Source organism: Streptomyces sp. NPDC031379 (assembly GCF_055569615.1).
In genome coordinates this window covers 1-57671 of record NZ_JBVIIT010000038.1, presented here as the reverse complement: position 1 = coordinate 57671, position 57671 = coordinate 1, and the positions used below count along the sequence as shown (strand labels likewise).

Sequence of the window (57671 nt, the reverse complement as noted above, 5' to 3'; positions counted from 1 at the left end):
GCGATGCCGGCGACGCTCGGACCGGCCGAGCGGATCACCGCCTGGCCGAGCCGGCCCGAGTGGACCGGGACGGACCTGGGCGGGGCGCTGCGCGCGCTGTTCCCCGAAGCGGCCGTCGCCTGGGCGGACGACGGTGACCTCGGCGCGCTCGCCGAGTCCCGGGCAGCGGGCTGCGACGATCTGCTCTACCTCGGGATCGGCACGGGAATCGGCGGCGGCCTCGTCCTGCGAGGCGAGCTGTGCCCGGGGCTCGGCCGTGGATCCTTCGAGATCGGGCACATGGTCGTCGACATCAGCGGCCCGGGGTGCGTGTGCGGCCGCCGGGGATGCCTCCAGGCGATCGCCTCGGGCCCGGCCACGCTGCGCCGCGCGACACGACTGCGGGGCAGCGCGGTCACCTTCGACGCACTGCGCCAGGCATGGTGCGACGGGCGGCCGTGGGCCGTCACGGCGCTGCGGCGGACCGCCCGGGCCCTGGCCGCCGCGGCGGTGGGCGTCCAGGAACTCGTCCATCCGCGACTCGTGCTGGTCGGGGGCGGCTTCGCGAGCGCCCTCCCCGGCTTCGTCGGGCTCGTGTCCGAACACCTCGCAGAGCTGGCCCGCCCCGGCCACCCCCCACCGCCGGTGGAGCCGGCCAGGTTGGGAGGCCTGTCCTCGCTGCGCGGCGCGGTGTCGCTGGCCCGCCTGATCGCGCTTCCGCAGAACGAACGCACCTGATCGTGCTTCCGTGAAACGGGAAACGCGGCACCCGCACCCCTGCGCAAAACGTGTCAAGGGCCGGGAAATCTTTATCAGGTCGAGGGATGCTCTGCCGACCGGCCCTGCCCTATTGTCCCGAAGAAATGGCGTCCGCCGGTTTCCTGCGCAGGCGAACAGCACGGCCCGCCCCGCGTGCCGTCTCGCGCCGGTGGGCCAGAACGCATTTTCCGCGACGCCGGAATTCCTCGACGCCGGAATTCCGTGACACCGGCATTCCTCGACACCAAGGTTCCTCGACACCAAGGTTCCTCGACACCAAGGTTCCTCGACACCAAGGGGGAGACCCATGACCGCTACCATCGAGAACCCGGCCGACCCGATCGACCTGCTCTCGCCGGACCTGATCGCCGACCCCTTCGCCGCGTACGCGCGGATGCGCGAGCAGGCGCCGATCCTGACCGGCACGGTCATGGGGTCGCCGATGTGGCTGGTCACCCGCTACGACGACGTACGTCAGGTCCTCACCGACCCGCGGTTCGTCACCAACGTGGCATCGGTGCCGGGAGGCGAGCCGGACGCCCAGCACGCCATCCTGAAGCAGCTCGACATCCCGGCCGACGTGGTCGACCTCATCGAGAAGGCGATGATGAACCTCGACGGCGCCGCCCACGCCCGGCTGCGCAAGCTGGTCTCCCGGGCGTTCACCGCGCGGCGGGTGGCCGAGATGCGCCCGCGGATCGAGGAGATCAGCGCGACGCTGCTCGACCGGATGGCCGACGCGGGCCGCGACGGCACACCGGTCGACCTCGTGGAGTCGTTCTGCTACCCGGTGCCCATCGCCGTGATCTGCGAGCTGGTCGGGATCGACGAGGCCGACCGTCCGCAGTGGCAGGAATGGGGGCGCGTGCTGTCCCTGATGGAGGTCGAGCGCCTCCCGACCATCCTGCGCGAGTGCGCCGACCATGTGACGGACGTGATCGCGCGCCGGCGTGCCGAGCCGCGTGACGACCTGATCTCCGCCCTCGTGCAGGCGCAGGAGGACGACGGGGACCGGCTCTCCGACCGGGAGATGGTCACCCTGGTCTTCACCATGGTGACCGCCGGGCACGAGTCGACGACGTACCTGCTCGGCAACTCGGTGCTCGCCCTGCTCGAGCAGCCGGACCAGCTCGCGCTGCTGCGGGCGGATCCGTCCCGGTGGCAGCCGGCGGTGCGCGAGCTGATGCGCCTGGGGCCCTCGCAGTTCGCCCAGCCCCGGTACGCGGCGGAGGAGATCGAGCTGGGCGGCGTGACGATCCCGGCGGGCTCGGCGGTCACCCCGCTGCTCCTGGCCGCGAACACCGACCCGCGCAAGTACGACGCCCCCGAGCGGCTGGACGTCTGCCGGGGGGCCGGGAGCCACCTCGGGTTCGGGATGGGGCCGCACTACTGCCTCGGCGCGCCGCTGGCCTACCAGGAGGCGGAGGTGGCGCTGCACGCGCTGTTCACCCGCTTCCCGGACCTCTCCCTCGCGGTGGAGCGCAAGGAGATCCCGTGGGCGCTGCGGCCGGGGTTCACCCGGGTCGCCCAGCTCCCGCTCCGACTCGGCTGACCGACGCGCCCGCCCGCCGGCTGCCCCGGCCGGCGGGCGCGGCGGGCGCCGTGCTCCGTCAGCCGGCCTGGTGCCGTACGCCGGCCGGCACCGCGGCCCGCAACTGGTCGCGCAGGTCGTCGATCAGTGCGCGGGTGCCGTCGGGGCCGCTCGCGGCACCGAAGACGTGGTAGTCCGGGCGGACGAGCAGGGACGTCGCCGTGAACCGGGCCAGATACGGCCGGTAGACGTCGTCGATGTCCGCCACGTCGATCACCTCGGCCTCGCCGTCGGGCTCGTCCGCTCCATCGATCACCTCGGCCTCGCCGTCGGGCTCGTCCGCTCCATCGATCACCTCGGCCTCGCCGTCGGGCTCGTCCGCTCCATCGATCGCCTCGGCCTCGCCGTCGGGCTCGTCCGCTCCATCGATCGCCTCGGCCTCGCCGTCGGACTCCGCGACCGTCTCCGGCGAGCCGCGGCCGTCGAAGGCATGTCCGGGGGGCAGCAGCCGCACCACGTGGGTCTGGAGGCCGGCGAGGAAGGACAGCCGGTCCGCGTCGAGCACGGTGTGCGGATCGTCGGTGGTCAGCAGGACGAAACCACGGCCGACGACGTCGTCGAACAGCCCCTTGCGTCCGTGCCGGCTCACGCGCCCCTGCGGTACGACCGCACCCGCCGGCGGCTCGGCCGCTTCCGCTCCGGGCCGCCGGTTCAGCAGCCCACCCGAGAGCGGTTTCGCCGGCTCCGGTCGCGTCGGCGGCCGGCCGCGCCGGTTGGCCAGGACCGTGGCATCCCGCTCGGCGGCGGCCGCCGGGTCCGTCACACAGATCACCCGGCCGAGCTGGACCGAGGCCAGGATCGACTCCCTGGCCTGCGCCCGGCGTTCCTCGGCGTAGCTGTCCAGGAGGGCCTCGGGCGCGTGGCCGCGGAGTGTCAGGTCCAGCTTCCACGCCAGGTTGACGACGTCCCGGATGCCGGAGCACATGCCCTGCCCGGCGAAGGGCGGCATGAGATGGGCCGCGTCGCCGGCCAGCAGGACATGGCCCACCCGCCACCGGTCGGCCCAACTGGCCTGGAAGATGTAGGTCGTACTGCGCAGCAGGGTGGCGGTGTCGGGGGTGACGCCGAACGGCGCCAGCAGCCGCCAGGCCGTCTCGGCCCTGCTGAGTTCGGCGGTGCTCTCGCCCGGCAGACGCATGAACTCCCAGCGCCGGCGGCCGGGACCGCTGCCCACCAGCGTCGTGGGCCTGGCCGGATCACAGATCTGCACATTGGTGGGGGTGAAATCGCGCGGCCGGCGCAGCTCGACGTCGCAGAGCAGCCACTCGTAGGAGAACCCGAGGTCGGTGACGGAGACGTCGAGGTGGTCGCGCACGAAGCTGTTGGCGCCGTCGCACCCCACGACCCACCTCGCGGAGAAGACGCGTGTCGCTCCGTCACCGGTGGCGGCGGTCACCTCCACCCGTTGTTCGGCGTCGCTGATCCCCACGACCTCGTGCCCGCGCAGGACCGTGATGCCGGGCAGTGACGCCGCCCTTGCCGCGATCAGCTCCTCCAGGGCCGGCTGATGCATCGTGCTGGCGTCCGGCCAGCCGTACGGACCGGCCGTGGTGAACGCGATGTCCAGCAGCGCCGCGCCGGTGGCGGTCTGCCACTGGTAGCCGTTGGCCGGCTCCGTGACCTGGCCGAGATCCGGGCCGATCCCGGTGGCCGCCAGAAGCCGGGCGGTCTCCCCGTCGAAGCTGGTCGCCCGGGGGAGCGCGTACGGTCGGACGCGGCGCTCGAGTACGGTCACCCGCCGGCCGCGCTGGGCGAGCAGCACCGACAGCGCGGCACCGATCGGCCCGTTGCCCACGATGACGACGTCCGCGTCCATCGGGCTCGAGGGTGCGTCGTGCGGTCGCAGGGTCGGCATCGTGACCCTACCCGCGCGCTGCCGGCGCAGCGGCGAGGACTTCGGAGAACGGCTTCAAGGAAAACCTCACAGGTATATGTGCTGTTTGCCGGCTGAATTCCGTCACACTGGAAATTGCTGGAACGATATTCGACGGTTCGAAAGGTGTCAAGGAGTGGAAAACATTACCAGGTTGAGGGATGCTCAGCCGGCCATCTCTGCCCTAGCCTGCCAAAGAGCCGTCCGAATGACAAAGCCTGTCTCGTGTGCCTGTCCGACGTCGACGGATCAGTAATTCCTTGCTTTGGCACGGAAGGGTGAGAACTATGACAGCCACCGCCGAGAACCCGGCCGACCCGGTCGAATTGCTCGCGCCCGACCTGATAGCCGACCCGTTCGCCGGCTACGCGCGGATGCGCGAGCGGGCGCCGATGCTGACCGGCACGATCATGGGTGGGCGGCCGATGTGGCTCGTCACCCGCTATGACGACGTGCGCCGGGTCCTCACCGATCCGCGGTTCCTCAACAACCCGGCCTCGGTGCCGGATGCCCCGGACACCCGGACCACGATCATGCGGCAGCTCAACCTCCCGACCGACCTGGTCGACTACCTCGAAGACAAGCTCATGCAGATCGACGGAGCCGACCACCGCCGGCTGCGCAAACTGGTCTCCCGGGCGTTCACCGCGCGACGGGTGGCCGGGCTGCGCCCGCGGGTCGAGGAGATCACCGCGACGCTGCTCGACCGGATGGCCGAGGCGGGCCGCGACGGCACGCCGGTCGACCTGATGACGTCGTTCTGCTACCCGCTGCCGTTCACCGTGATCTGCGAGCTGGTCGGGATCGACGAGGGCGACCGTGCGCCGTGGTACGAGTGGGGGAACTGCCTGTCCTCTCCCACCGAGCATCGCGAGCGCCTCCCGACCGTCATGCGCGAGTGCGTCGACCACATGACGGACGTGATCGCGCGCCGGCGTGCCGAGCCGCGTGACGACCTGATCTCCGCCCTCGTGCAGGCACAGGAGGACGACGGGGACCGGCTCTCCGACCGGGAGATGATCACCCTGGTCTTCACGCTGGTGATCACCGGGCACGAGACCACGACGCATCTGATCGGCAACTCGGTGCTCACCCTGCTCGAGCACCCGGACCAGCTCGAGCTGCTGCGCGCGGATCCGTCCCGGTGGCCGCAGGCCCTGCACGAGCTGATGCGCCTGGGCCCCACCCAGTGGGGGCTGCCCCGGTACCCCTCGGAGGACGTCGAGCTGAGCGGCGTGAAGATCCCGGCGGGGTCCACGGTCATGCCGCTGATCCTGCCGGCGAACACCGACCCCCGTAAGTTCGACGACCCCGAGCGGCTGGACGTCGGCCGTGACACCGGGCGCGGCGAGAGCCACCTCGGGTTCGGGCGCGGGGCGCACTACTGCCTCGGTGCACCGCTGGCCCTCCAGGAGGCGGAGGTGGCGCTGCAGGCGTTGTTCAGCCGGTTCCCGGACCTGGGCCTCGCGGTGCGGCGCGAGGAGATCCCGTGGACGCTGCGGCCCGGGGTCACCCGGGTCGCACATCTCCCGCTGCGGCTCGGCTGAACGCGACCCGCCGGCCGGGTCGGCCCGGCCGGCGGGGGAGGAGCCGGCGGGCCTCGCCCCGGCCCGTCGAGGTGTCAGGCGGTCTTCGTCGCGCACAGGATGCCGTGGGCGATGAGCGCTCCCGGCATCTTGGCGAGATCCTGGGCGAACATCTTGGTGACCTTGAAGCCGCACTCCTCCACCCAGTTGCGGTAGGTCGACAGCTTCTGCGGCCCGCCCTGGCCCATGGTGCAGCCGAGGAAGTAGGCGGGGAAGATGTCGACGCCGGCGCTGCCGGGATCCTTGATGTCCTCCGGGTACACCGGCACCAGGATGTCGACCTGCCCGCCGACCTCCAGCGCCTCCCCGACACCGGTGAGAATCCTGATCACGTCCTTCTTGTCGAACATGTCCAGGAAGTGCTTGATCAGGACGACGTCGAAACCCTTGGGAACGCTTCGGAAGACGTCACCGCCGATGAAGGAGCAGTGGTCCTCCACGCCGTGGGACCTGAAGTTCTCCAGGCATTCGGCTTCCTTCTCGGGCAGGTCGAACGTCGTCACGTGAAGCCCGGACGACGCCTTCAGCCGATGGGTCAGAATCGCGCCCAGGCCGGTGTTCCCGGCGAGATCGAGCACCTTCGAGCCGGCCGGTATGTGGACGTTGCGGAGGAACCAGGGATCGATGTGGGCGGTGACGTCGTCCATCATCGTCGCCCAGGACTCGCGAAGGTCCTTGTGCTCCGCCACGGCCTCGTACAGGTTGCCCTCGAACCCGTAGAGCGCGTCCAGGCCGACGAGCGTGCCGGACCGCACGCTCTCGGTGAGGTAGAACATCTGCCTCAGCATGACCACCTTGATCATGTTCATGGCCGGAAGCACGCGCCGGAGGTCGGCCTCGGTCACGCCCGCGAACGCGTCGAGGGAGTAGCCGCCGGAACCCTTGTCGTACGCGAGGAAGCCCTCCTTGACCGGCAGATGGAGAAGCTGTTCGACGGCACCCGGGGCGGCACCGACGGCGCCGCCGAGCTGGGCCGCGGTCATGCCGGGCCGCTTGCGCAGCGCATCGATGATGCCGAGTTCGAAACAGGACAGCAGGATGCTGAACCTCGCCGGTCCCACCATGAAGTCGCGAAGTCGCGTGAACGTGGCTGTTGCGGTCATTGCACTCATCCCTTCCTTCTCCTGGCTCAGGCCGGTCGGCGGGCGACGATCCTGGCGTGGTGGGGATGGGCCTTGTCCGCTTCGATCGTGGCCCGCAGCACCTCGTCCACGAACTCGTCGGCGCGTTCACCCAGCGCCGCGGCCTGGGTGGCGAACCCCATCAGCTTGTAGCGCCTGCGCATCTCGGCCAGTTCCGCCTCGGTCGGGCCGGGACCCTTCTTCGCACTCACCGCAGGGGCGAGTTCCGGTTCGTAGTGGATGATCTCCAGTCCGGAGTCCTCGAGCACCTGGGCCACTTCGCCGGCCGGGTAGTCACGCATCGCCGGTGACGCCTCGGCGAGCAGGTCCCTCCACTTCGGACCGCCGGCGATCTCCCGCAGGATGCCGAACATCCCGGCGCCGGCACTGCGCGGCTGGGCACCGGTCCACTGCAGCACGAGGTGCCCGCCCGGGCCGAGGGCCCGGGCCATCCGGCGCAGCGGCTCGTCGGCCTCGGCCAGCCAGTGCAGCACCCAGGAGGAATGGACCACGGTGAACCGGTCCTGCGGGAGGGCCAGTTCCTCGGCCGGGCAGACCTCGGCCCGTACGGAGAGCCCGGCGCACAACTGCCGCGTGGCGTCCACCATGGACGGTGACGCGTCACTGGCCCAGACGTCGAACCCCCGCTCCGCGGCGGCCCGCGCGACGTCTCCGGTCCCGCAGCCTATGTCGGCGAAGGCGCCGCCGCGTTCCATGGCGTCGCCCGCCAGCGCGAGCGCGGCCAGCGCCGTCTTGATGTGCGGCGCGTTCACCTGTGCGTAATCCTCGGCCAGCCAGGCGTTCGTAGCGGTCATCGACGAATTCCCTTCTCTGTCCGGAAAACCGGTGGTCACCACTCGACCGGGGGCGCGCGTGCGGAACGTGCCCCTGGACACCGGAAAGAAAAGAGACCCGTGCCGATTCCGCGCCTTGCGTGGCCCTTCCGAAGATTAGGGCGGGCGCGATCGACGGGGCATCCCCCGATCTGATAGGTCGCCCCGGCACAGCTCATTCGGCCAGCGACAGGGCCTGGCTCGGGCAGTTGTGGACGGCCTCACGTGCCTTCCGCGCCAGGAGTTCGCCCTCGGGCTCGGCGTTCAGCACGACGACCGTGCCGTCGTCCTCGCTCTGGTCGAACACGTCCGGCTCGGTGAACACGCACTGGCCCGCGCCGACGCACTTGCCGGTATCCGCGATGATCCTCATGACAGCACTTCCGCTCGGCGGTCGTCAATCAGGTGACTTCTTCGAGTATTTCGGTCAGGGGACGAACGAAATCGCCGGCGCACCACGCTAGCACTCCTTCCCGAGCGAAAATAAGAGAGCGGCCCGGCCGGGCACATGGCCAAGTCGCCTATCAGATCGGGGGATGCCCGGCCGGACGCGACTGCCCTACTCTGGGAAAGATCACGCATGTCCCTGGAAGGAATTTCTGGCCTTGCCTCGATCAGCGGAGAAATTCGACACATGGGTCCGCCGATTCCACCCGGCGCCCACCAGTGGTACCCGCCTCCTGTGCCTGCCGCACGCCGGCGGCTCGGCGAGCTTCTTCTTCCCCGTGTCCAGGGCACTCGCGCCCGCGGTGGAGGTGCTGGCGGTCCAGTACCCGGGGCGGCAGGACCGGCGCCACGAACCGAACGTCGTCGACCTCCGCGACCTCGCCGACCGGATCTTCGCGGCGGTGCGCCGGCTCGACGACCGTCCGCTCGCGTTGTTCGGGCACAGCATGGGCGCCGTCCTCGCCTACGAGGTCGCGCTGCGGATGCGGGACGCCGGCCTCCCCTCACCCGTACGGCTCTTCGCCTCCGGTCGGCGGGCCCCGTCCCGCCACCGCGACGAACGGGTCCACGAGCAGCCGGACGCCCAGATCGTGGCCGAGCTGCGGACGCTGAGCGGCACCGACGCGGCCATGCTGGCCGACCCGGAGATGCTGGAAATGATCATGCCGGCCGTCCGTGCCGACTACCGCGCCGTCGAGACGTACCGGTACGAGCCCGGGCCGAAGCTGGACTGCCCGGTGACGGTGCTCACCGGTGACGGTGACCCCCGGGTCTCGGTCGAGGAAGCGGCAGCCTGGCAGGAGCACACCACCGGCCGGACGGAACTCCAGGTGTTCCGGGGTGGCCACTTCTTCCTCGTCGACCAGAGCGAGCACGTGATCGGACTCCTGGCGGAGAAAGTGGACGGCCGGGGCGTCGACACGCAGGAGCGGACCCCGACGTGACACACGCCCCCTGCGAAGACCGCCGGGCGAGCCGGTGACCCGGCTCAGTAGTCGGCGCTCGAGAGCCGGCTCCACGTCCGCGTCAGTTCCACACGAGAAGCCACGTTCATCTTGCGGAATATCTTCTTCAGATGGAACGCCACGGTGTGACCGGAAATGAAGAGACGCTCACCGACCTGCGAGTTCGTGAACCCGTGGCTCACCAGTTCGGCCACGGCGACTTCGGTACTGGTGAGGGAGTCGATGCTCACACCGTCCTGTCCGGCGTATTGCGGATACCGGCCACACCGCACGCCGAGTGCGCGAAGCCTGCTCACGACCCGGCGGGCATCGCGAGGTGCCGCGGACTTCGCATATCCGTCCACTGCCCGTTCGAGGACCTCGACCGCCCGATCCCGTTCCTGACGCCGTGTCGAGAGGAGCTTGCCGGCGTCTTCGCAGGCGGACGCACTGGCCCACAGGTCCAGATGCGAGTCGGCCGCCGCGACGAGCATTCCGGCGTTCTCCTCCAGCAGTCCGCCGGCGTGCGTCTCCGCCGCTTCCACGGAACACAGGCCGCGGTTGCGCGCGGCGAGTCCGGAGGCCTCCGAGACCACCCGCTTGGCGAGGTCCTCGTCGCCCAGCTTCCGCACGGCCCGGACGAGCCACGCGGCGGCGGCCGGCTGCGAGGCCAGAAGCTCCAGGATGAGCCGGTCGTCCGTGATGATGCCCACGATGAGATGCGCGGCACTCATCGCGTCACCCTGCACCTCCAGGAGCTGAGCCGCGGCCCAGGCGGACTGACTGGGCCTGTAGAGCGTCTGGCCGAGAAGGGCCGCGTCCCGCAGCTGATTCGCGAAGTCCAGGCTCAGGCTCATGTTGCCCTGCCGCAGAGCGCTCAGTGCCATCACGGTGTGCGCTTCGGGCAGCAGGCTGCCGAGACCGGCCAGTTGCGCCCGGTGGACGCCCTTGCCCGCCAGATCGACGGCGGTGTCGACATCCCCTCGCGCGAAGGCGATTTCTGCCCCGCATATCAAAGAAGCCGCCACCCTTCCGTCGGCATCCTCGGTGCCGGCCGTCAGCTGCCGCGCGCGGGCGAGCATTCGTGCCCCGGATTCGAGTTCACGCATCCTCACCAGTAACGCCGAATACCAGATCTGTGCCACGCCCGTACAGTTTCCGGCACAGCCAGAATGTGTGTGGCCGGCTGCGGCCGCCTGCCGCATGCCTTCCAGAAGATCGCCGCGCGACCAGGCGGCGAAGGAGAGCGCAGACAGGCGGGCGCTCTCACAAGAGCTGCTGTCGCAGGCGCACATGACAGAATAGGAAAGTGGCAGCCGCAAGCGGAACGGAGAATCGAGCATCACGTCTCCCGTCATTGGATCGCTGTGGGGGGTGTACGTGCTCGGCGGCGCTCTTCCGCAGGTATTCGGTGCCTCGCCGGCCATCAGGCAGCGCCGGTTCACCGACTGCAGGAAGGCGGAGGTGCGGTACAGGCGGCACCGTCCGGTGCCGGAAGTGGGGGGGACTGTACGGCAGGACCGGTCAGCTTCAGCTGCACCTGGTCCGGTCTGGGATCAGCTTAAGCGCCGGAAGTACAGGAGTACTTCAGCGGAGATGAAACATAACTTCAGGGCTGCTTCCGGAGCACGATCGAGTGTTGCCATTTACGATTTGCCTGATATGACGGCGGGCCGCGGGAACGGTGCTCGGCGCGGCCTGGACCACGACGGTCCGTCGATGATCTTCTTCCGTCCGATGTCGATCTCGGGCGGGTCAAGCGTGCAGGGGCCGACGAGCCGGACCGCCCACCGTTTTGGATCAACACGAGCCGGGTAGGTCTCAGGGCGGTAACGAGGGTCTGGTGATCTTGAATCGGCGCTGGTCAGCTCGGCCCGAGAAGGATCGGCGGGTGGCTGAGGGGGTGGGCGGGCGTCTCGCGGAGTCCCGGGGCGATGCGGCGTGACCGGTGGCGCGGAGCTGGTTGATGGCGAAGCAGTGGAGGGGGTCCATGTTCTCCGGCGATCCGCTTTGGGGGCGCCCGTCGGCTGACCGAGCCGGCGACGACCCGGGCGGCACAGGGGAGTTCGGCGTCGGGACCGGTGGCTGTCAGGGCATCTACCACCCGGATCTCCACGCACCCGCGACCATCGGACCGGTCACCGCACTTCGCCGTCGCCTTGATCCCGGGCGGAGACCCGAGCCGCGCTCGCGGGCAGGGTCGGCTCTTCTTCACGCGGAACGCGGCAGGGGCCGTCGCGGCCTCCCTGCCGGCCTGCCTGCGGACACAGGGGCGGACCGGCCGCTCGTTCCCGGGTCACTGACCGATGACCCGGAAGGACGCCGCGCCGGCGATCACCGCCGGGCAGGCGATCAGCAGAACGGCCACGAAAGGGTGACGTTTCCCTCGCCCGCGCCGCGGTTCCCCCGGCGCCGGCAGCAGCGTCGGCGGACCGGACATCGTCACACCGCCGTGGCCTGCATACGTACAAGATCATCCTGGTTCTGAGGGACGGCGCCGGGACAGGTCTTGGGTAGAACGGGAGGGAAAACACTCTGTGGGAAAGTCATCCGTCCGTGTCCTGCTGGTAAGCGATGATGCGCGCCTGAACGTCGCCTTGCACAACAGACCGTTCCCCGCGGAGTACGTCATCGAATCGGTACCCGCATCCGCCGAAGCCCTCGAACGCTTCGGTGATTTCGATATGCTGCTCCTCGACTCGTCCACACCCGGCCTGGACAGCCATGAGGTGTGCAAGAGAATCCGTACCCAGGCCGCCGTGCCGATCATCATCGTCAGCCCACAGGTCAATGAGATCGACCGCGTCCTTGCGCTGAACGCCGGAGCGGACTACTGCGTGCTCAAATCGCATTCACTCCACGAGTTGCAGGCGAGCATGGACGCGGTCATGCGGCGATCGGGTCACTTCCTGGTCGACCGGAATGTGGACGGGACGTCCGCTCGGGCCGAGGAGATCCTCATCGCAGGGCCGCTGCGCCTGAATTTACGCAACCGGGACGTCACCCTGGGCGGCCGCCCGATCCAGCTGACCCCCAAGGAATTCGACCTGCTGTCCATGCTGATGGAAGACCCCGACACCCTTCACACACGCAAAGCAATCATCTCGCGAGTATGGGACGAGCATTGGTTCGGCTCCACGCGGACGCTTGACGTCCATATCGGCGCACTGCGCCAGAAACTCGGGTCCTACGACTGGATCGAGACCAAGCGCGGAATCGGCTTCCGGCTCGGCTCCGCTCCCTCTTCGACCGCCCGGGATCCCTCGTGACCGGACGCGTCAGGGTGCCTGTCCGACGACCTTGCCCGGTGTCCTGCTCGGACCGGGTGGCTTTGCCGCGGACAGGTGCAGCAGCGCCTGGGCGGCCAGGCGGTAGCCGAAGGCTCCCAGGCCGACCACCACCCCGCTCGCCAGCGGGGCGATCACCGACTCGTGCCGGAACCGTTCACGCGCCCACACGTTGCTGAGGTGTACCTCGACCCAGGGTGGTGAATAGCTTGCCAGCGCGTCACGCAGACTCCATCCGGCAATCATCAGAGCGCCGGGATTGACGATTGCTCCGACGGTGCGATCGCAATGCTCATGAATGGCGCCGACCAGGTCTCCTTCCGCGTCGCGCTGAATGGAGAGAACCTCCCACCCTTGGATGCTCACCTCCTCGGCCACCGCCGCTTCGATGTCGGCCAGCGTATCGGTGCCGTATATCTCCGGCTCACGACGCCCCAGGACGCCCAGATTGGGGCCGTTCAAGAGAAGCACGACACTCAAGGAGTCACCTCGCTGTTCGATCGTCCGCCGGGCCCTGCGTCACCTCCATGCTGTCGACACCGATCGGGACGCGCCACCATCAGAATTGATAGTTCCGGCGGCACGCGAGGCGGCAAGCGGATGGCCCGGGGAAACCCCGTCGGGACTACCAGCATGGGTAGACCTTATGGCTTGGCCGGATGCCGACCGCATCGCGTATACCGTTCCCCCCTTCGCGCCGCGTACGCTTACCGCGGCACGTTGACTGAGTGGGGGCTGTGCATGGCTGTGGGTCGAGTGGTCCGGTTCGACGGGGTGCGTGGGTACGGTTTCATCGCGCCGGACAACGGTGGGGAAGACGTCTTCTTGCATGTGAACGATCTGCTGATTCCAGAGTCTTCCGTGCGCTCGGGACTGGCGGTGGAATTCGAGATCGAGAACGGCGGACGCGGGCTGAAGGCCTCCGGCGTCCGGCTCGCGCAGGAGGCGGGGAGTCCGCCGGCTCAGGCCATGGCGCCCGGAGCCCGGACACCGGCGGCACCGGAGGACCCAGCGGCCGACCCGCTGCCCTCGGAGGGCCACGAGGCGATGTGCGACGTGCTCGGCTCGGCCGAGTACACACGAGAGGTGACCGAGCTGCTGCTGGCATCCGTCCCGGAACTGACGGGACACCAGATCCTGGCCCTGCGCGAGCACTTCGCGCTGTTCGGCAAGCGGCACGGCTGGATCGAGGACTGAACACGACGCACGACGTCCGGAGGGTGAGGATGACCATGGATGAGAACGGCACTCCCAACGCTTTCCTCAGCGGCGGACCTCGCACGGCGATCGCCGACGCGGAACGACTGCGCCACCTGCCCGATCTCAGCGTGGACAAGGTCAAGGTTCTGAGCGGCAATCGCTACGAGCACTTCGAGGCCAGTTCCGAGACAACGGTCATCGACGACCGCGAGCTACGTGTCTTCGTGTGGACCCGCTGCACGTACGTGGCGGAGTGACGTCCAGGGGGCGCCACGCCCGACGGCCGTGTGCCGAGCCCGCTTGTGCGGGCCGTTGCCGGTGTGTCAGATTTCCAGGGCAAACGCTCGCACACGGGACATGGCCAGAAGGGGCGCGATGAGCACGGAGACGCTGGAGTTCCAGGCCGAGGCACGGCAGCTCCTGCAGCTGATGGTCCATTCGATCTACTCGAACAAGGACATCTTCCTGCGCGAACTCATCTCCAACGCCTCCGACGCCCTGGACAAACGGCGCCTCGCCGGACTGCAGGACGACGCCCTGAGGGCCGACGACCTGCACATCGGTGTCGAGGCCGACAAGGAGGCCCGCACGCTGACCGTGCGGGACAACGGCATCGGCATGTCGCGCGACGACGTGGTGGGGCTCATCGGCACCATCGCCAGATCCGGTACGGCCGAGACCCTGCGCCGGCTCCAGGAGAGCAAGGAATCGGCCGAACTCATCGGGCAGTTCGGTGTCGGCTTCTACTCCGTCTTCATGGTCGCCGACAAGGTCACTCTGCTCACGCGCAAGGCCGGCGAGGAGACCGGCGTGCGCTGGGAGTCGGACGGCGACGGCACGTACACGATCGAGACCGTCGAGGAGGTGCCGGAGGGCACGACGGTGACCGTCCACCTGCGTCCCGCGGACGCGGAGGACGCGCTGTACGACTATGCCGACGAGTGGAAGATCCGGGAGATCGTCAAGCGGTACTCGGACTTCATCTCGTTCCCCATCCGGATGGGGGACGAGACCCTCAACTCGATGAAGGCGCTGTGGGCTCGGCCGCGGTCCGAGGTCAAGGACGAGGAGTACCGCGAGTTCTACCGGCACATCAGCCATGACTGGTCGGACCCGCTCGAGGTCGTCCAGATGAGGGCCGAGGGCACCTTCGAGTACGAGGCCCTGCTCTTCATCCCCTCGCGCGCCCCGCACGACCTCTTCCAGCGTGACGCCCGCCATGGGATCCAGCTGTACGTCAAGCGCGTGTTCATCATGGACGACAGCCGCGAACTCCTGCCGAGCCACCTCCGCTTCGTCAAGGGAGTCGTGGACGCGGCCGACCTGTCGCTGAACATCTCCCGGGAGATCCTCCAGCAGGACCGGCACATCCAGCTGATCCGCCGCCGCCTGGCGAAGAAGGTCCTGTCGACCGTCAAGGACCTCATGCGGAACGACGCGGAGAAGTACCGCACCTTCTGGCGGGAGTTCGGCGCCGCGACCAAGGAAGGCCTGCTCGATGGGAACGAGGACCACAAGGCGATCCTCGACATCGCCTCGTTCGCCTCCACCGCCGGCGAGGAACCCACCACCCTGACCGACTACATCGCCCGGATGAAGGAAGGCCAGGACAAGATCTACTTCATGACCGGCGAGAGCCGCGCGCAGGTCGAGAACTCCCCGCACCTGGAGGCCTTCCGGGCCAAGGAGTACGAGGTCCTGCTGCTCACCGACCCGGTGGACGAGATCTGGGTCGAGGCGGTGCGGGAGTACGACGGCCGGGAGTTCCGGTCCGTGGCTCGAGGCGCCGTCGACCTGCCCTCCGAGGAGGACCTGCCGCAGGAGCGATCCGGGGCGTACGCACCGCTGCTGACCTGGCTCAACGAGACCCTGGACGACGTGCAGGACGTACGGCTGACGACCCGCCTGACCAGCTCGCCGGCGTGCCTGGTCGGTGATGCCGACGCCCTCACGCCGACGCTGGAGAAGATGTACCGGGCGATGGGCCAGGAGATCCCGCCCGTGAAGCGCATTCTCGAGCTGAATCCCGAGCACCCGCTGGTCAGCGGGCTCAGGTCCGCGTACGAGCAGCGGGCCGCGGACCCGGAGCTGACCGAGACCGCCGAGCTGCTGTACGGCACCGCCCTGCTCGCGGAAGGGGGCGACCTGGCCGACCCGGCACGCTTCGCCAAGCTGCTCGCCGACCGCCTCGCCAGGACCATGTGACCGACGCCCCGCCCGACGTGGGCGAGGACGCCCCGCGCGGGATCAGCGGCAGCGGGAGGCCGCCCTGGTGTCGTGCCGGTGCCAGACCGCGTCGACCACCCGGCCGTCGGGCAGGGTGTGCCGGGGCGGCCCCTGGTCCGGGACGAAGCCCGCGCGGGCCAGGGCCCGCCGGCTCGCGGTGTTCCCGGGCTCGGCGCCCGCCCGGACGGTGGCCAGCCCGGCGTGGGTGTGGGCGAGCGTGACGCCCGCGCGGAACAGCTCCGCGCCGAGGCCCTGGCCGCGGCAGCCGGGGGCCAGCCAGCCACCCATCTCGCCGGACCGGTGCTCCAGCTCCAGGGCCCCGGCATAACTGAGGTCCGACCTGCGCACGCAGACCAGGATCATCGGGTCGTCGGGTCCGGGCACGAACGGCTCGGCCAGCAGCCGGGGAACCCGGCGGCCGTCGTCGCCGGCGGGCCGCCACTGCAGCAGGGCCCTTCGGGTACCGGGATTGGGCACCACCTCGTCCGCCTGGGTGCCGAGCCACCGCTGCGCCTCGGCGTCCGCGCACGCGGCGAGCGCCGCCGCTACGTCCAGACGGTGCCGCGGCGTGAACAGCAGCAGCCGTTCCGTGGCCAGGACGTGCCGGTCCGGCGCGCACCGCCCGGGCAGCGGCAGGCCGGGCGCGGCACGGACCCGGCGGATGAACGACCAGACCATGAACCCCTCGCACCCCCGACGGAACGGCCGGCAGGCGGACACGGAACCCGTAGGGACGCACCCACCGACGGATGCGGACGATCCGCACCGGCGGTGAATCTAGCGGGTATCGGGTCCGGGCGTCGTATCCCCCGGGGGGTGTTCCGGCCGCCGTCCGCGGCCGGGTGAGCCGGGGGGGTGCCGAAGGGCGGGGGTGGTCGGCGTCGGTGATGAGTGTGGCGGGCCTCGTGTCCCGGGTGTGAGGGTTCGGGGCGGCGTCCGGCCCGGGGTGGGTCGGGGAGCGCGAGCGGCCTACGGACGGGATGGATCGGCACCGGCGGTGAGTGTGGCGTGCTTCGGGGCCAGAGGGTGGGGGGTGTCGGAGCCGGGCCCTGTGTCCCTCGGGGAGGGGCTCAGGCGGCTGGTTTCCGGGTGCTGGGCTTGGGGTGGGTGCGGGTCCAGGACGGGTCGGCGGCCGGGACGGGGTGGGGGGAGGTGCGGTGCATGGGAACCCTTCGGGTGTGTGGGGGGATCCGGAATCCTTCGGGCGGGTGGACGGTGGTGTCAGGAGCGGCCGGGGGTCGGCTCCGGCCGGACGGCGCGCGCTGACCGGCCGGGCATGGGCGTCACCGCCCGGTCGCGGCTCAGCGCCTGGAAAGGGAAGAGCCCGCGCCGGTGCCGGTCGTCGGGTCCGGGGCGGTCCGCTGCCGGGAGCGTGGGGCCGCCGTCCCGGTCCTCGACCTCGGTGTGCACCCGCTCCGCGGTGCCCCGCGGCCGGCGAACGATCCGCTCGCCGGCCGCGTGCACACGCGCGTTCGTGACCGGCTCGCAGATGACGAGGACCACGCCGTCCCGGACGTCCCGCGGCACACTCCGGGCGGTCGGCAGGTTCCGTACGGCCCGACGGGCGAGGGAGACGGCCGGCAGGCCGAAGGCGGCGGCGCCGGGGAGCGGGGCCCCGGAGACGAGCCGGTCGGGGCCGCCGGGCCCAGGCAGTCGACCGAGGCGCTCGTCTCCGGGTGGTGCGGAGCCGCCGACCGCCACCGCCGGCCGGTGCGGTGCCCGGTCCTCGGGAGGCCGGCGGAGCGGTCGGGGGAGGGAGGGCGGAGCCATCGCCGTAACGCCTTTCGTCCGGCCTCGGGTGTGGGGGTTTCGAATCGGCCGGCCGCTCCCACAGCAGACGACACACCGCCTCCCCGGAGGCCGTGGTGCGGCCCGCTCTCCCCGACTCGGCCGCGCTGCCTGCTCCTTGGGTCGGCCGGAGCAGTGCCTCCACTGTGGCACCTGCCAACAATGACCCGCAACCGGCAAGTTGAAATTTGCAAGTGGCCACGTGCATGCTGCTCCGGTCAGCCGGTGATCGTTGGGCTCGGAGAACTCCGTGCCCTGCCGGGCTGGGCCGGAGAACTGGGGAGGGGGTGTGGTGTGACCGCGGAGACCGACTGGGGCGGTGCCCCCTCCGTCCTGCGCATGATCCTCGGCCGGCAGCTGGAGGAGCTGCGTACCCGGGCCGGTCTCGGTTATGCCGAGGCGGGTTCGGCCATCGGCGTCAGTCATTCCACGATCCGCCGCATGGAGGCCGCCAAGGTGGCCCGGCTGCGGCTGGCGGACGCCGAGAAACTGCTCCAGGTCTACGGCGTCACCGACCGGCAGGAGATCGACACCTTCCTGCAGTCCGTGCGCGAGGCCAACAAGCGCGGCTGGTGGCACACCTACCGCGATGTGATGCCCGACTGGTTCGCCGCCTATCTCAGCCTGGAACAGGCGGCGTTGCAGATCCGGGCGTACGAGAACCAGTTCGTGCACGGCCTGCTGCAGACCGAGGACTACGCGCGCGCCGTGCTCGGCGCGGCCACTCCGCACGCCTCCGCCGAGGCCACCGAACGCCGGGTCGCGCTGCGCATGCGCCGCCAGGAGCTGCTGGCCAGGAAGACACCACCGCGGCTGTGGGTGGTGATGGACGAGACCGTGCTGCGCTGGCCGGTCGGCGGGCCCGAGGTGATGCGCGCGCAGATCGACCGCCTCATCGAGGTCAACCGGCTGCCGCAGGTGACGCTGCAGCTCATGCCGTTCGCCCACGGGCCGCATCCCGCGATGCGGGCGGGCGCCTTCCACCTCTTCCGGTTCCGGGCCACCGAACTACCCGACATCGTCTACCTCAACGGCCTCGTCGGAGCCGTCTACCTCGACAAGGCCGACGACGTCGTGGTGTACCGCGAGGCACTCGACCGGGTGGGCGCCCAGGCGGCACCCGCCCGGAAGACCGAGGCGCTGCTCGGCGCGATCCGCAAGGAGCTGTGAGCCTGCCCGTGGTGAACCGACTCCCCTGGAAGCACCCCTCGTCGCGCGAGTCCCACACCCCCGACCCGAATGGGAGACACGGCGTGCCCGACAACGGATGGCCGGCCGACCGCATCGACACCGAGAACGCCCACTCCGCCCGCATCTACGACTACATACTCGGCGGCAAGGACTACTACCCCGCCGACAGGGAGGCCGGTGACGCCATGGCCCGGGAGTGGCCCGCCCTCCCGGTCCACATGCGTGCCAACCGCGACTTCATGAACCGCGCCGTGCGCTGGCTCGCCGAGGAGGCGGGGATGCGCCAGTTCCTGGACATCGGCACCGGTATCCCGACCTCGCCCAACCTGCACGAGATCGCCCAGGCCGTGGCCCCCGACTCCCGGGTCGTGTACGCCGACAACGACCCGATCGTCCTGACTCTTTCCCAGGGGCTGCTCGCCAGCGCCCCCGAGGGCCGCACCGCCTACGTCGAAGCCGACTTCCGCGACCCGGCCGCCATCCTGGACGCCCCCGAACTGCGCGAGACCCTGGACCTGAGCCGGCCGGTCGCGCTCACGGTCATCGCCATCGTCCACTTCATGCTGGACGAGGACGACGCGGTCGGCGTCGTACGCCGCCTGCTGGAGCCGCTGCCCTCCGGCAGCCACCTGGCCATGTCCATCGGTACCGCCGAGTTCGCGCCCGCCGAGGTGGGCCGGGTGGCTCGCGAGTACGCGGCCCGCAACATGCCGATGCGGCTGCGCACCATCGACGAGGCCCACGAGTTCTTCGCGGGCCTGGAACTGGCCGAACCGGGCATCGTCCAGGTGCACAAGTGGCACCCCGACGGCACCGGCGAGAGGGACATCCGCGACGAGGACATCGCGATGTACGGCGCGGTCGCCCGCAAGCCGTGACAGACCCGGGGCCGGGGTCCGCACCCACCTCCCGGACCTCGGCCCCGTCCATGCCGTACGACGGGCCGGGCCCCCCTTGCGAGCCGGTAGCGTGAGTCCATGCACGCCACCCGCGTCACCCGGCACGTGCGAGCGGCCCCGCGGGCCGTCTACCGGGCCCTGCTCGACCCGGACGCGCTCACGGCCTGGCGGGTCCCGGCCGGCATGACCGCCCGGGTCCACACCTTCCAGGCCCGCGAGGGCGGGGCCTTCCGGATCTCCCTCACCTACGGCGGCGCGGGCGGCACCGGCAAGTCCGGCGGGCACACCGACACCTACCACGGCCATTTCGCCCGGCTGGTGCCCGACGCCCTGGTCGTCGAGGTGTTCGCGTTCGAGACCGACGACGACGCCCTGCGCGGCACCATGACCCTGACGACGACGCTCACCGCGAGAGCCGACGGCACGGACGTGGAGATCCTGCACGAGGGCGTCCCCGACGCCGTCTCCAGCGCCGACAACGAGCTGGGCACCCGCATGGCCCTCGACAATCTCGCGCGGCTGGTGGAAGGACGGCTGCCTCCCGGACCGGAGTGACCGAAAGGCAGAGACAACGCGTCCGGAATTCGCCACAACCTTCTCCTCGCCTCAACTCCTGGGAATTGCCGGGGAAGAAAGGGGAATGAAGCGGAACCGGAGCGAGGGAGATGCGGTCTTAAGGTCCGTCGACGGCCGGGATCGGACCGGTCGCGAAGAAACCGGGGGAAAGAAACAGATGTCCGTCCGTAGTCGCAAGACCCTTCTCACCGCCGTGGCCCTCACCGCGGGCCTGACCCTGGCCGCCGTGACGCCCGCCCTCGCGGGGAGCACCGCGAGCCGCCCCACCGCCGCCGTGTCCTCCGCCCAGGGAGACCCGCGCAACGTCACCCAGCACGTGGCCGACTTCTACGGGGCCTACATCGACTCCGTCTGGGCCACCGAGGACCCGTCGGCCGCCGCCAGCGCCAAGGCGCTGCGCGCCTTCTACCTCTCGACCGCCGCCCAGAAGAAGGTGGCCGCCTACGAGAAGAAGGAGCACGCCGACGGCATTCTGTTCGCGCAGAACGTGCCGGTGAAGTGGAAGGTGACCTACACCGGTTCCGGCGCGGGCCACGCCACCAGTCGCGTCACGCTCACCTGGAGCGACGGGCCGCACGCGCAGGTCAGCAAGATCGACGTGCAGTCCGACCTGAAGACCCTCGAGATCACCGACCTCAAGCCGGTCGGCTGACCCGGAGGACGGGGCGTGCCGCCCCGCCCCGCCCCACTCGGGGCGGGGCGGCACGCCCGCGGCGCCGGTCAGACCTGCCCGCGCGGGTGGTAGGGCCGGGGCAGCGGCAGGCCGCGGTCGGCCATGAGCTGCCGTACACGGTCGGGATGGTCGGTGATGACGCCGTCGACGCCCATGTCCATCAGCGCCGCCACGGTCACCATGTCGTCGCAGGTCCACGGAACCACTTTCAGCCCGCGGGCGTGCGCCTCGGCGACCATCGCGGCGTCCGCGTAGAAGCGGAATCCGGGGTCACCGACCTTGCCGTTCTGCGGAAAGCCGTAGTTGGGGGAGAGGGTGGTGACGCCGGGGACGGTGGCGGCCGCCCTGACGAAGTCCCCGCCGTAGTCGTCGGCGTCGATCCCGCCGAGCCACGGGGACGCGCCCGGCCGGCCGACCTGCAGGAAGTCGTAGTTCGTCAGCGCCACCAGCGGCCAGGTGGGCGCCAGCCGGTGCATCACCTTCAGCGCGCCCCAGTCGAAGGACTGGATGGTGACCTGCCGTTCGATGCCCGAGCGGTGGATCTCCTCGTACACCCGCCGGACGAACAGCTCGCGCGGCGCCGTCTGTTCGGGTGCGCCGGCCTCGACCTTGGTCTCGATGTTCAGCTTGAGCCTCTTGGCGTGATAGCTCTTGACCAGGTTCAGGACGTCCTCGAGTTCCACCATCCGGAAGCCCTTGACGACCTCCTGCTCGGGAAAGCCCGGCAGCTGCCGGTATCCGCAGTCCAGTGTCCTGATCTGCGCCAGCGTCAGGTCCTTGATGTATTTGCCGACATAGGGGTAGGCCGGGTCGCCGGGTGTGACCGGGCCGGTGTCCTGGCACTTGACGCCGCTGATCTGCCGGTCGTGGTTGACGACCACCTTCAGGTCCTTGGTGATCTGGGTGTCCAGCTCCAGCGTGGACACGCCGAGCCGCATCGCCTTGCCGAAGCCCTCCAGCGACTCCTCGGTCGTCATGCCGATGCCGCCGCGGTGTGCCTGGAGGTCGAAACGGGGTGGGTGGTGACCGCTCGGTGCCGCCTGCGCGGTGGCCGGGAGAAGGAACGCCGGTACCAGGGCCAGGCCGGTGATCAGGAGTCGTACGGGCATCGACACGGCGGCGAGGGCGGAGGTCGGGTGAGGCAAGGAGGCTCCCTGTTCTCGGGGGTCCGCAGATTCTCGCAACGGCCGGTGGGACGAGCCACCCCGTGAACTGAACATCGACGCAAAGCCAGTTGAACACGCGTGGCGCCGCGGCCAGGGGCCGGATGCCGCTACGGCACGTCCGGCGATCGCCGCAGGCGGGGGCCCGAGCCGTGCCGGGCCGTGTCGCCGCCGGCCGCGCGGCCTTGGTGGCGGCGCCGGTCGGCCGGTGTGCGGTGCAGGGCGATGAGCGCGGCGTCGTCGTCCAGCCGGCCGCCGACGTGGGCGAGCAGGTCGCGCCGCAGGTGGTGCATCAGCGCCTCGGGGCTGTCGTCGGTCCAGCGCGCGACCCGCTCGGCGAGCGGATAGAACCGGCCGCGGGCGTCCCGGGCCTCCACGACACCGTCCGTGTAGAGGAGCAGGGTGTCGCCGGGTTCGAAGGAGAACACGTCCAGGGTGTGCTCGGCACTCGCGTGCACGCCGAGCGGCGGCGAGGGGTGCAGGCTCGGCACCGTGACGACATGGCCGGGGCTCAGCAGCAGGGGAGGCGGATGACCGCAGCTGGTCATCCGGGTGACCGGGTCATGGTCGGGGATCTCCAGCAGCAGGGCGGTGGCGAAGCGCTCGCCCGCCTCCTCCGGCGGTTCCAGGTCGGCCGTGTAGCGGCTGACGCTCTGGTCCAGGGCGCCGGCCAGCTCCACCAGCCGGGTGTGCCGGTGCGCGCTCTCGCGGAAGGCGCCGAGCAGCAGGGCGGCCTCGCCGATGGCGGGCAGGCCCTTGCCGCGCACGTCGCCGATCAGGACGCGTACGCTGCCGTCGCTGAGGGTCGCCGCGTACAGGTCGCCGCCGATCTGTGCCTCGTCCTCGGCGGCCAGGTAGAGGGAGGCGATCCGCAGCGGTCCGATCTGCTCGGGCAGTGGCCACATCAGCACGTGCTGTGCGGCCTCGGCGACCGTGCGGACCTGGGCCAGCTGGGCCTGCCGGCGCTCGCGCAGCGCGCTGTAGAGGACACAGAGCACCGAGAGCACCGCGAGGGTGATGATCTGCACGATGTGGTTCGTGGTGCCGAGGCCGCCGTGGGTGACGCCGATCAGGATCTGGGCGGCCAGGGCGAGCGCTCCGACGGCGGCCGTGGTGCGGGGCCCGGCGAAGGACGGTGTGAGCGCGGGCGCGATCACCAGGGTCGGGCCGAGGTGCACGTCGTGCGGCGCCTGCACGTCCACCACCGTGATGACCACGATGAGCGCGATCGGAAGCAGCAGCAGGGCGTGCGTCGACTGCCACGGCTGTCCCGTGGCCAAGCCCCTGAGCCGGGGTCTCATGCCTACCAGCGTGCTCCCGGGCCGGTCGAGCGGCCACGCGACGCAGGTCACACGGGAAGAAATGGAATCGGGCAATCCGGGCGCGCCTTCGGTTCCCGGATGTCGCACGGAGATCGCTTTGCCTTCAATCGAGAGATCCAGTAGCGTCACTTTCCATTCAAATGCTGGTCCGGTAGCTAGCTGGCCTATGAAATGAAGGCTCGCCATAGGTGCCGTATACACCCTTCAACCGAAATCGCAGCATTTAGCGTCCTGTGTCATGACACAGACGGCGATGCGGCCGCAGGCCGACGACACGGCATCGGGTGACGCAGTACGCGGCAAGGGCCTCGGCGGCAATTCCATCGGCCTGCTGGGCAGCGCGGTCATCGGCGTCTCCACCGTGGCCCCGGTCTACTGCCTCACCTCCACACTCGGCTCCACCGCGGGCGAGGTCGGCCTGCACATGCCCGCGGTGTTCCTCGCCGGCTTCCTGCCGATGCTCCTCGTCGCCTTCGCCTACCGCGAGCTGAACAAGGCCGTACCCGACTGCGGCACCTCCTTCACCTGGACCGTCAAGGCGTTCGGCCCGCACGTCGGCTGGATGTGCGGCTGGGGCCTGGTCATCGCCACCGTCATCGTGCTGTCCAACCTGGCCGGGGTCGCCACGTCCTACTTCTGGCTGCTGGCCGGCGAGATCACCGGCAGCGGCACGGTCGCCGGCCTCGACGGCGACAAGGCCGTGCACATCCTCACCTGTCTGGCGCTGATCGCGGCCGCCACCGCGATCAGCTACCGCGGCATGACGACGACGAAGGGCGTGCAGTACGCGCTGGTGGGACTCCAGCTCGTGGTGCTCGCCCTCTTCGTCGCCCTGGCCCTGGGCAAGGCGCACGCCGGCACCTTCACCGGCCACGCCGACTTCTCCTGGTCCTGGCTGAACCCCTTCGCGGTGAAGTCGTTCGCCTCGTTCAGCGCCGGGCTCTCCCTGTCGATCTTCATGTACTGGGGCTGGGACACCTGTCTGACCGCCAACGAGGAGACCGTCGGCAGCGAGAAGACACCAGGCCGTGCCGCACTGATCGCGATGGTCGTCCTGGTGGGCTCCTACCTGACCACCGCCGTCGCCGCCCAGATGGCCGTCGGCTCCGGCACCGAGGGCCTGGGCCTGGCCGACCCGGACACCTCCGACAACGTCTTCGCCGCCCTCGCCGGCCCGGTGATGGGCCACGCCCTCGGCATCCTGCTCTTCCTCGCCGTCCTCGCCTCGGCCGCCGCCAGCCTCCAGACCACGTTCATCCCGGTCGCCCGCACGGTCCTCGCCATGTCGGTCTACCAGGCCCTGCCCGCCTCCTACGCCCGCGTCCACGAGCGGTTCCGCACGCCCGGCCGGGCCACCGTCACCGCGGGCGCCGCCACCGGCGTCTTCTACACGGTCATGTCGCTGCTGAGCGAGCACGTCCTGGTCGACACCATCTACGCCCTCGGCCTGATGATCTGCTTCTACTACGCGCTCACCGCCTTCGCCTGCGCCTGGTACTTCCGCCGCGACCTCACCCGCTCCGCCCGCGACGCCGTCTTCAAGGGCCTCTTCCCGGTCCTCGGCGGTCTGCTGCTGACCGCCGTGTTCGGCAAGACGCTGTACGACATGTGGAACCCGGCCTACGGCAGCGGTTCCGCCGTCCTCGGCGTCGGCTCCGTCTTCGTCATCGGCGTCGGGCTGCTGCTCCTCGGCGTCCTGATCATGCTCCTGATGCGGCGCCGCAGCCCGGCCTTCTTCCACGGCCAGGTCCTCACCGCCGGGACGCCGGCGCTCGTCGTGGAGGACTGAGCCACACCGAACCGTCCCGCGGTGTGCCGTGTCGGTACGGGCCCGTCGGGTACCCGTACCAGCCCCGAGGCCGAACCGGCCGACCAAGGAGTGCAGGGTGCCGCGAATGGAGAGGTCATGACGCACAACGGGGAGGAAACCGCGCCCGCCCGGCGACCGGACATCGCCGAACTCCGCCTCGCCACGGACGGAGCCGGTCAGCATGCCTCGCCCGGACCGGAGACGTCGGACCTGCCCCAGGACCGCAGCCAGGCGATCCTGGAGGCCGCCAAGCAGATCGGCGCCCTCCTCAAGCGCGCGGGCCACCCCTTCGCCCTGGCCGGCAGCGTGGCCGTCTACGCCCACGGCGGCAGCCGCTACCTCCAGCACGACGCCGACTTCTGCGTCCTGCCCGAAGACGCCGAGGCGGTGGCCGCCACGCTGTGCGAGGCCGGCCTCGCCATGCGCACCCCGCCCGAGGACTGGCTGCTGAAGACCACCTGCCACGGGCAGAACGTCGACATCATCTTCGCCCTCGCGCACCAGCCCGTCACCAAGGACATGCTCGACCGGGCCCACACCCTGCCGGTCGACTCGGTGCTCATGCCCGTCCTGTCCCCGACCGATCTGATCCGCAGCCTGATCAGCGCCTTCTCGGAGCACTACTGCGACTTCGGGTCGGTCCTGCCGGTGGCGCGCGCCGTCCGCGAGAAGGTCGACTGGGAGGCGATCCGGGCGAGCTGCGGCGACCAGCCCATGCCGGCCGCCTTCCTCTTCCTCCTCGAACGGCTGAACGTGATCGACGCCCAGGAGGGGCAGCCATGACCGATCCGAGCCCGCCCACACCGCCCGCGGCGGCGAACCTGGACTACCTCGTCGCCCACCTCGCCGAACGCCTCGCCTCCGGAGACCTGGGGGAACTCGGCGTACGACTGGAACCCCACGGCGACGCCGTCCTGCTGACCGGGACCGTGCCGTCCACCCAGTGCCGGGACGACATCCTGCGCACCGTCCGCGAGGAACTGGCGGGGCACCCGGTCCACTGCGACCTGCTCGTCGCCGGGACCTCCTCGCCCGACCACGGGGAGGACCTCACATGATCCGCGTCGCGGCCGTGGGGGACATCCACATGGGCCCCGAGAGCCAGGGCACGCTGCGCCCGTCCTTCGAGACGCTGCCCGACTGCGCCGACGTACTGCTGCTCGCCGGCGACCTCACCCGCCACGGCACACCGGACGAGGCCACGATCGTCGCCCGGGAGGTCAAGGACCTCGGCGTGCCGGTCGTCGCCGTCCTGGGCAACCACGACCACCACGACGAACGGCCCGAGGAGGTCACCGCGATCCTGCGGGACGCGGGCGTCCACGTCCTGGAGGGACAGGCGGCCGTCGTCACCCACGACGGGGCACGGATCGGCGTGGCCGGGACCAAGGGATTCGGCGGTGGATTCGTCGGCCGCTGCGCCGGGGAGTTCGGCGAACCGCTCATGAAGGAGTTCGTCCGCTACACCCGCCGCTGTGCCGACGGCCTGCACACCGCCCTGAAGGACCTCGGCGAGTGGAACTGCGACGTGCGGATCGCGCTGACCCACTTCTCGCCCGTGCCGGACACACTGGCCGGGGAGCCGCCGGAGATCTATCCGTTCCTCGGCAGCTATCTGCTCGCGGAGGCCATCGACACCGGGGGCGCCGACCTCGCCGTGCACGGCCACGCCCACGCGGGCACCGAGCACGGCATGACCAGCGGGGGCGTCCGGGTGCGCAATGTCGCCCAGCCCGTGATCGGGCAGGCGTTCCACGTGTACCACCTGCCGGGCGGGGACCAGCACCAGCGGACGTGAGCCCGGGACCCGGCGTCAGGCGGCCGTGCCCAGCACTTCCCGGCCGGTCAGGTCGCCGTCCTTCGCGGTCAGCGTCACCGGCACCCGCACACCGCGCCGGCGGACCAGCAGGCCCGCGCCGATCGACCCGGCGATGAGCAGCCCGCCGGCGACCAGGGCGCCGCGCGCCCCGGCCCACTCCATGAGCAGACCCAGCAGGGGCGGCCCGCCGAGGCTCCACACCGTGCCGATGCTGCTCCACACGCCGAGCACCCGGCCCCGCAGATGCGCGGGCGGATCGGTCTGCAGCACGGCCGTTCCGGCGGTGTCGGAGACGGACTCCACCACGGCCATGGGGAGCACCAGCACCAGCAGGACGGCCAGCGACGGCGACAGTCCCGCCACGACCTGGAGCAGCGCGCCGGCCGCCGCGAGCAGACCCACGGTCCGGACGGACGGCTTGTGCAACCGGGCGCCGAGGACCGCGCCGAGGATGCCGCCGACGGCCAGCACCGTGGAGACCGTGCCGAACGCCCCGGCGCCGCCCGCGAGCGGACCGGTGACGAGCACGGCGAGCGTGAGGGCGTAGTTGCGGCCGAAGACGGAACTGATCCCGGTGATGCCCGCGAGCGCCACCAGACGGGGACGGCGCACGAAGAAGACCAGCCCCTCCCGCACGCTCATGTCCGCGCGCGCCGGGGCGGCCCGCCGCTCCGGCGCCGGTTCCTGGGCGGCACCGTGGGCGGGCCGCAGGAACGGCACGACCGACGCGACGAACAGGAACGAGATCCCGTTGGCCGCGTACGCGGCGGACGTGCCGAGGAAGCCGACGGTCACACCGGCCAGGGCGGTACCGGCCAGCCGGCCCGCGCTGTGCACGAGGGCACCCACGCCGATCGCCGACGGGACGTCCTCCACGGGCACGAGATCGTTGCCGAGCAGCGCGCACGCCGGCCCGTCGACGGTGGCGATCACGCCCGTCACGGCCGCCAGCACCAGCAATGCCGTCATGTCGATCCGGTCCAGCGCCACGAGCAGCGCCGTGGTGAACGCCACCGCCCCGAGCAGGGCCTGGCTGACGGCGACGGTCAGCTTCCGGGGCCACCGGTCCACGGCCGCGCCGCCCAGCAGGCTCACGAACAGCGCGGGCGCCGCCTGGACGGACATCGACAGGCCGGTCGCCGCCGCCGAACCCGTGATGTGCAGCACCAGCAGGTTCTGCACGGTGAGCTGCATCCAGGTACCGGCGTTGGAGACGAAGTTCGCGGCCGACCACCAGCGCATCCCGCGGTGGCGCAGGGATCGCCACGGCGAACGCGAGGCGGTGGTACGGGGCACGGACGGGGGCAGGGCGGGGGCAGCAGACAAGGCGGGGTACTCGACAACCAGGGGAGTCGGAAGAGACCGGCGGAACCCGTCGGGCCGGCTGCGCTGCGTGGCCGGGCCGCCTGGTCAGGGCGCCGACCATGGTGGCAGACGGGACGCACGAGCCGTCGTCGACATCCCCCGCGCACGGAGGAGTGCGATCCCCAAAAACCCCCGTACACACGTGACTTGCGCCCCCGCGTGTGCTTCCTCACAGGCCCCGTCCGGCCCCTGCCCCAGCGGGCCGGACGGTGAGGCACGGCACACCCGTCGGCACGCGCGTATCGCGCCCCCGGTCAGCGATTGACCGCGCGCATCCCCGCCTCGTCGTACCGCTCGCCCGCCGCCTCGGGCAGCTCGGCGTCGATACGGGCCAGGTCGTCCTTGGTCAGCTCGATGCCGACCGCGCCGGCGTTCTGCTCCAGGTAGGTGCGGCGCTTGGTGCCCGGGATCGGCACCAGGTCCTCGCCCTGGGCCAGCACCCAGGCGATGGCCAGCTGGGCCGGGGTCACGTTCTTCTCGGCGGCGATCTCCTTCACCTTCGCCGCGAGCCGCAGGTTCGCCTCCAGGTTGGCGTCGGTGAAGCGGGGGTTGTTGCGCCGGAAGTCGTTCTCGTCCAGCTCGTCGGGGGAGCTGAAGCGGCCCGCGAGGAAGCCGCGGCCGAGCGGCGAGTACGGCACGAAACCGATGCCCAGCTCCCGGCAGGCGGGCAGCACCTCGGCCTCCACGTCCCGCGTCCACAGCGAGTACTCGCTCTGCACGGCGGTGACCGGGTGGACGGCGTGGGCGCGCCGGATGGTCTCCGCGCTCGCCTCGCTCAGCCCGATGTACCGCACCTTGCCCTCGGCGACCAGCTCGCCCAGCGCGCCGACCGTCTCCTCGATGGGCACGTCCGGGTCGACCCGGTGCTGGTAGTACAGGTCGATGTGGTCGGTGCCCAGGCGCTCCAGCGAGCCGTGGACCGAGCTGCGCACGTGCTCGGCCGAGCCGTCCTGCCGGCCGACCGTGCTCATGTCACCGGGTACGGCGTCGTCCATCCGGTAGTTGAACTTCGTCGCGATCACGTACTCGTCGCGATGTCCCCGTATCGCCTCACCGACCAGCGACTCGTTGGTGAGCGGGCCGTAGATCTGCGCGGTGTCGAGGAAGTCGATCCCGAGTTCCAGGGCACGCCGGATGGTCGCGATGCCCTCCTCCTGGTCGGCGGATCCGTAGAAGGCGGACATCCCCATGCATCCGAGGCCGATGGCCGATACCTGGAGGTCCCCCAGACTGCGCTTCTGCATGTGATCTCCCAGCCTTTCGTGCACACTCGTCGTTCGTTCGCCGGGCGCGAGGCCTTCTTCCATCTAGCGACGGAATCCGGCACCCGGCATCCCGTGGGGGAGGCCGGGTGCGGGCACCTGCGCGCGCCGTCCGTGACGCTACGAGTTGGAGCGCTCTTTAAGTCAAGGCGGGCCCGTGGGCGAGGTCAGGGGTTCAGCCGCACCGGCAGCTCGAACAGGTCGTTCTGCGTGACCACCGGCTTGTTGCGCAGCTCGCTCGCGGGGACCGCCAGGTCCAGGCCGGGGAAGCGGGCGTACAGGGCGGGCAGCGCCACGCCCGCCTCCAGACGGGACAGAGCGGCACCCGGGCACACGTGCGGGCCGTGACCGAAGGAGATGTGCCGGTTCCTCGTCTCGCGGGTGATGTCGAACTCCCCGGCACTCGGCCCGTGCGCCTTCTCGTCGCGGCCGATCGCGCCGTACGACACGATGAGCGCGTCCCCGGCCGGGATCACCTTGTCGCCGACCGGCACGTCCTCGATCGCGAACCGGATCAGGACGTGGGAGGTGGGGGTGGAGAAGCGCAGGGTCTCCTCGATCACCGCCGACCAGTCGGCCCCGCCGGACAGCACCAGGGCGCGCTGGTCGGGGTGGGCGGAGAGCAGGACGACGGCGTTGACGATCAGGGAGATCGTCGTCTCGTGGCCCGCGGCCACCATCAGCTGGAGCGTGGAGACGATCTCCTCGTCCGTGAGCCGGTCGCCGTCCTCCGAGGCGAGGATCAGCGCGCTGGTCAGGTCGTCCCCCGGCTCCGCCCGCTTCGCCGCCACCGTCTCGGCCATGATCCGCGCCAGCTCGGTGAGGGTCGCGATGACCTCCTCGGGCGGGGTCTGCGTGGAGAAGAACTTCTCGAACAGCACCTTCAGCCGGGGCAGCCGCGCCTCCTCGATGCCCATGAGGTCGGCGATGACGTACATGGGCAGCGGGTAGGCGAAGGCGGCCTTCAGGTCGACGGTCCCCGCACCGGCGGGCAGGGCGTCCAGCAGGTCCTGGGTGAGCTTCTCGATGCGCTCGCGCATCCGCTCGACCCGGCGCGGGGTGAGCGCCTGCGCGACCAGCGTGCGCAGCCGGCGGTGGTCGGCGCCGTCCACGGTGAGCATGGAGCGGCCCGGGTTGGCGAGGCCGATCAGCGGCCAGTCCGCGGGTATCTCGCCGCGCTGCCAGGCGCCCCACACGCCGATGTCCTTCACCAGACGCGGATCGGTGAGCAGCGCCCTGGCCTCGGCGTGATGGGTGACGGCCCACACCGGGACGCCGCCCGGCAGTTCGACGGCGGCCAGCGGGCCGGCCGCGCGCAGCGCCGCGCTCTCGCCGTCCAGGTCGGTGACGAAGGGGTCCAGGGCGATACGGGATGCTGCGGTACCGGTCGTCATCGTGACGTGCCTCCCAGGTCAGAAGTCGGAATACTGCGCCGGTCCTTGGGACCACCCCCGGCCCCCCGATGCAGGAGCGGGCCGGCCGAGGCGACGCGGGATCAGAGGGCCGGTACGGGAGTGAACCGGACGGGCAGCTGGGTCAGTCCCCTGAGCCAGGGCGAGGGCCGGCGGCCGAGGGCCTCGGCGGACACCGCCAGGTCGATGTCCGGCAGCCGGTCCAGGACGACCTCGATGCCGGTCCGCGCGATCACCTCGGCGATCTCCTGCGCGGGGAACGGGCAGCGGTGCTCACCGTGGCCGAAGGAGAAGTGCGCGCTGTTGCCGCCGGTCAGCGCGGAGGCGTCGGTGCGCACCTGCGGATCGGAGTTGGCGCCCTGCAGACCGAGCAGCAGCAGATCGCCGGCCCGGACGCGGCGGCCGCCCAGATGCGTGTCCCGGGCGGCCCAGCGGCCCGCCACGTTCTGCGTGGGCGTGTCCTCCCACAGCACCTCGTTCATCGCCTCGGCGACGCTGTGGCGGCCACCGAACAGCGAGGCGGCGAACCGGTCGTCGGTGAGCATCAGCCGCAGCGAATTGCCGATCCAGTCGGCGGTCGGCTGGTGCCCGGCCGCCATCATCACCATCAGGTCCTGCACGATCTCCTCGTCGCTGAAGCCGCCGTCGTCGGCCAGCATCCGGGAGACCACGTCCTCGGCGGGCTCCTTCTTCCGGTCGGCCAGCAACTGCCCCATGGACGTGGCCAGATGGGCCTGCCCGGCGAGGGCCCGGTCGCGGCCGTCGATCATGTCGTTCAGGGCGGTGACCAGTCCCGGCCCGTCCTCGTCCGGGAAGCCGTAGAGCCGGGCCAGCACCCGGACCGGCAGCAGCATCGCGTACTGCGCGATCAGGTCGGCCTCGCCCGCGGCGCACAGCGCGTCGATCAGCTCGTCCGCGAACCGCTCCGCGTGCCGCCGCAGCTCGAAGGGGTCCACCGCCTCCAGCGCGTTGCTGATCATCGCCGCGCGCTGCCGGTGCCGTTCGCCGACCGTGTAGAGGATCGACGGCTGCTTGCGGCCGATCATCGGCAGCAGCGGCCAGTCGGCGGGGATGTTCTCCCACTGGTTCCACAGGTCCGAGTCCCGGCTGAACAGCACCGGGTCGCCGGTGACCTGGTGCAGTTCCCGGTAGCCCAGCACCAGCCAGGCGGGAACGTCACCGTCGAGCAGTACCGGCACCACGGAGCCGTGGTCGCGCCGCATCTCCCGGTACAGCCGGGCGGGTTCGGTCTGGAACCGGGGGCCGCTGAGCGGGACGGCGTCGGGCGTGGTCACACGAACTCCTGTCGGGGCAGGCCCGCCCGCGCGGACGGGTCGGCGTACCGGTTCTTCACGTGCTGCACCAGCGAGATCAGGACCTGCTTGCTGGAGATGCGGGAGCGGGCGTCGCAGTCGATCAGCGGCACATGCGGGTCCAGGTCGAGGGCCTCACGGACGTCCTCGCCGGCGCGGACGGTTCCGCCGAAGTCGTTGCAGGCCACGATGAACGGGGTGCCGTGGTGCTCCAGCCGGTCGATGGCGTACCAGGAGTCGTCGATCCTGCGGGTGTCGACCAGCACGACCGCCCCGAGCGTGCCGGAGAACAGCCGGTCCCACAGGAACCAGAACCGCTCCTGGCCCGGCGCGCCGAACAGGTACAGCACATTGTGCGCGTCCAGGGTGATCCGGCCGAAGTCGAAGGCGACCGTGGTGGCGGACTTGCCGCGCACCTGGCGGATGTCGTCGACCGTCTCGCCGGCCTGGGTCATCGTCTCCTCGGTGTTGAGGGGACGGATCTCGCTGACGGAGCGGACCAGGGTGGTCTTGCCGACGCCGAAGCCGCCCACGACCACGATCTTCAGACCGTTGTCGGCGGAGGCACCCAGCGGGGTACGCGCGTCAGAGGTTGCGGAGTCCAACGAGCACCTGCTCCAGGATGTCGGGGTCGGTTATGGCCGGCCTGCGCGGATGACGGGCGCTGACGCGGCCCGCGGCCAGCAGGTCGCACAGCAGCACCTTGGTGATGCTCACCGGCAGCCGCAGCTCGGCGGCGATCTCCACCACCGAGGTGGGGAACCGGGCCATCTCGAGGATCGCCAAGTGCTCCGACTGCATGCCGGCCACCGGCTCCGACTCCGCGACCACCAGGGTGACGAGGTCGAAGGGGTTGTCCGGGGCGGTCCGGCTGCGTCCCTGGGTGATGGTGTAGAGGCGGTCGGGGGCGTCGTCCCTGCCCGGACGGCTCATGCCCGGACCGCCCGTGCCGGGACCGCTCATGAGGCGCGGGGCGGAGCGGTGAGGTGCTCGCCGAGCTGCTCCACCAGTTCGCTCATGTTGTGCCCGACGACGCCGGCATCCGCGTCCTCCGTGGTGACGACGGCCAGATGGGCTCCCTCGCCCGCCTCCACGATGAAGAGCACGCCGCCGTAGAACTCCGTCATCGCCGAGCGCACGCCGCCGCTGCCGTCGCCGAACTCGACGGACGCCCCGTGCGACAGCGACTGGATACCGGCCGCGATCGCCGCCAGCTGGTCGGCCTGGTCGACGCTCAACTCCGGGGTACGGCAGAGCTTCAGCCCGTCCCGGGAGAGCACGAGCGCGTGCCGGGCACCCGGAGTCCTCTCCAGCAGGCCCTCCAGGAGCCAGGTGAGCTTGTCGTCGGCGGTGGTCGGGGCGGTCATGAGGTGGTGTCGCCTTCCGGGTACGCGTGCGGCTGAGTGGGGCTGGGGGAGGGACGTTCGGACACGGCGGCCTGATCGTCCGGAGCCGTGTCCCGTCCCCGGTGTGCGGGTGCGGAGGGGTCCGGGTCGGTCTGCCGGGTGGCCGGGGCGGACGGGCGGACGGCCTGGCGGAAGCTGCTGAAGCGGGCCGCTCGGGCCTTGCCCTCGTCGCCGCCCGGTGCGGGGCGCCCCGCACCGGCGCGGTGCGAACGGGAGCGTTCGGCCTCGGCGAGCGTGCGGCCCCGGCGCCGCCTGGGCAGCCCGGCCGGACCCTCCTCCGGCGCCGACGGGGCGGCCTCGTGGACCGGCGCGGCCTCCACGGCGACCGGGGCCTCGGCCGGTGTCCCGGTCTCCGGGCGCGGGGCGGCGGCAGCCGGCTCGGCGGGCGCGGGGCTGGTGAGGATGTCCTGCGGGATGAGCATCAGCACGCCGGTGCCGCCGCGCGCCGACGGACGGAACGACACCTTGAGGCCGTACTTGCGGGCCAGCCGGCCGACCACGGCGAGCCCGAGCCGGGTACCGGTCAGACCGCCCAGCCCCGAGACGTCACCGGAGACCGCGCTCTCGGCGCGACGCAGCTGCACCTCGCCCATCACCAGGCCGCTGTCCTCCACGGACACGATGACACCGGCCGGCACCTCCTCCACGTAGACGTGGATCTCGGCGGTCGGCGGCGAGAAGTTCGCGGCGTTGTCCAGGAGTTCGGCCAGCGCGTGCATCACGCCCTCGGCGGCGTGCCCGGCGACGGCGGCGTCGCTGACCGAGTGCACCCGCACCCGGCGGTAGCCGGCGATCCGGCCCATCGCGCCCCGCAGGATCGACTCCATGCCGATCGGCCGCGCCCATCGGCGGCCGGAACGCGCCCCGGTCAGCACGGCGATGGAGTCGGCGAGCCGGCCGGCCTGGGCGGTGCGGTGGTCGAGGTGGAGGAGGTCGGCGAGGACGTCCTCGTCGGCGTGCCGGTCCTCCATCGCGCGCAGGTCGGCGAGCATGGCCGTGGCCAGGGCCTGCATCCGCGCGGCGGCGTTGGAGGTCGCGGAGACCGCCGCGTCCCGCTCCCGCCGGGCCCGCCCCGACTCGCCCGCCAGCCGGGCGTTCTCCTGGCGCAGCCGGTCCGTCTCCCGGGTGCTCTCCTCCTTCAGCCGGGTCAGCCGGATCGCGGACGACTGCGTCAGCTCGGCGCGCTGCTGATCGAGTGTGTCGATGAGCCGCTGCTGCTCCTGACGCGCCTCCTCGGCCGTACGGGCCTGCTGCTGCAGCAGGCGTCCGAGGTCCTGGGTGACGCTCTCCAGCCGGCGCCGGACATCGCGCGCGGCCCGCAGGGCGTGCGCGGCCGTGGCCACCGCCGCGCTGAGCGCGACCGCCGCCGCGGCCCCGCCCCAGGCGAGCGGGGTGCGCGCCGAGCCCGGTGCCGCCACCACGGCCGCGCAGACCACGAGCGCCGACAGGACGCCCGTCACGGCGAGGGCGGAGACGAACGTACGGAGGGAAGGGCGATCGCCGGGATGGGTGGGCGCGGTCATCGGTCCGGTCTGGTCCTCGCGGCAGAGACGGGCAGGTGGAGACGGCAGGAAAACGGCAGGAGGGCAGCAGGAAGGCGGTAGGAAAGCAGCAGGAAAGGTGCGGGTGGGGAGACGTGGCAGTCGATGGTGAACTGGCGGTCACTATACGAGAGTTCGTGATCGAAAATGAAAGAGTCCGCGCTTGTTCGGTGAACTGGACGGTCATCCGCGACGGAAAGCCAGTACGGGAGGACGGACCAAAGGGGGGCGAAGGTTGCCTCTCGGTACCCGATTCCCACCGTGGGTCTTCCCACCCATAAGGGATCTTGACGCCCGACTTCCCGCTCGCTGAACTGAAACCGGCCGGGCCTCACCACCACGCAGGCCGGTACCAGGAGAACGCCTCGCACGGCCGGACAGCCGAAGGGAGGTGGAGGAGGAATGCACGTGACGGGGGAACCGGAAGCGACGGGCCGCCGTGTCCCATGACCACCGAAGGGCGCCTCGAGCGCATCCGCTCGCTGCTCGCGCGGCCGGCCCGGTCCACGGGGCGCACACTGCGGGCCGAGTGGCACTCCATCGTCGTCGGCCCGGTGCGGCAGCTCGCGCGGCGCGGACTGTCCGGGCTGCTGCTGGCGTTCGTCGCCGCGTTCGGCGTCATCTTCTTCCACGGCATCGCCCAGCACCCCACCGGCGCGTCATGGGTGCGGCGGCTCGGCGGTGTCATGGCCGACCTGCCGCTGTGGCAGTCCCTGCTGCGCACCCCCGTGTCGCTGTACGTCCCGGCGCTGGACCTGCCGGTGTGGGCGGGCATCACCCAGCTCTTCCTCGCCTTCGCCCTCGCCGAACTGAGCCTCGGCCGCGGCCGCACCCTGGTGATCGCCTACACCACCACCCTGGCCGGCACTCTCACCGCCCGCCTGATGATCGCGACGGGACCCGGCTGGTGGGGGTTCGGACTGCCGCCCGAGGCCGGGCAGGTGCTGGACACCGGGCCCTCCGCGGCCGTCGTGGGCCTGTTCACCTATCTCGCGGTCGTCGAGCGCGCCCCCGTGGTGTTCACGCTGACCGGCGGCTCGATGGTGTGGGAGTCCATCGCCGTCCCCAACCTGGCCGGCCGTGAGCATCTGATCGCGGTGGGCGCGGCGGTCGTCCTCGGGTTCCTCCACGGCCGCGGGAAGCGATGGCGTGCCGTCGTCCGGTCCCTGCTGTCCGCGCGGGACACCGGGCCCACGTCGGCGCACGCCGGGCCCGCCCCCGCCCCCGCGCCCACCGTCACGGCCCCGGCCGTGCCCGCCGACCGAGGCGAGAACACCGATCCCAGGGTTGAGACGACTTCCCTCGAGCGTTAGCGCGCTCCTGCGCTCCGACCGGACCGCTCGGCGCGTCCCTGTGGCGTCGCCCACCCCGTCAATGTGATGGTTTTCGCACGTCGACCCCTGCGGGCAACCCCTAAGGTGGCCGCGAAGCAGGGCAGGACGTGGCTGACACCAGGGTGTTCGTCGCCGGCAGGCAGCTGAAGGGAATCCAGGATGTTCCGCAAGGTGCTGGTCGCCAACCGTGGAGAGATCGCGATCCGCGCGTTCCGGGCGGGCTACGAACTAGGCGCGCGCACCGTCGCCGTGTTCCCGCACGAGGACCGCAACTCGCTGCACCGGCTCAAGGCAGACGAGGCGTACGAGATCGGAGAGCCGGGGCATCCGGTGCGCGCCTACCTCTCCGTGGAGGAGATCGTGGGCGCCGCCCGCCGGGCGGGGGCGGACGCCGTCTACCCGGGGTACGGCTTCCTGTCCGAGAACCCCGAACTGGCCCGCGCCTGCGAGGAGGCGGGCATCACCTTCGTCGGGCCCAGCGCGCAGACGCTGGAGCTGACCGGCAACAAGGCCCGCGCGGTCGCCGCCGCCCGCGCGGCGGGTGTACCCGTGCTCGGCTCGTCCCAGCCCTCCACCGACGTGGACGAACTGGTGCGCGCCGCCGAGGAGATCGGCTTCCCCGTCTTCGTCAAGGCGGTCGCGGGCGGCGGCGGGCGCGGCATGCGCCGCGTGGAGGACCCCGCCCAGCTGCGCGAGTCCATCGAGGCCGCATCCCGTGAGGCCGCGTCCGCGTTCGGCGACCCGACCGTCTTCCTGGAGAAGGCCGTCGTGGAGCCGCGCCACATCGAGGTGCAGATCCTCGCCGACGGCGAGGGCAACGTCATCCACCTCTTCGAGCGCGACTGCTCGCTGCAGCGCCGCCACCAGAAGGTCATCGAGCTGGCGCCCGCCCCCAACCTCGACCCGGAACTCCGGGACCGGATCTGCGGCGACGCCGTGCGCTTCGCCCGCGAGATCGGCTACCGCAACGCGGGCACCGTGGAGTTCCTCCTCGACCGCGACGGCAACCACGTCTTCATCGAGATGAACCCGCGCATCCAGGTCGAGCACACCGTGACCGAGGAGGTCACGGACGTCGACCTGGTCCAGGCCCAGATGCGCATCGCCTCCGGCCAGACCCTGGCCGACCTCGGCCTGTCCCAGGACACCGTCACCCTGCGCGGCGCGGCCCTCCAGTGCCGCATCACCACCGAGGACCCCGCCAACGGCTTCCGCCCGGACACCGGCCGGATCAGCGCCTACCGCTCGCCGGGCGGCTCCGGCATCCGGCTCGACGGCGGCACCACGCACGCCGGCACGGAGATCAGCGCCCACTTCGACTCGATGCTGGTCAAGCTCACCTGCCGGGGCCGGGACTTCAAGGCCGCCGTCGGCCGGGCCCGGCGCGCGGTCGCCGAGTTCCGCATCCGCGGTGTCGCCACCAACATCCCGTTCCTGCAGGCGGTCCTGGACGACCCGGACTTCCAGGCGGGCCGGGTCACCACGTCCTTCATCGAGCAGCGCCCCCATCTGCTCACCGCCCGTTCCTCGGCGGACCGCGGCACCAAGCTGCTCACCTACCTCGCCGACGTGACGGTGAACAAGCCGCACGGCGAACGTCCCGACCTGCTCGACCCGCTGACCAAGCTGCCCCCGCTGCCGGCCGGTGAACCGCCCGCCGGATCCCGTCAGCGCCTCGTGGAACTCGGCCCCGAGGGCTTCGCCCGGCACCTGCGTCAGTCCCCGACGATCGGCGTCACCGACACCACCTTCCGCGACGCCCACCAGTCCCTGCTCGCCACCCGCGTGCGTACCAAGGACCTCCTCGCCGTCGCCCCGGTCGTCGCCCGCACCCTGCCCGAGCTGCTCTCCCTGGAGTGCTGGGGCGGCGCCACCTACGACGTGGCGCTGCGCTTCCTGGCCGAGGACCCCTGGGAGCGGCTGGCCGCCCTGCGCGAGGCCGTCCCCAACATCTGCCTCCAGATGCTGCTGCGCGGCCGCAACACCGTCGGCTACACCCCGTACCCGACCGAGGTGACCGACGCCTTCGTGCAGGAGGCCGCCGCCACCGGCATCGACATCTTCCGCATCTTCGACGCCCTCAACGACGTCGGCCAGATGCGGCCCGCCATCGAGGCCGTGCGCGAGACCGGCACCGCGATCGCCGAGGTCGCGCTCTGCTACACCGCCGACCTCAACGACCCCGCCGAGCGGCTCTACACCCTCGACTACTACCTGCGGCTCGCCGAGCAGATCGTCGACGCCGGCGCCCATGTCCTCGCCATCAAGGACATGGCGGGTCTGCTGCGCGCCCCGGCCGCGGCCAAGCTGGTCTCGGCGCTGCGCCGCGAGTTCGACCTGCCGGTGCACCTGCACACGCACGACACCGCCGGCGGCCAGCTCGCCACCTACCTCGCCGCCGTCCAGGCGGGCGCCGACGCGGTCGACGGGGCGGTGGCCTCCATGGCCGGTACGACCTCGCAGCCGTCGCTGTCGGCGCTCGTCGCCGCCACCGACCACTCCGAGCGGCCCACCGGACTCGACCTGCAGGCGGTCGGCGACCTGGAGCCGTACTGGGAGGGCGTCCGCAGGATCTACGCCCCGTTCGAGGCGGGTCTCGCCTCTCCGACCGGCCGCGTCTACCACCACGAGATCCCCGGCGGCCAGCTGTCCAACCTGCGCACCCAGGCCGTCGCCCTCGGCCTCGGTGACCGCTTCGAGGACATCGAGGCGATGTACGCCGCCGCCGACCGCATCCTGGGCCACCTGGTCAAGGTCACCCCCTCCTCCAAGGTGGTCGGCGACCTCGCCCTGCATCTGGTCGGTGCCGGCGTCTCCCCGGCGGACTTCGAGTCGACCCCCGAAAGGTTCGACATCCCCGACTCGGTCATCGGCTTCCTGCGCGGTGAGCTGGGCACCCCGCCCGGTGGCTGGCCCGAGCCCTTCCGCACCAAGGCGCTCCAGGGCCGTGCCGCGGCCAAGCCCACCCCCGAGCTGTCCGCCGAGGACCGCGACGGGCTGGCCAAGGACCGGCGGGCCACCCTCAACCGGCTGCTGTTCCCCGCCCCGACGCGCGAGTTCGACACGCACCGCCAGGCGTTCGGCGACACCAGCGTGCTGGACAGCAAGGCGTTCTTCTACGGTCTGCGCCCCGGCAAGGAGTACGCCGTCGACCTGGACCCGGGTGTCCGGCTGCTGATCGAGCTGCAGGCGGTCGGCGAGGCCGACGAGCGCGGTATGCGCACCGTGATGTCGACGCTCAACGGCCAGCTCCGGCCCATTCAGGTACGTGACCGGGCGGCGGCCTCCGACATCCCGGTGACGGAGAAGGCCGACCGGTCCAACCCCGGCCATGTCGCCGCGCCCTTCGCCGGGGTGGTGACGCTCGCCGTGACCGAGGGCGACGAGGTGGCGGCCGGTGCCACGATCGCCACCATCGAGGCGATGAAGATGGAGGCCACCATCACCGCGCCGAAGGCGGGCCGGGTGACCCGGCTGGCCATCAACCGGATCCAGCAGGTGGAGGGCGGCGACCTGCTGGTGGAGATCGCCTGACGCACCGCTCGCCGCGGCCGGGACGCCCCGGCCGCGGCGAGCGGTGCACCCGGTCGCTCAGTCCCAGAGCGGGTAGGTCATGACCTGCTTGAAGCCCTCCGGGCGGGCGCCGCTGTAGGTGAGGCTCATCCGGGTGAAGTGCTGGACCTGCGGGTCCTTCTTCCACGCCTGCGGACGGTCCAGGCGCACGGTCACCTGGTAATAGCGGAACGTGCCCGCTGCGCAGTACGGCTTGCAGTCGTTGACCAGGTTCACGCCGACCGCCGTCGCCGCCTCCGGACCCCACTGCTTCCACTGGAGCCCGGACAGCCGGCTGTTGCCGTCGCCGCAGGCGAGGATGAAATCGGTCGGGCGGATGTCGCGCTGCCACTGACAGTCGACGAGGACGGGCGGCGGGGTGTCGGCCTGTGCGGGCGTGGCCGCCGGGCTGGCCGAGGCCGTGGTCATGGCCGCCGTGATCAGGGTTCCCGCCGCCAGGGCGATCGCCGTTCCCGTCAATGATCCGCGCATGGCCGCTCCCGCCCGTCGTGCTGTGTCGTACCGCACATCGACGCTACGACCGTCCGCCCGAATGCACCAATCGCGCAGGTCGTACCGTGTGTCAGCCGTGCGAGACGGTCAGCCCGTAGAACGCGACCCGCGCACCCTTCGTCGTGCTGTCCGAGGAGGACTGGTTGTAGGAGCCGGCCTTGAAGTACTGCTTGTAGGGCTTGAAGGACGACGGGACGGCGTAGTGGGTGGTGGTGCCGTTCACGGTCAGGTCGATGGTGTCGCCGCCGGAGACGGCGATGGTGTAGTTCCAGGTCTTGCCGACGGACACGTGCCCGACGGAATGCAGGGTCTGGCCGCCGGCCGGCGAGTTCTCGGTGCCGAGGACGATGTCCCCGTTCGCGCGGTAGTACAACTCCAGCAGCGGCTTGGTGGAGGAGCCGCCGGTGCCGAGGTGGATCTGGCCGACGCACACGTTCTTGGTCACGGACACCACGCGCAGGGTCGCGCTCATGCGGTGCGAGCCGGCGAGCGGCCAGTCGGCGGCGGAGCCGTCGCGGTTCATCTCGCGCAGCTCGGAGCGGGCGTAGGGGGAGTTCGGCGTGGTGACGCCCTTCTCGGGCGCCCAGAAGGTCATCGCGCCGTCCCGGGTGTCCGTGTAGAAGTACGCGTCCTGGAAGCCGTTCGGGCCCTGGAGCCGGGACGAGGGGATGGTGGTGGGCTTGCCGGGGGAGCCGACGGGCTCCTGGAGCTGCCACACGGACAGGTCGAAGTTGCCGCCGGGGGCGACATGGGGATCGGCCGCGTCCGCACCGCCGGAGCCGAGGGCGGTGAGGGCGAGGGCGAGACCCGCGGTGGTCGTCGTCGTGAGAAGCCGGGATCGGGTCATGTGGGGGGTCCCTTCGTCGGACCAAGGATGCGTTCAGCATGATGAACGCTGAATGCATCCTTGGTCGCTGGTGACCCGAGAAGCTAAAGGTCTGAACCGGACACGTCAAGAGAGCAGGCGGTCCCGGCAGGCTCAGCAGGCGCCCTCGTCCTGCCACGGCCCCCATTCCGAGGCGCCGGGCGCCTCGTTCTGGGTCCACCACTTGGCCTTCCAGTTGTGCTTGTTGTGGGAGACCTCGCTCCCGGCCGTGTACACCGCCGACGCGACCCAGGCCGTCTTGCAGGAGCCGGGCGTCGGCGTGGGGGTGGGGGTGGGAGTGCCGGTCGGCGGGGTGACGCCGGCGAACTTCACCGAGTACTTGGCGAAGTCCCAGGAGTTCTGCGCCACGCTGGAGCAGGTGCCGGACGTACGGCCCCCGTTGTCGGCCGGGGTGCACTGCCGGTCCCGGTTCAGGGACCAGAACGTGAATCGGTCCATGTGGTGGGTGGTCGCGTAGTCGAGCACGCTCTGGAAGTCCGCCTGGGAGAAGTACTCGCCCGTGTCGCTGCGGCCGTTCATGCCGGAGAAGCCCTCGTGGGCGTACGCGGTCGCCTGGTCCCAGCCGAAGGTCGACTGCAGGATCGAGTTGAAGTGGGTCAGCGCGCTGGTCTGGCTCGCGGCCCCGTTGAAACCGCCGTCGAACGGCATGATGGAGAAGTTGTTCGGGGTGAACCCCTGCGACTTGGCCTCCAGCAGCATCTGCTTGCCGAACCAGCCGGTGCCGTCCGCCGTGCCGGCCGTAGTCACGGACACGTACAGCCCCGGGTTGTTCTGCTGGAGGATCTTCGCGGCGCCGATCTCGTTCCTGATGGCCGCGCTGTTCTCGTACTCCGGCTCCTCCAGGTCGAAGTCGATGGCGTGCAGCCCGTACTTGGTGATGACCTGCTGGTAGGCCGCCGCCGTCGAGGCCGGGTCCGCGCAGGCCTGGCCGAGCTTGGTGCCGCCGTAGCCGCCGATGGAGACCGAGACGTCACCGCCCTTGGCGCGGATGGTGTTGATCACCGACTGCACGGCCGTGTCCGAGGGGATGGGCGCCGTCCCGCCCCAGGTCGGCGTGCAGCCGCCGTCGTCGGGGGCGAGGACGAAGGCCAGCTGGAAGGCCTTGAGGCCGGTGGCGTCCATGATGGCGGCCGCGTCCGGCGGGTCGTTGTCCAGTGGCATCAGATACGGGGCCGCGGCGTACCAGCGGTCGCTGAGCGCGCTGGTCGCGCCCGAGGCGTTGCTCGCGACCAGCGCCGTCGTGCCCGCGGCGGCGACCGTGACGACCGCCGCCGCGCCCAGACATGCCCGAAGACGTCTCACTGCGTACCTCCAGAGGGTGAGGGGGGAGAAGGCCCCGGAGCGGGGAGCCCCACCCTCTGGGAGGTGTCGCGATCACGTCAATGAGTTGGACTAGACCAACGCGCTCTTTGGACTAGACCATACGATCTCTTTACCTTCCGTCGACCAGTCGCAGGGCGAAGCCCCGGTCCAGTGACCGGCTCGGTGTCGTGATCGTCGTGACGTGGGTGCCGGGGTCGTACGACCAGGCGGAGCGCGGGAGCCCGTGCCCGTCGAGGAGAACGCGCGCGGGCGCGGAGTCGCCGTGCACCGTGAACCGGTACGTCCGGGCGTCCACCTTGCCCGCGTAGTCGCCCTCGCTCGCGCCCACCGTCACGGTCGTCCCCCGGGCGTCGGTGCGCATCGAGACCCGCTGGGTGGCGGCGGAACCCCTGGCGAAGTCACGCGTCACGCCGTCGTCCTCGTACAGCGTGTAGCTGCTCGTGCCGTGGGCGGCCGGATACAGGTCCCAGTCCAGCTCGTGCCGGTCGCGGGTCTGCCAACTCGTCGTCCCCTTGGGCCACATGGGCACGACCGCACCCTCGCGCACGAACAGCGGGAGCGTGTCGAGCGGTGCGTGGTAGCCGTTCAGCGTGGTCGGCCCCCGGTAGGTGCGCCCGGTCCAGTAGTCGGTCCAGGTGCCCTTCGGCAGGTAGATGCCGTCGCGGGTGTCGGAGTCCTGGTAGACCGGGGCGACGAGGAAGTCGCGGCCCGACAGGAACTCGTACTCGGCCTGATCGCCAAGGGTGTTCGGGTCGTCCGGGTACTCCAGCCAGAGCGGACGCACCGCGCCCACGCCCGACTTCGCCGCCTCGGCCGACAGGGTGTACATGTACGGCAGCAACCGCTCCTTGAGCTGGAGGTACTTGCGGTTGACGGAGGTGTACGGCTCCCCGTCGAGCCAGGGCTGCTGGTCGGCCGGCTTGCCGGTGGTGATGTCCGAGGCCCAGCCGTCCATGGTCATGATGGCCGGCAGGAACGCCTTCCACTGCAGGTCGCGGGCGTACATCTTGGCGTCGTGGCGATAGATGCTGCCCACGTCACCGGTGTTGTAGGCGATGCCGGACATGGTCGCCCCGGCGTAGGTCGGGATCTGCCAGCGGATGTAGTCCCAGGACAGCTTCTGGTCACCGCTCCACAGCACCCCGCACCGCTGCGCGCCCGCCCAGGACACCGGCAGCCAGACGAAACCGCGCGCGTCGCTGTTGTCCTCGATGCCCTTCTTCGCCGCGTCGCAGGCGTCCAGCGCGAACTTGTAGCCGTTGCCGACCCAGGCCACGTCGAGCTTGGCCACCCGCTGGCCCGCCTTCACCTGGTCGGCGAGCTTGTCGATGCCGTCCTGGGTCCACAGGCCGAGCTGGGCGTTGTGGTCCTGGAGGCCCTTGGCGGTCTGCTCCAGGTTCTCGTACCCGCAGCCGTAGCCGTCGTTGACCAGCATCCAGCCGAGCGGCATCTGGTGCTCGGTGTACCCGTCGGCTACCTTCAGCGCGTCCAGGGTGTGCCGCTCGCCCCGGTTGACGTTGTGCAGGTAGCAGTCGGAGTCGCCGGGTTCGAGGCCGTAGACCGGCGGCATGAAGGGCTTGCCGACCAACGCCGTGTACTTGCCGATGACTTGCTTCGCGTCACCGAGGAAGTAGTAGGCGTCAAGCCGCCGTTCCTGCTGCCCGGTGGTGACCGGCCGGCCGAAGGTGTACACGCCCGGCGCGAAGGTGTTGCGGAAGACGCCGTAGCCCGCGCTGGAGAGGTAGAACGGCTGGGAGTTGTTGTAGCCGCCCTCGTTCCAGTCGAAGCTGTTCGCCACGTACATCGTCCGCCCGCGGTGCGAGAAGCTGCCGTTCTGCTCGCCGCCGCCGAAGAACTGCTCGTCCGTGCCTCGCGTCAGGCTCTGCCGCATGCCGCCGGTCGACCAGCGCAGCGGCTTGTCCTCCTGCCAGATCCGGGTGCGGTTGTCGGGCTTGTACAGGCCGAAGCGCAGCGGCTTTTTGTACACGCGCAGGACGGCCTCGGGGGAGCGGATGCCGTAGTAGTCGCCCGCGTCGAAGGAGGAGGTGTGCCGCTGGAGCGCGGGTCGCTCGCGCACGATCGCCGTACCCGCCGGATCGCTCAGCGAGCCGGACGGGTCGGCCTGGAGCCGTAGCCGACCGCCCTGCAGGAAGTCGGCGCGGGCCGTGAGTTGCCCGGCCCCGATGGTGTAGCTGCCGTCGCCGCCCGAGAAGGACGTGAGGTCACCGGCGTCCGTGGTCGCGGGCAGGTACGCGGTGCCGGTGAAGGAGTTGTCGTGCACGTCGTACGGCACGACGAGCACGTGGTAAGTGCCCGAGGCCCGCGGGATCACCGTGGCCTCGGGGTCGGCGGTGCCCGCGCTGGACGCCACCTGCTTGCCGTGGTCGTCGTAGACGTACAGGTCGAAGTCGTCCGAGGGGTGCTCCCACTTGATCGACAGCGGGATGCCGCCCTCGGGGTTGTCGTCCCAGTAGCCCTCCGGCACCGAGACGGTCAGGTCGAAGCGGTCGCAGACCTTGTTGTCGGGGTCGGCGGCGGCATCGGGGCAGCTCTCGGTGCCGCCGCCGGTGCCTTTGGCGTAGACCGGGCTCTGCCAGCCGACGCTGCTGTGAGCGGGGTCCAGCACGGCGCCGGTGGCGGTGGCGGCGGCCTCGGCGGGCACCGGGCCCGCCAGCACGGTCCCGGCCAGGGCGGTCGCCAGCCCCAGCGGAACCCAGGCCGGCCACGGCACACGATGTCGGAGTCTTCGCACGGCGGAACAGCTCCCCTCGCACCCTTGCGGATTGACTGTCCTTGCTGAGAATGCTCGGAGACGCTTGAAATGAGCGTTAATCGAGCAACTTCAAGCACGAAGCCTCGGGGTTGGCACAGGTTCATGTCAATACCGCGTACGGTCCGTCACCGCCCCGCGGCTTGCGGGACGAGGGGTGTCAGACGATGCCGCCATTGGCGCGGACCACCTGGCCGTTGACCCAGTGGCCGGCCGGGGAGGCGAGGAAGGCCACCACCTCGGCGATGTCGGCGGGTGTGCCGAGGCGCTCCAGCGGCGGCTGGGCGGCCAGCGCGGCGATGGTCTCCTCGTCCTTGCCCTCGAGGAACAGATCGGTGGCCGTGGGCCCCGGGGCGACGGCGTTCACGGTGACGTCCCGGCCGCGCAGCTCGCGCGCCAGCACCAGGGTCAGGGCCTCCACCGCGCCCTTGCTGGCGCTGTAGGCCCCGTAGGACGGGAAGGACAGACCGACCACGGAGGTGGAGAAGGCGACGAACGCACCGCCCCGGCGCAGCGTCCGCGCCGCCTGCCGGGCGATCACGAACGTGCCCCGGATGTTCGTGCGGTGCATGGCGTCCAGCTCCGCCAGGTCCAGCTCGGCGACCGGCGCGAGGTACATCCGGCCGGCCGCGTGCACGACGACGTCGACTCCGCCGAACTCGTCGGCGGCGGTCTCGAACAGTGCGGCGACCTGCTGCTCGTCGGCGACGTCGGCCCGGACGGCGACCGCGCGGCCGCCGGCGGCGGTGGCCTCCTCGACGGCGGCCTCGGCCAGTTCGCGGTTGCCCGCGTAGCCGACGACCACGGCGTAGCCGTCGGCGGCCAGCCGGCGCACCGTCTCGCGGCCGATCCCGCGGGAGCCGCCGGTGACGACGGCGACGCGGGGCGCGGGGGTGGTGCCGGGGTGGGACATGGTGACTCCTGACTGACAGGGGCGGGCCGCCCGTTCGTGACCCCAGCCTGGAGCGCGGTCCGTGGGCCGGCCACGGCTCGGCTCACCCTGGGGTCGGCAACCCCTGGATACGCGGCGCCACAGCTGTGACCATGGGCAGGTGAACCACTCCGAACTCGCCGCGTTCCTGAAGTCCCGGCGCGACAGGGTTCGCCCGGCCGACGTCGGTCTGCCGGCCGGGCCCCGCCGCCGGGTGCCGGGTCTGCGGCGCGAGGAGGTCGCCCAGCTGGCCGGGCTCTCCGCCGACTACTACACGGAGCTGGAACGCGCGCGCGGCGCCCAGCCGTCCGCGCAGGTGGTCGCCGCTCTCGCCCGCGCGCTCCGGCTGAGCGGCGACGAACGCGACCACCTCTTCCACCTCGCCGACCGCCCGCTCCCGGCCGCCGCCCACGGCGTCACCGCACACGCCCAGCCCGCCCTGCTCGGCCTGCTGGACCGGCTCACCACCACCCCGGCCCAGGTCATCACCGACCTGCACGAGCCCCTCGCGCAGAACCCCCTCGCCGTGGCCCTCCTCGGACCGGCACCGGTCGGACGCGGACTCGAAGCGAGCTTCGTGTACCGCTGGTTCACCGAGCCCGGCGCCCGCGCGGTCTACCCGGCGGAGGACCATCCGCACCACTCCAGGGTGTTCACCGCCGACCTCCGGGCGGTCGCGGCCCGCCGGGCCGGGGACCCCGACGTCGTCCGGCTGGTGGCCGCGCTGCGCCGCCGCAGCGAGGAGTTCGCCGCGCTCTGGGAAGAGCGGGAGGTGGCCCTGCGCCGCACCGACCACAAGCGGATCGTCCATCCCGCGCTCGGCATCATCGAACTGGACTGCCACAACCTGTTCAGCGAGGACGGCCGGCAGCGCCTGCTGTGGTTCAGCGCCCCGCCCGGCACCGAGGGCGCTGCCCGACTGGAACTGCTCTCCGTGATCGGCACCCAGGACCTGACGGCCACGGCGGACCGGCCGGGACGGCAGCACGGCTGACAGCGGCCGGGGGCGGCCTGGCTCGGCTCCGGCGAAAACGCACCCTGCATCCTGAGTCGTCACCGATGTCCGCATACCCGTGGCGAACCTTCCGTCGCCTGAGGCACCCTTGACAGCGTGCGTGCTGTTTCGCGAGGTTTGATCCCTGTCCCACGGTTCGGCATCCCGGCGGCCGATCGCGGAACGGCACGCGCGGCGGGGATCGGCGGACACAGGAACCAATGGCAGGACGCGCCCGGCGCGTCATGGGGGGAGCGATCGCCCATGCGATCCATGAGCCTTATCAGCATCCACAGACCCGGCGAACTGACGTCCGAGCTGCGCGGCGCCTGGCACCGGGCGATGGACGAGTCGCCCGAGTACGCCAATCCCTTCCTGGCGCCGGAGTTCGCGATCGGGGTCGGCCGGTTCCGGCGCGGGGTCCGCGTGGCCGTGCTGCGCGAGGGCGGGGAGCCGGTCGGCTTCTTCCCCTACGAGCGGGGGCCGTTCGGCACCGGGCGGGCCATCGGGCTCGGACTGTCCGACTGCCAGGCCCTCGTGCACCGGCCGGGCGTCACCTGGCGCCCGGAGGAGCTGCTGCGGGCCTGCGGGCTCAGCATCTTCGAGTTCGACCATCTCGTTCAGGAACAGGAACCGTTCTCCCCCCATGTCACCGGCACCTTCGCCTCACCGGTGATCGATGTGAAACCGGGTGACGGCAGCTACCCGGAGTGGCTGCGCGGCGCGTATCCGGGGCTGGCGAAGACGACCCTGAAGAAGGAACGCCGGCTCGGCCGGGACGTCGGCGACGTGCGGTTCGTGTTCGACGAACGGGACCCGGAGATGCTGCGCACCCTCATGCGGTGGAAGTCCGCGCAGTACCGCAGGACCGGCCGCATGGACCGGTTCTCCCGGCCCTGGATCGTCGGCCTGGTCGACCATCTGTTCCATGTCCGCGAGGAGCACTTCACCGGGGTGCTGTCCGTGCTGTACGCGGGCGACCGGCCGGTGGCGGCGCACTTCGGCCCCCGGTCGAGCACCGTACTGGCGGCCTGGTTCACCGCGTACGACCCCGAACTGCACTACTACTCGCCCGGGTTGATGATGCACCTGAGGACCGCCGAGGCGGCCGCCCGGCACGGCGTGACCCTCGTCGACCTCGGGCGCGGCGACAAGGAGTACAAGGACTGGCTGAAGACCCGCGAACTGCGGGTCGGGGAAGGCTTCGCCGACCGCCCGCATCCGGTCGCGCTGGCACAGCGCCTGTGGCGCAGACCGGTACGCGGCCTGCGGAACACGGTGCTGGCCCACCCGCGGCTGCGCGAACCCGCCGACCGGCTGCTGAGGACCGTCGGTTCGGCGCGCACCCGCGCTCAGGAGGCCGCCCGCACGCGTCGTGACTGACCGGGACGGACGCCCTGGGTGCCGGCGGCACACGCCTCAGCCGCCGCGCACCGCCCGTCCGGCCTCCGTGCGCAGCGCCACGAAGCCCGGCAGGCTCCGCGTGGTGATCCGGCCGGGTGGCCCCTCCCTGGCGAACAGCCCCCGATCCCGGGCGAGACAGAGGGCGGCCGGGTCGGTGAGCGGCGGCGCGGCCACGGCCAGCCGCTGCCGCCCGCCGTCGCCGGGCGACTACCACCGCTGTCGCAGCCGACGAGGACCATGGCCGCCGCCGTGGCGACGAGAGGGGGCGAGCCGTTTCGTTCCCGATCGTGATCGACGTGAGGCCGTACGGGCATGCCCAGCCGGGGGTTACGCGGACGGAGTCGCGATGCGCAGGGTCGTCGAGAGGGGCGGTGTCGCGGGGTCGGCGGTCCCGGTGGCGTCCGTCCACCAGTCGGCGCCGTCCTCGATGTACCGGAGCAGGACGCCCTCGCGGATCGCCCACGGGCACACCACGGCCCGGCGCAGGCCCATGAGTTTGAGCGCGGTGTGGCCGACGACGGCACCGGCCAGGCTCTGGGCCGACCGGGGTGCGGAGATACCGGGGAGCTGACCGCGCTCGGCGGCGGGCAGCGCGGCGAGGGTGCGCACCGCCTCGCGCAGTTCGCGGCAGTTCAACTCGCGCTGCACGAAGGGGCCGTACCGTCCGGGCGCGGCCCCGCACAGCCGGGCCAGCTGCTGGAACGTACGGGAGGAGACGGCGGCGGTGCGCGGCCGCTCCCAGCGGATCCGCGAGGCCACGTCCCGCAGTTCATGGCGGATCCGGCGGCGCAGCTCCTTCAGCTCGCCCGGTCCGGGCGGGTCCGTCAGACCCAGGTACTCGCGCGTCAGCCGGCTCGCGCCCAGCGGCAGGGAGGCGGCGAAGTCGGGCAGCCGCCCCCTGCCGAAGGCCACCTCCAGGGAACCGCCGCCGATGTCGAGCAGCGCCAGGGGGCCCGCGTTCCAGCCCAGCCAGCGGCGCGCGGCCAGGAAGGTCAGCTCGGCCTCGGTCTCACCCGGCAGGGTGCACAGGCGGATCCCGGTTTGGGACGCCACCCGCTGCAGCACGTCGTGCCGGTTGGGGGCGCCGCGGACCACCGTCGTCGCGAAGGCCAGCGGACCCGCCGCATGCCATCTCCGGGCCGTGGCACCCGCCGCGGCCACCGCCTTGACCAGCCGCTCCACCGCCTCGTCGGCGATGGTGCCGTCCGGACCCACCTGTTCGGACAGGCGCAGCTTCCACTTGACGGTGTGCACCGGCAGCGGAATGCCACCCTCCACGTCCGCGATCATCAACCGCACCGTGTTCGACCCCGCGTCCACCACACTCACCCGCATGGCCGGGACGTACCCACTTCACGGGTGACCACCCGTCACACGGGGGGCGTGCCGATGCACAGGGTCCCCGCCGCGTGCCTCAGGACCGGCTCGCGCGGCGGCCCGACGCGGACCGGTGGCACGAGGCGCACGGGCCGCGGCCCCAGGGCCGGGCACCCGGCCGGACACCCCCTGCTCCCGCGTTGTCCGGATCTCTGCCCCCCGAGCCGCCGTACGGCCCGCGCTGCCCTTAGATGGTCTTGACGACCACTTGGACGGTCTTGACGACCACTGTCGGCACGGGGAGCGGCACGTGACCGGAACGGACGCGGCGAAGGCACTGGTGATCGGCGGCGGCATCGCGGGGACCGCGACCGCGCTGGGCCTGCACAAGGCCGGACACGACGTCACCGTGTTCGAGGCGCACCCCGACACGGCCGAGGACATCGGCGCGTTCCTGACCCTGGCGAGCAACGGCATGCGCGCACTGGCGCAACTCGACGCCACGGACGCCGTCACGGCCATCGGTTTTCCGCTGACTTCCCTGCGGCTGCTCGACAGCCGGGGCACCGAGGTGGCGCACGCACCGCTCGGAGAGGCCGCCGACCCTGCCCTGCGCTACCGTTGCCTGCGCCGCGGCGAACTCAACGCGGCCCTTCAGGGCGAGGCGGCCCGGCGCGGGATCCCCCTGCGCCACGGCAGGGCACTTCAGTCCCTGACGGACGGCCCCGACGGCATCACCGCCCGCTTCGCCGACGGCACCAGCGCCACCGGCGACCTGCTCATCGGCGCCGACGGCCTGAACTCGACCGTCCGCCGGCTCATCACGCCCGGCGTGCGGCCCACGTACGCGGGCCAGCGCGTCTTCTACGGTTACACCCGCACCGCACCACCAGCCGGTCCGGCCGGCACCATCACCATGGTGCGGGGCAGCGAGGCGGCCTTCGGCTACGCGGTGTCGCCCACGGGGGAGACGTACTGGTTCGCCCGCGTCGGCGGGGACCCGCTGCCCGCGAGCGCCCCCGCGGGAGTGTCCGCCGAGCTGCGCGAGCAGCTGCTGCCGCTGCTGCGCACGGACCCCACACCCGCCGCCGGCCTCGTCGCGGCCTCCACCGACGCGATCATGGTCACCGACGCCACCGAACTGCCCCTCGGCGCCGCGTGGCGGTCCGGGCGCATCCTGCTCGTCGGCGACGCCGCCCACGCGGCCTCCCCGGCCACCGGCCAGGGAGCCTCGATGGCCCTGGAGGACGCCGTCGTCCTCGCCAAGGCACTGCGCGACCTGCCCGGCCCCGAGAGCGCGTTCGCCGCGTACGAGATGCACCGCCGGCCTCGGGCGGAGCGCAACATCACCGTCAGCGGCGGCCTCTCGCGCGGCAGCCACACCCCGTCCCGCCCGGCACCCGGCCCGGCCCGTCCGGCGGAGCCGGACGAGGCACTCGTCCGCCAACTGGACTGGGAGACACCGCTGTCCGCCGACCCGCCCGAGCCGCACTGAGCGGCACGCCCTCGCCCGGACGCACGCTCCCGCAGGGCGCGCCCGCACACCTGCCCGCGCCGGCTCCGGCGTACGCCGCCTCGCGAAAGTGCAAGAGGCGGAGCACTGGAGTCCATTGCCGGGGAAACCGCCGGAGCCGGATCGTTCCGTGCAACCGGCCCTTCGGCAACAAGGAGCATCCGTGCGACTCTTGAGCAGAGCAGGCGGCGCCACGGCCGCGACCGCCGCCCTGGTCCTGGGCGGTGGCACAGCGTCCCCGGCGTCGGCCGCGGTCCCCGCCGACACCACGTACACCGTGACCGTGGGGGCCCCGGTACCGTTCACCCACCCCACGGACACCCCCGCCACCCCGTACATCGACAAGGACGGCACGTTCCACTACCAGCAGTCCGCCGCGCTCTACGGAGCCAAGGACCCGCGCGTCTGGGACTTCTACACCGGCAAGGACTTCGACACCGCCACCTACGACAAGACGCTCAGCAAGGCGGTGAACCCGGCCAACTCCGCCGACCGCAACGACGACACCACCTGGCGCTGCAACAACAGCCCCACCGGCAGGGAGGCGACGTACGCCCCCAGCGGATCCGGCTACGCACAGAAGAACTACTGCGACCTGTCCGGGATGTGGGTCGACCCCGACACCGGCGACTGGTACGGCCTGGTGCACAACGAGTTCACCCCGCAGCCCTTCGGCGACGGACTGCACTACGACGCCATCGACTACGCCGTCTCCACCGACCAGGGGCGCACCTGGGCCGTCAAGGACCATGTGATCACGTCCCCGTACAGCACCGAACGCGGTGACACGACGGCCTTCCCGAACCAGACGTACTCCTACGGCGACGGCGACCAGCGCCTGTTCGTCGACACCGCCTCCGGATACTTCTACGTCTATTACGGCTCGCGGATCGTCGACAAGAGCGGCGGCTGGAAGGCGTTCTACGAGCACGTGGCCCGCGCCCCGATCTCCGCGAAGATGGCGCCCGGCTCCTGGCGCAAGTGGTACGACGGCGCCTGGTCCCAGCCCGGCACCGCGGGCCGGGAGAGCAACATCGTCCCGGTGGACGCAGGCCACCCCACCGGCTACACCCCCGCCGCCGCCGAGTACGACCCGGCCGGTACCGGCACCGCCGCCGAGCAGATCGCGGCCGGGAAGATGCCCCCGACCTCGCCGCTGTTCGTCATGAACATCGCCTACGACGCCCACCTCGGCCGGTACATCGGCGCGCCCCAGGCCGTCGACCAGAGCGGCGACTCACCCCAGTACCTGTACGCCACCGACGACCTCACCACCCAGAAGTGGCACCTCATCGGGGACACCGGCGACTACACGAACGCATCCTGGTACCGCTGGTTCCTGGACAGCGCCAACCGCACCAGCTCCATGATCGTCGGCAGGACCTTCCGCTCCTACTGCTCCTTCGGCTGTTCCCACGACGCCTCGGGCGAGTACGTCGACATCACCATCGGTTCCTCCACACCCGCGGCCCCACCCGTGGACACCGGCCGCAGCTACCGCATCGCCAGTGGCGCGGGCCGGTACCTCGCCCAGGCCTCCGGCGGCTCCGCCACCACCTCGGTCGCCGGGCCCGCCGGGTCCGCATGCCAGTCATGGACCTTCGCCGCGACCGGCGACGGCGCCTTCACCGTTGCCGACACCGCGAGCGGCCGCCTGCTGGGCGTCGACTCCACCGGTACTGCCGGCCGTGCCTGGGGCGCCAGGCCCACGGTCACCGCGGCACGGGCCGGCGGGCCCACCGTCGGACAGCAGTGGTTCGTGATCCCGTCCTCCTCCGGCGACGGCACCTACCGTCTCGTCAACCGCCACAGCGGCCTCGTGCTCGGCCTCTCCGGAACCTCCGGCCGGCTCGCCGAGACCACACCGCTGCGCAACTGGACGGACCGCAGCGGGAGTTCCGTCGGCGGCGGCCGCACCGCTGCCGAACAGACCCTGTCCCTCACCCCGGCCGGGGCGTAGCCCACGCCCCGGAAGCGCACGCGGCTCCCCGGCCGCAGCCACCCCCGCCCGCACAGGCATCCCGCCCGCACAGGCACTCCGGCCTGTGCGGGCTCGGGCGCGACCGCATGGATCATCCGTCCGGTTCCGCCTAAGCTGCGCCCATGTCGATCAGCAACGGGGAATCCGACGCCCGGCTGGCCGTGACCGCGGCCCGGGCCGGCGCGGACGTGGTGCGTGACCTGTACGGCAAGCGGCTGGAGCGCTACGAGAAGTCCGCCGGTGACTTCGCGACGGAGGCGGACCTCGCCGCCGAGCGTGCCATCCTCGACGTACTGCGCGAGGCCCGTCCCGAGGACGCGGTGACAGGAGAGGAGAGCGGGCGCACCGGCGCCGCCGGTGCCCGTCGCAGGTGGCTGGTCGACCCACTGTGCGGCACCCTCAACTACGCCGTGCGCACCATGCTCGTCGGCGTGAACGTCGCCCTGCGCGTCGGCGCGGAGGTCACGGCCGCGGCGACGGCCGACCCGTTCAGCGGCGAGGTCTTCTGGACCGACGGCTCGCGGGCCCGGGGCCGCTGGGACGGCGGCGACGAGGAGCTGACGCCCTCGCCCCGGTCGGCGCTGGTGGACGTCAACCTCGATCCGCCGTTCCCGAACGCGCCCGGCTTCCAGGCCGCGCGCCTGCTGGCCCACCCCGGCTTCGCCGCCCGGTTCCGGCCCCGGGTGGTCTCCAGCACCCTCGCCGTCGCCTGGGTCGCCGCCGGTCGCCGGGCCGCCTATGTGACCGACGGCGATCTGCGCGACAGCGTGCACTTCGCGGCCGGGATCGCGCTGTGCAGGGCGGCGGGCTGCACGGTGACCGGACTGTACGGCGAGCCCGTGCTCACCGGTGCGGGCGGACTGATCGCCGCGGCCGACGCGGAGACCCACGCCGCACTGCTGGAACTGGTCAAGGGCTAGGGAAATCACCCCGGTTCGCCGCGTCGCAGTTGAAGTATTTGGTTTCCGAAGGCTTGTGGCCCGCTTGGTTCACCACTTAAATCAAAACATGAACTAAGCCGTGGGGTCGGCCTGTCGACCCCCGTATCCGCATGGAGCCGCCGCATGAGACCGCACCGCATGAGACTGAGACCCCTGGGGGTCGCGCTGGCCGCCATGGCCGCGCTGATCGCCCTGCCCCTCACCCACACCCCGGCCGGCGCGGCCGAAACCCCCCTGTCCCAGGGGAAGACGGCCACCGCGTCCTCCGAGGAGAACAACGGCACGACCGCCGCCTACGCGGTCGACGGAAACACGGGAACCCGCTGGTCCTCCGCCGCCACCGACGACCAGTGGATCCAGGTCGATCTCGGGGCGACCGCATCCGTCACCCAGGTGGTCCTCAACTGGGAGGCCGCCTACGGCAAGGACTACAAGGTCCAGATCTCGAAGGACGGCACCGCCTGGAGCGACCTGAAGTCCGTCACCGGCGGTGACGGAGGCGTCGACACGCTCGACGTGTCCGGACAGGGCCGCTACGTACGCCTACTCGGCGTGCACCGCGCGACCTCATGGGGCTACTCCCTCTGGGAGTTCCAGGTGTTCGGCAGCACGAGCGGCACCCAGCCCACCTGCGGCACCGCCAACTCCGCCCAGGGCAGGCCCGCTTCGGCCTCCTCCACGGAGAACGCCGGCACCCCCGCCTCCGCCGCCTTCGACGGCAGCACCTCGACCCGCTGGTCCAGCCAGGCCGCCGACCCGCAGTGGCTGCAGGTCGACCTCGGCTCCGTCAAGGACCTGTGCAAGGTGGACCTGAACTGGGAGGCCGCCTACGGCAAGGACTTCCAGATCCAGGCCTCCTCCGACGGGCAGAGCTGGAGCACCCTGAAGAGTGTCACCGGCGCGACCGGCGGCACGGCCTCGTACGACGTCAGCGGCTCCGGCCGGTACGTCCGGATCCACGGCACCGCGCGCGGCACGGGCTACGGCTACTCCCTGTGGGAGGTCGCCGTGCACACCGGCTCCACCGGGGTCCCGCCCGTCCAGGGCGGCGGCGACCTCGGCCCGAACGTCATCGTCGTCGACCCCTCCACCCCGAACCTGCAGCAGAAGTTCGACGACGTCTTCGCCCAGCAGGAGTCGAGCCAGTTCGGCACCGGCCGCTACCAGTTCCTGCTCAAGCCGGGCACCTACAACGGCATCAACGCCCAGATCGGCTTCTACACCTCGATCTCCGGCCTCGGCCTGAACCCCGACGACACCCAGATCAACGGTGACGTCACCGTCGACGCGGGCTGGTTCAACGGCAACGCCACCCAGAACTTCTGGCGCTCGGCGGAGAACCTCGCCATCAAGCCGTCCAACGGCACCGACCGCTGGGCCGTCGCCCAGGCCGCCCCCTTCCGCCGCATCCACGTCCAGGGCGGCCTCAACCTCGCCCCGAACGGCTACGGCTGGGCCTCCGGCGGCTACATCGCGGACTCCAAGATCGACGGCACGGTCGGCCCGTACTCCCAGCAGCAGTGGTACACCCGCGACAGCTCGGTCGGCGGCTGGACCAACGGCGTGTGGAACATGACCTTCTCCGGTGTCCAGGGCGCACCGGCGACCGACTTCGACACCGGTCCCTACACCACGCTGGACACGACACCGGTCTCGCGCGAGAAGCCGTTCCTCTACCTGGACGGCTCCGCCTACAAGGTGTTCGTCCCGGCCAAGCGCACCGGCGCCCGGGGCGTGTCCTGGCCGGCGAACGCGGGCACGTCCCTGCCGCTCGACCAGTTCTACGTCGTGAAGCCGGGCGCGACCGCGGCCACCATCAACGCCGCTCTCGCCCAGGGCCTCAACCTCCTCTTCACACCCGGCGTCTACCACCTCGACCGGACCATCGACGTCACCCGCGCGAACACCGTCGTCCTCGGACTCGGCCTCGCCACCCTGATCCCGGACAACGGCGTCGACGCGATGCACGTCGCCGACGTCGACGGTGTGAAGCTCGCCGGGTTCCTCATCGACGCGGGCCCGGTCAACTCCGACACCCTGCTGCGCATCGGCACCCCCGGCGCCGGCGCCGACCACTCCGCCAACCCCACCACCATGCAGGACGTGTTCATCCGCATCGGCGGCGCCGGCCCCGGCCTCGCCACCAACTCCGTGGTGGTCGACAGCGACGACGTCGTCATCGACCACACCTGGATCTGGCGCGCCGACCACGGCAGCGGAGTCGGCTGGGACACCAACCGCGCCGACTACGGACTGCGCGTGAACGGCGACGACGTCCTCGCCACCGGCCTGTTCGTCGAACACTTCAACAAGTACGACGCCTACTGGAACGGAGAGCGCGGCCGGACGATCTTCTTCCAGAACGAGAAGGCGTACGACGCCCCGAACGCCGCCGCCGTCACCCACGACGGCATCACCGGCTACGCGGCCTACAAGGTCGCCGACTCCGTCACCACCCACGAGGCGTGGGGCCTGGGCAGCTACTGCAACTACACGGCCGATCCGTCGATCGTCCAGGCCCACGGTTTCCAGGTGCCCACGACCTCCGGCATCAGGATGCACGACCTGCAGGTCATCTCCCTCGGCGGCATGGGCCAGTACGCCCATGTCGTCAACAGCACCGGCGCACCCACCTCGGGCACCAGCACCGTCCCCTCCAAGGTGACGTCCTTCCCGTAGCCCGCGCCGGGGGGGGGGGGGGGGGGGGGGGGGGGGGGGGGGGGGGGGGGGAGGGGGGTGGGGGGGGGGGGGGGGGGGGGGGGGGGGGGGGGGGGGGGGGGGGGGGGGGGGGGGGGGGGGGGGGGGGGGGGGGGGGGGGGGGGGGGG

49 protein-coding genes (1 of these 49 running past the window's edge) are annotated in these 57671 nt (G+C 71.3%); 24 read left to right on the top strand and 25 right to left on the bottom strand.

The features are described from left to right. Together ACZ5CW_RS38175 and ACZ5CW_RS38170 are read left to right on the top strand one after the other, a co-directional pair. On the top strand, positions 1-717 hold the 3' portion of the coding sequence (locus ACZ5CW_RS38175) for an ROK family protein (protein WP_468609869.1). 201 nt of this gene lie to the left of the window's left edge; the window shows 717 of its 918 coding nt (coding positions 202-918); its start codon lies beyond the left edge, outside the window; its stop codon occupies positions 715-717. A 328-nt stretch (positions 718-1045) separates the two neighbouring features. Further along, positions 1046-2290: a cytochrome P450 family protein gene (locus ACZ5CW_RS38170; protein ID WP_468609867.1), complete on the top strand. Its 1245-nt coding sequence runs from the start codon at positions 1046-1048 to the stop codon at positions 2288-2290. A gap of 58 nt (positions 2291-2348) precedes the next feature. Here the strand turns inward: ACZ5CW_RS38170 and mhpA are convergent, their stop codons facing one another. After that, positions 2349-4145: a bifunctional 3-(3-hydroxy-phenyl)propionate/3-hydroxycinnamic acid hydroxylase MhpA gene (gene mhpA / locus ACZ5CW_RS38165; RefSeq protein WP_468609865.1), complete on the bottom strand. Its 1797-nt coding sequence runs from the start codon at positions 4143-4145 to the stop codon at positions 2349-2351. 344 nt (positions 4146-4489) lie between these two features. Between mhpA and ACZ5CW_RS38160 the strand changes: the two genes are divergently transcribed. After that, a complete protein-coding gene (locus ACZ5CW_RS38160; protein ID WP_468609863.1) occupies positions 4490-5749 on the top strand; it encodes a cytochrome P450 family protein in 1260 nt (419 codons plus the stop codon). A 74-nt stretch (positions 5750-5823) separates the two neighbouring features. Here ACZ5CW_RS38160 and ACZ5CW_RS38155 read toward each other — a convergent pair whose 3' ends face one another. From ACZ5CW_RS38155 to ACZ5CW_RS38145, 3 genes are all read right to left on the bottom strand, one after another. Further along, positions 5824-6891: a methyltransferase gene (locus ACZ5CW_RS38155; protein ID WP_468609861.1), complete on the bottom strand. Its 1068-nt coding sequence runs from the start codon at positions 6889-6891 to the stop codon at positions 5824-5826. 26 nt (positions 6892-6917) lie between these two features. Next, entirely contained in the window at positions 6918-7724 is an 807-nt protein-coding gene (locus tag ACZ5CW_RS38150) for a class I SAM-dependent methyltransferase (RefSeq protein ID WP_468609859.1), read from the bottom strand. 193 nt (positions 7725-7917) lie between these two features. Then, a complete protein-coding gene (locus ACZ5CW_RS38145; RefSeq protein WP_468609857.1) occupies positions 7918-8115 on the bottom strand; it encodes a ferredoxin in 198 nt (65 codons plus the stop codon). Positions 8116-8347: 232 nt separating this feature from the next. Between ACZ5CW_RS38145 and ACZ5CW_RS38140 the strand changes: the two genes are divergently transcribed. Beyond that, positions 8348-9133: a thioesterase II family protein gene (locus ACZ5CW_RS38140; RefSeq protein ID WP_468609855.1), complete on the top strand. Its 786-nt coding sequence runs from the start codon at positions 8348-8350 to the stop codon at positions 9131-9133. A 44-nt stretch (positions 9134-9177) separates the two neighbouring features. Here ACZ5CW_RS38140 and ACZ5CW_RS38135 read toward each other — a convergent pair whose 3' ends face one another. Then, positions 9178-10491, bottom strand: coding sequence for a LuxR C-terminal-related transcriptional regulator (locus ACZ5CW_RS38135; protein WP_468609853.1), 1314 nt, complete (start codon positions 10489-10491; stop codon positions 9178-9180). A 1179-nt stretch (positions 10492-11670) separates the two neighbouring features. Here ACZ5CW_RS38135 and ACZ5CW_RS38130 point away from each other — a divergent pair. After that, complete coding sequence (locus ACZ5CW_RS38130; protein ID WP_468609851.1) at positions 11671-12402, top strand: response regulator transcription factor; 732 nt, start codon at positions 11671-11673, stop codon at positions 12400-12402. A 9-nt stretch (positions 12403-12411) separates the two neighbouring features. On the opposite strand, the gene ACZ5CW_RS38125 is transcribed toward ACZ5CW_RS38130, so the two are convergent. Beyond that, entirely contained in the window at positions 12412-12900 is a 489-nt protein-coding gene (locus ACZ5CW_RS38125) for a type II 3-dehydroquinate dehydratase (RefSeq protein WP_468609849.1), read from the bottom strand. A gap of 261 nt (positions 12901-13161) precedes the next feature. On the opposite strand from ACZ5CW_RS38125, the gene ACZ5CW_RS38120 reads away from it, so the two are divergent. The 3 genes from ACZ5CW_RS38120 (at position 13162) to htpG (ending at position 15825) form a co-directional block, all read left to right on the top strand. Then, positions 13162-13617, top strand: coding sequence for a cold-shock protein (locus tag ACZ5CW_RS38120; protein ID WP_468609847.1), 456 nt, complete (start codon positions 13162-13164; stop codon positions 13615-13617). 29 nt (positions 13618-13646) lie between these two features. Further along, positions 13647-13877, top strand: a complete 231-nt coding sequence (locus tag ACZ5CW_RS38115) for a DUF5988 family protein (RefSeq protein WP_468609845.1) — start codon at positions 13647-13649, stop codon at positions 13875-13877. 118 nt (positions 13878-13995) lie between these two features. Beyond that, complete coding sequence (htpG, locus tag ACZ5CW_RS38110; protein WP_468609844.1) at positions 13996-15825, top strand: molecular chaperone HtpG; 1830 nt, start codon at positions 13996-13998, stop codon at positions 15823-15825. A 42-nt stretch (positions 15826-15867) separates the two neighbouring features. Here htpG and ACZ5CW_RS38105 read toward each other — a convergent pair whose 3' ends face one another. Both ACZ5CW_RS38105 and ACZ5CW_RS38100 read right to left on the bottom strand, forming a co-directional pair. Continuing rightward, complete coding sequence (locus ACZ5CW_RS38105) at positions 15868-16524, bottom strand: GNAT family N-acetyltransferase (RefSeq protein ID WP_468609842.1); 657 nt, start codon at positions 16522-16524, stop codon at positions 15868-15870. 543 nt (positions 16525-17067) lie between these two features. Beyond that, positions 17068-17616: a hypothetical protein gene (locus ACZ5CW_RS38100; RefSeq protein WP_468609840.1), complete on the bottom strand. Its 549-nt coding sequence runs from the start codon at positions 17614-17616 to the stop codon at positions 17068-17070. A 312-nt stretch (positions 17617-17928) separates the two neighbouring features. Here ACZ5CW_RS38100 and ACZ5CW_RS38095 point away from each other — a divergent pair, with 312 nt between their 5' ends. The 4 genes from ACZ5CW_RS38095 to ACZ5CW_RS38080 all read left to right on the top strand — a co-directional run bounded on the left by ACZ5CW_RS38095 (position 17929) and on the right by ACZ5CW_RS38080 (position 20952). Next, positions 17929-18804 (top strand): helix-turn-helix domain-containing protein, encoded by an 876-nt coding sequence (locus ACZ5CW_RS38095; protein WP_468609838.1) that lies wholly within the window; start codon positions 17929-17931, stop codon positions 18802-18804. Between the two features lie 83 nt (positions 18805-18887). Then, positions 18888-19703, top strand: a complete 816-nt coding sequence (locus ACZ5CW_RS38090) for an SAM-dependent methyltransferase (RefSeq protein ID WP_468609836.1) — start codon at positions 18888-18890, stop codon at positions 19701-19703. 99 nt (positions 19704-19802) lie between these two features. Then, positions 19803-20279, top strand: a complete 477-nt coding sequence (locus tag ACZ5CW_RS38085; RefSeq protein ID WP_468609834.1) for an SRPBCC domain-containing protein — start codon at positions 19803-19805, stop codon at positions 20277-20279. 178 nt (positions 20280-20457) lie between these two features. Beyond that, a complete protein-coding gene (locus ACZ5CW_RS38080; protein WP_468609832.1) occupies positions 20458-20952 on the top strand; it encodes a hypothetical protein in 495 nt (164 codons plus the stop codon). A gap of 68 nt (positions 20953-21020) precedes the next feature. On the opposite strand, the gene ACZ5CW_RS38075 is transcribed toward ACZ5CW_RS38080, so the two are convergent. Both ACZ5CW_RS38075 and ACZ5CW_RS38070 read right to left on the bottom strand, forming a co-directional pair. After that, the gene (locus ACZ5CW_RS38075; RefSeq protein WP_468609889.1) at positions 21021-22082 is read right to left on the bottom strand and encodes a glycerophosphodiester phosphodiesterase family protein; all 1062 of its coding nucleotides are present in this window, start codon (positions 22080-22082) and stop codon (positions 21021-21023) included. 164 nt (positions 22083-22246) lie between these two features. Further along, complete coding sequence (locus ACZ5CW_RS38070; protein ID WP_468609830.1) at positions 22247-23437, bottom strand: PP2C family protein-serine/threonine phosphatase; 1191 nt, start codon at positions 23435-23437, stop codon at positions 22247-22249. Positions 23438-23696: 259 nt separating this feature from the next. Here ACZ5CW_RS38070 and ACZ5CW_RS38065 point away from each other — a divergent pair, with 259 nt between their 5' ends. From ACZ5CW_RS38065 to ACZ5CW_RS38050, 4 genes are all read left to right on the top strand, one after another. Continuing rightward, the gene (locus ACZ5CW_RS38065; protein WP_468609828.1) at positions 23697-25247 is read left to right on the top strand and encodes an APC family permease; all 1551 of its coding nucleotides are present in this window, start codon (positions 23697-23699) and stop codon (positions 25245-25247) included. Positions 25248-25364: 117 nt separating this feature from the next. Continuing rightward, the gene (locus ACZ5CW_RS38060) at positions 25365-26051 is read left to right on the top strand and encodes a nucleotidyltransferase family protein (RefSeq protein WP_468609826.1); all 687 of its coding nucleotides are present in this window, start codon (positions 25365-25367) and stop codon (positions 26049-26051) included. Continuing rightward, positions 26048-26326, top strand: coding sequence for a BON domain-containing protein (locus ACZ5CW_RS38055; protein ID WP_468609824.1), 279 nt, complete (start codon positions 26048-26050; stop codon positions 26324-26326). The genes ACZ5CW_RS38060 and ACZ5CW_RS38055 overlap by 4 nt, the downstream gene beginning before the upstream one ends. Then, positions 26323-27066 (top strand): metallophosphoesterase family protein, encoded by a 744-nt coding sequence (locus ACZ5CW_RS38050; protein WP_468609822.1) that lies wholly within the window; start codon positions 26323-26325, stop codon positions 27064-27066. The genes ACZ5CW_RS38055 and ACZ5CW_RS38050 overlap by 4 nt, the downstream gene beginning before the upstream one ends. Before the next feature lie 15 nt (positions 27067-27081). Here ACZ5CW_RS38050 and ACZ5CW_RS38045 read toward each other — a convergent pair whose 3' ends face one another. The 8 genes from ACZ5CW_RS38045 to ACZ5CW_RS38010 all read right to left on the bottom strand — a co-directional run bounded on the left by ACZ5CW_RS38045 (position 27082) and on the right by ACZ5CW_RS38010 (position 35368). Then, positions 27082-28329 (bottom strand): MFS transporter, encoded by a 1248-nt coding sequence (locus ACZ5CW_RS38045; RefSeq protein WP_468609887.1) that lies wholly within the window; start codon positions 28327-28329, stop codon positions 27082-27084. Between the two features lie 377 nt (positions 28330-28706). After that, positions 28707-29696 (bottom strand): aldo/keto reductase, encoded by a 990-nt coding sequence (locus tag ACZ5CW_RS38040; protein WP_468609820.1) that lies wholly within the window; start codon positions 29694-29696, stop codon positions 28707-28709. Between the two features lie 185 nt (positions 29697-29881). Next, entirely contained in the window at positions 29882-31108 is a 1227-nt protein-coding gene (locus ACZ5CW_RS38035) for a cytochrome P450 family protein (RefSeq protein ID WP_468609818.1), read from the bottom strand. A gap of 101 nt (positions 31109-31209) precedes the next feature. Next, the gene (locus ACZ5CW_RS38030; protein ID WP_468609816.1) at positions 31210-32421 is read right to left on the bottom strand and encodes a cytochrome P450; all 1212 of its coding nucleotides are present in this window, start codon (positions 32419-32421) and stop codon (positions 31210-31212) included. After that, positions 32418-33044, bottom strand: coding sequence for a GTP-binding protein (locus ACZ5CW_RS38025; RefSeq protein WP_468609814.1), 627 nt, complete (start codon positions 33042-33044; stop codon positions 32418-32420). The genes ACZ5CW_RS38030 and ACZ5CW_RS38025 overlap by 4 nt, the downstream gene beginning before the upstream one ends. Beyond that, positions 33025-33372 (bottom strand): DUF742 domain-containing protein, encoded by a 348-nt coding sequence (locus ACZ5CW_RS38020; protein ID WP_468609812.1) that lies wholly within the window; start codon positions 33370-33372, stop codon positions 33025-33027. The genes ACZ5CW_RS38025 and ACZ5CW_RS38020 overlap by 20 nt, the downstream gene beginning before the upstream one ends. A gap of 26 nt (positions 33373-33398) precedes the next feature. Then, positions 33399-33806 (bottom strand): roadblock/LC7 domain-containing protein, encoded by a 408-nt coding sequence (locus ACZ5CW_RS38015; protein ID WP_468609810.1) that lies wholly within the window; start codon positions 33804-33806, stop codon positions 33399-33401. Beyond that, on the bottom strand, positions 33803-35368 hold the full coding sequence (locus tag ACZ5CW_RS38010; RefSeq protein ID WP_468609808.1) for a sensor histidine kinase: 1566 nt from the start codon (positions 35366-35368) through the stop codon (positions 33803-33805). Before ACZ5CW_RS38010 ends, ACZ5CW_RS38015 begins: the two co-directional genes overlap by 4 nt. Before the next feature lie 464 nt (positions 35369-35832). Between ACZ5CW_RS38010 and ACZ5CW_RS38005 the strand changes: the two genes are divergently transcribed. Both ACZ5CW_RS38005 and ACZ5CW_RS38000 read left to right on the top strand, forming a co-directional pair. Then, positions 35833-36699: a hypothetical protein gene (locus tag ACZ5CW_RS38005; protein ID WP_468609806.1), complete on the top strand. Its 867-nt coding sequence runs from the start codon at positions 35833-35835 to the stop codon at positions 36697-36699. Positions 36700-36879: 180 nt separating this feature from the next. Next, complete coding sequence (locus ACZ5CW_RS38000) at positions 36880-40254, top strand: pyruvate carboxylase (protein ID WP_468609804.1); 3375 nt, start codon at positions 36880-36882, stop codon at positions 40252-40254. 57 nt (positions 40255-40311) lie between these two features. Here the strand turns inward: ACZ5CW_RS38000 and ACZ5CW_RS37995 are convergent, their stop codons facing one another. The 5 genes from ACZ5CW_RS37995 to ACZ5CW_RS37975 all read right to left on the bottom strand — a co-directional run bounded on the left by ACZ5CW_RS37995 (position 40312) and on the right by ACZ5CW_RS37975 (position 46677). After that, a complete protein-coding gene (locus ACZ5CW_RS37995; RefSeq protein WP_468609802.1) occupies positions 40312-40764 on the bottom strand; it encodes a hypothetical protein in 453 nt (150 codons plus the stop codon). Positions 40765-40855: 91 nt separating this feature from the next. Continuing rightward, positions 40856-41632, bottom strand: a complete 777-nt coding sequence (locus tag ACZ5CW_RS37990) for a polysaccharide lyase family 7 protein (protein WP_468609800.1) — start codon at positions 41630-41632, stop codon at positions 40856-40858. Between the two features lie 132 nt (positions 41633-41764). Next, positions 41765-42973, bottom strand: coding sequence for a chitinase (locus ACZ5CW_RS37985; RefSeq protein WP_468609798.1), 1209 nt, complete (start codon positions 42971-42973; stop codon positions 41765-41767). Positions 42974-43103: 130 nt separating this feature from the next. Further along, on the bottom strand, positions 43104-45275 hold the full coding sequence (locus tag ACZ5CW_RS37980; RefSeq protein ID WP_468609886.1) for a glycoside hydrolase family 31 protein: 2172 nt from the start codon (positions 45273-45275) through the stop codon (positions 43104-43106). Between the two features lie 649 nt (positions 45276-45924). Beyond that, the gene (locus ACZ5CW_RS37975) at positions 45925-46677 is read right to left on the bottom strand and encodes an SDR family oxidoreductase (RefSeq protein WP_468609796.1); all 753 of its coding nucleotides are present in this window, start codon (positions 46675-46677) and stop codon (positions 45925-45927) included. Positions 46678-46816: 139 nt separating this feature from the next. Here ACZ5CW_RS37975 and ACZ5CW_RS37970 point away from each other — a divergent pair, with 139 nt between their 5' ends. Both ACZ5CW_RS37970 and ACZ5CW_RS37965 read left to right on the top strand, forming a co-directional pair. Continuing rightward, positions 46817-47689: a helix-turn-helix transcriptional regulator gene (locus ACZ5CW_RS37970; RefSeq protein WP_468609794.1), complete on the top strand. Its 873-nt coding sequence runs from the start codon at positions 46817-46819 to the stop codon at positions 47687-47689. Between the two features lie 264 nt (positions 47690-47953). Then, positions 47954-49072 carry a GNAT family N-acetyltransferase gene (locus ACZ5CW_RS37965; protein ID WP_468609792.1) on the top strand — a complete coding sequence of 373 codons (1119 nt, stop codon included), beginning with the start codon at positions 47954-47956 and terminating at the stop codon, positions 49070-49072. 36 nt (positions 49073-49108) lie between these two features. On the opposite strand, the gene ACZ5CW_RS37960 is transcribed toward ACZ5CW_RS37965, so the two are convergent. Both ACZ5CW_RS37960 and ACZ5CW_RS37955 read right to left on the bottom strand, forming a co-directional pair. Further along, entirely contained in the window at positions 49109-49267 is a 159-nt protein-coding gene (locus ACZ5CW_RS37960; RefSeq protein ID WP_468609790.1) for a hypothetical protein, read from the bottom strand. Between the two features lie 153 nt (positions 49268-49420). Then, positions 49421-50428, bottom strand: coding sequence for a Ppx/GppA family phosphatase (locus ACZ5CW_RS37955; protein WP_468609788.1), 1008 nt, complete (start codon positions 50426-50428; stop codon positions 49421-49423). A gap of 292 nt (positions 50429-50720) precedes the next feature. Between ACZ5CW_RS37955 and ACZ5CW_RS37950 the strand changes: the two genes are divergently transcribed. The 4 genes from ACZ5CW_RS37950 (at position 50721) to ACZ5CW_RS37935 (ending at position 57524) form a co-directional block, all read left to right on the top strand. Then, on the top strand, positions 50721-51905 hold the full coding sequence (locus ACZ5CW_RS37950) for an FAD-dependent oxidoreductase (RefSeq protein ID WP_468609786.1): 1185 nt from the start codon (positions 50721-50723) through the stop codon (positions 51903-51905). Between the two features lie 181 nt (positions 51906-52086). Then, on the top strand, positions 52087-53883 hold the full coding sequence (locus ACZ5CW_RS37945) for an RICIN domain-containing protein (protein WP_468609784.1): 1797 nt from the start codon (positions 52087-52089) through the stop codon (positions 53881-53883). Positions 53884-54026: 143 nt separating this feature from the next. Then, the gene (locus ACZ5CW_RS37940) at positions 54027-54824 is read left to right on the top strand and encodes an inositol monophosphatase family protein (protein WP_468609782.1); all 798 of its coding nucleotides are present in this window, start codon (positions 54027-54029) and stop codon (positions 54822-54824) included. Positions 54825-54983: 159 nt separating this feature from the next. Continuing rightward, the gene (locus ACZ5CW_RS37935) at positions 54984-57524 is read left to right on the top strand and encodes a discoidin domain-containing protein (RefSeq protein WP_468609780.1); all 2541 of its coding nucleotides are present in this window, start codon (positions 54984-54986) and stop codon (positions 57522-57524) included. The last annotated feature ends 147 nt before the right edge of the window (positions 57525-57671 follow it).

Coding starts and splice junctions, on each gene's coding strand:
- ACZ5CW_RS38170 (WP_468609867.1), top strand. CDS start 1,046: ATGACCGCTACCATCGAGAACCCGGCCGACCCGATCGACCTGCTCTCG.
- mhpA (WP_468609865.1), bottom strand. CDS start 4,145: ATGGACGCGGACGTCGTCATCGTGGGCAACGGGCCGATCGGTGCCGCG.
- ACZ5CW_RS38160 (WP_468609863.1), top strand. CDS start 4,490: ATGACAGCCACCGCCGAGAACCCGGCCGACCCGGTCGAATTGCTCGCG.
- ACZ5CW_RS38155 (WP_468609861.1), bottom strand. CDS start 6,891: ATGACCGCAACAGCCACGTTCACGCGACTTCGCGACTTCATGGTGGGA.
- ACZ5CW_RS38150 (WP_468609859.1), bottom strand. CDS start 7,724: ATGACCGCTACGAACGCCTGGCTGGCCGAGGATTACGCACAGGTGAAC.
- ACZ5CW_RS38145 (WP_468609857.1), bottom strand. CDS start 8,115: ATGAGGATCATCGCGGATACCGGCAAGTGCGTCGGCGCGGGCCAGTGC.
- ACZ5CW_RS38135 (WP_468609853.1), bottom strand. CDS start 10,491: ATGACGGGAGACGTGATGCTCGATTCTCCGTTCCGCTTGCGGCTGCCA.
- ACZ5CW_RS38120 (WP_468609847.1), top strand. CDS start 13,162: ATGGCTGTGGGTCGAGTGGTCCGGTTCGACGGGGTGCGTGGGTACGGT.
- ACZ5CW_RS38115 (WP_468609845.1), top strand. CDS start 13,647: ATGACCATGGATGAGAACGGCACTCCCAACGCTTTCCTCAGCGGCGGA.
- htpG (WP_468609844.1), top strand. CDS start 13,996: ATGAGCACGGAGACGCTGGAGTTCCAGGCCGAGGCACGGCAGCTCCTG.
- ACZ5CW_RS38105 (WP_468609842.1), bottom strand. CDS start 16,524: ATGGTCTGGTCGTTCATCCGCCGGGTCCGTGCCGCGCCCGGCCTGCCG.
- ACZ5CW_RS38100 (WP_468609840.1), bottom strand. CDS start 17,616: ATGGCTCCGCCCTCCCTCCCCCGACCGCTCCGCCGGCCTCCCGAGGAC.
- ACZ5CW_RS38085 (WP_468609834.1), top strand. CDS start 19,803: ATGCACGCCACCCGCGTCACCCGGCACGTGCGAGCGGCCCCGCGGGCC.
- ACZ5CW_RS38080 (WP_468609832.1), top strand. CDS start 20,458: ATGTCCGTCCGTAGTCGCAAGACCCTTCTCACCGCCGTGGCCCTCACC.
- ACZ5CW_RS38075 (WP_468609889.1), bottom strand. CDS start 22,082: ATGCCCGTACGACTCCTGATCACCGGCCTGGCCCTGGTACCGGCGTTC.
- ACZ5CW_RS38070 (WP_468609830.1), bottom strand. CDS start 23,437: ATGAGACCCCGGCTCAGGGGCTTGGCCACGGGACAGCCGTGGCAGTCG.
- ACZ5CW_RS38065 (WP_468609828.1), top strand. CDS start 23,697: ATGACACAGACGGCGATGCGGCCGCAGGCCGACGACACGGCATCGGGT.
- ACZ5CW_RS38060 (WP_468609826.1), top strand. CDS start 25,365: ATGACGCACAACGGGGAGGAAACCGCGCCCGCCCGGCGACCGGACATC.
- ACZ5CW_RS38055 (WP_468609824.1), top strand. CDS start 26,048: ATGACCGATCCGAGCCCGCCCACACCGCCCGCGGCGGCGAACCTGGAC.
- ACZ5CW_RS38050 (WP_468609822.1), top strand. CDS start 26,323: ATGATCCGCGTCGCGGCCGTGGGGGACATCCACATGGGCCCCGAGAGC.
- ACZ5CW_RS38045 (WP_468609887.1), bottom strand. CDS start 28,329: ATGCGCTGGTGGTCGGCCGCGAACTTCGTCTCCAACGCCGGTACCTGG.
- ACZ5CW_RS38040 (WP_468609820.1), bottom strand. CDS start 29,696: ATGCAGAAGCGCAGTCTGGGGGACCTCCAGGTATCGGCCATCGGCCTC.
- ACZ5CW_RS38035 (WP_468609818.1), bottom strand. CDS start 31,108: ATGACGACCGGTACCGCAGCATCCCGTATCGCCCTGGACCCCTTCGTC.
- ACZ5CW_RS38020 (WP_468609812.1), bottom strand. CDS start 33,372: ATGAGCCGTCCGGGCAGGGACGACGCCCCCGACCGCCTCTACACCATC.
- ACZ5CW_RS38015 (WP_468609810.1), bottom strand. CDS start 33,806: ATGACCGCCCCGACCACCGCCGACGACAAGCTCACCTGGCTCCTGGAG.
- ACZ5CW_RS38010 (WP_468609808.1), bottom strand. CDS start 35,368: ATGACCGCGCCCACCCATCCCGGCGATCGCCCTTCCCTCCGTACGTTC.
- ACZ5CW_RS38005 (WP_468609806.1), top strand. CDS start 35,833: ATGACCACCGAAGGGCGCCTCGAGCGCATCCGCTCGCTGCTCGCGCGG.
- ACZ5CW_RS38000 (WP_468609804.1), top strand. CDS start 36,880: ATGTTCCGCAAGGTGCTGGTCGCCAACCGTGGAGAGATCGCGATCCGC.
- ACZ5CW_RS37995 (WP_468609802.1), bottom strand. CDS start 40,764: ATGCGCGGATCATTGACGGGAACGGCGATCGCCCTGGCGGCGGGAACC.
- ACZ5CW_RS37990 (WP_468609800.1), bottom strand. CDS start 41,632: ATGACCCGATCCCGGCTTCTCACGACGACGACCACCGCGGGTCTCGCC.
- ACZ5CW_RS37975 (WP_468609796.1), bottom strand. CDS start 46,677: ATGTCCCACCCCGGCACCACCCCCGCGCCCCGCGTCGCCGTCGTCACC.
- ACZ5CW_RS37965 (WP_468609792.1), top strand. CDS start 47,954: ATGCGATCCATGAGCCTTATCAGCATCCACAGACCCGGCGAACTGACG.
- ACZ5CW_RS37955 (WP_468609788.1), bottom strand. CDS start 50,428: ATGCGGGTGAGTGTGGTGGACGCGGGGTCGAACACGGTGCGGTTGATG.
- ACZ5CW_RS37940 (WP_468609782.1), top strand. CDS start 54,027: ATGTCGATCAGCAACGGGGAATCCGACGCCCGGCTGGCCGTGACCGCG.
- ACZ5CW_RS37935 (WP_468609780.1), top strand. CDS start 54,984: ATGAGACTGAGACCCCTGGGGGTCGCGCTGGCCGCCATGGCCGCGCTG.